The 57,671-nt window shown below is 52.1% G+C and carries 49 protein-coding genes, 7 tRNA genes, 3 rRNA genes and 1 other annotated feature (1 of these 60 only partly in view); of the genes, 33 read left to right on the forward strand and 26 right to left on the reverse strand.

Annotated elements, in window-relative coordinates:
- The first annotated feature begins 27 nt into the window (after positions 1–27).
- The 11 genes from alaS to luxS all read left to right on the forward strand — a co-directional run bounded on the left by alaS (position 28) and on the right by luxS (position 7,936).
- Complete coding sequence (gene alaS / locus GN242_RS04520) at positions 28–2,658, forward strand: alanine--tRNA ligase (protein ID WP_154753665.1); 2,631 nt, start codon at positions 28–30, stop codon at positions 2,656–2,658.
- Positions 2,659–2,905: 247 nt separating this feature from the next.
- Positions 2,906–3,091: a carbon storage regulator CsrA gene (gene csrA, locus GN242_RS04525; protein ID WP_004155916.1), complete on the forward strand. Its 186-nt coding sequence runs from the start codon at positions 2,906–2,908 to the stop codon at positions 3,089–3,091.
- A gap of 360 nt (positions 3,092–3,451) precedes the next feature.
- A tRNA-Ser gene (locus GN242_RS04530) sits at positions 3,452–3,544 on the forward strand.
- 4 nt (positions 3,545–3,548) lie between these two features.
- Positions 3,549–3,625: transfer RNA gene (locus tag GN242_RS04535), tRNA-Arg, on the forward strand.
- 112 nt (positions 3,626–3,737) lie between these two features.
- A tRNA-Arg gene (locus tag GN242_RS04540) sits at positions 3,738–3,814 on the forward strand.
- A 189-nt stretch (positions 3,815–4,003) separates the two neighbouring features.
- Positions 4,004–4,080, forward strand: a tRNA-Arg gene (locus tag GN242_RS04545).
- Positions 4,081–4,239: 159 nt separating this feature from the next.
- Positions 4,240–4,316 (forward strand) — tRNA-Arg (locus tag GN242_RS04550).
- 315 nt (positions 4,317–4,631) lie between these two features.
- Positions 4,632–5,198, forward strand: coding sequence for a fructose-1-phosphate/6-phosphogluconate phosphatase (gene yqaB, locus GN242_RS04555; protein WP_154753666.1), 567 nt, complete (start codon positions 4,632–4,634; stop codon positions 5,196–5,198).
- On the forward strand, positions 5,195–5,623 hold the full coding sequence (locus tag GN242_RS04560) for a YqaA family protein (RefSeq protein WP_156286978.1): 429 nt from the start codon (positions 5,195–5,197) through the stop codon (positions 5,621–5,623). The genes yqaB and GN242_RS04560 overlap by 4 nt, the downstream gene beginning before the upstream one ends.
- A 72-nt stretch (positions 5,624–5,695) precedes the next feature.
- Positions 5,696–7,255, forward strand: a complete 1,560-nt coding sequence (gene gshA, locus GN242_RS04565) for a glutamate--cysteine ligase (RefSeq protein WP_154753667.1) — start codon at positions 5,696–5,698, stop codon at positions 7,253–7,255.
- A 165-nt stretch (positions 7,256–7,420) separates the two neighbouring features.
- Entirely contained in the window at positions 7,421–7,936 is a 516-nt protein-coding gene (luxS, locus tag GN242_RS04570) for an S-ribosylhomocysteine lyase (protein WP_154753668.1), read from the forward strand.
- An 80-nt stretch (positions 7,937–8,016) separates the two neighbouring features.
- Here the strand turns inward: luxS and GN242_RS04575 are convergent, their stop codons facing one another.
- On the reverse strand, positions 8,017–9,303 hold the full coding sequence (locus GN242_RS04575) for an HlyC/CorC family transporter (RefSeq protein WP_154753669.1): 1,287 nt from the start codon (positions 9,301–9,303) through the stop codon (positions 8,017–8,019).
- A 22-nt stretch (positions 9,304–9,325) separates the two neighbouring features.
- Entirely contained in the window at positions 9,326–10,117 is a 792-nt protein-coding gene (locus GN242_RS04580; RefSeq protein WP_154753670.1) for a cytochrome C assembly family protein, read from the reverse strand.
- 165 nt (positions 10,118–10,282) lie between these two features.
- On the opposite strand from GN242_RS04580, the gene ffh reads away from it, so the two are divergent.
- From ffh to GN242_RS04625, 9 genes are all read left to right on the forward strand, one after another.
- The gene (gene ffh / locus GN242_RS04585) at positions 10,283–11,644 is read left to right on the forward strand and encodes a signal recognition particle protein (RefSeq protein WP_154753671.1); all 1,362 of its coding nucleotides are present in this window, start codon (positions 10,283–10,285) and stop codon (positions 11,642–11,644) included.
- A 136-nt stretch (positions 11,645–11,780) separates the two neighbouring features.
- Positions 11,781–12,029 (forward strand): 30S ribosomal protein S16, encoded by a 249-nt coding sequence (gene rpsP, locus GN242_RS04590; protein ID WP_004155935.1) that lies wholly within the window; start codon positions 11,781–11,783, stop codon positions 12,027–12,029.
- Between the two features lie 18 nt (positions 12,030–12,047).
- Complete coding sequence (gene rimM, locus GN242_RS04595) at positions 12,048–12,596, forward strand: ribosome maturation factor RimM (RefSeq protein ID WP_154753672.1); 549 nt, start codon at positions 12,048–12,050, stop codon at positions 12,594–12,596.
- A gap of 35 nt (positions 12,597–12,631) precedes the next feature.
- Positions 12,632–13,384, forward strand: coding sequence for a tRNA (guanosine(37)-N1)-methyltransferase TrmD (gene trmD, locus GN242_RS04600; protein WP_154753673.1), 753 nt, complete (start codon positions 12,632–12,634; stop codon positions 13,382–13,384).
- 68 nt (positions 13,385–13,452) lie between these two features.
- On the forward strand, positions 13,453–13,815 hold the full coding sequence (gene rplS, locus GN242_RS04605) for a 50S ribosomal protein L19 (RefSeq protein ID WP_154753674.1): 363 nt from the start codon (positions 13,453–13,455) through the stop codon (positions 13,813–13,815).
- Positions 13,816–14,019: 204 nt separating this feature from the next.
- On the forward strand, positions 14,020–14,952 hold the full coding sequence (locus tag GN242_RS04610; protein ID WP_154753675.1) for a DMT family transporter: 933 nt from the start codon (positions 14,020–14,022) through the stop codon (positions 14,950–14,952).
- A 173-nt stretch (positions 14,953–15,125) separates the two neighbouring features.
- Positions 15,126–15,671 carry a regulatory sequestration protein YfiR gene (gene yfiR, locus GN242_RS04615; RefSeq protein ID WP_154753676.1) on the forward strand — a complete coding sequence of 182 codons (546 nt, stop codon included), beginning with the start codon at positions 15,126–15,128 and terminating at the stop codon, positions 15,669–15,671.
- Complete coding sequence (dgcN, locus tag GN242_RS04620; RefSeq protein ID WP_156286979.1) at positions 15,664–16,893, forward strand: diguanylate cyclase DgcN/YfiN; 1,230 nt, start codon at positions 15,664–15,666, stop codon at positions 16,891–16,893. The genes yfiR and dgcN overlap by 8 nt, the downstream gene beginning before the upstream one ends.
- Positions 16,894–16,913: 20 nt before the next feature.
- Entirely contained in the window at positions 16,914–17,399 is a 486-nt protein-coding gene (locus GN242_RS04625; RefSeq protein ID WP_156286980.1) for an OmpA family protein, read from the forward strand.
- A 39-nt stretch (positions 17,400–17,438) separates the two neighbouring features.
- On the opposite strand, the gene GN242_RS04630 is transcribed toward GN242_RS04625, so the two are convergent.
- The gene (locus GN242_RS04630; RefSeq protein WP_154753679.1) at positions 17,439–17,966 is read right to left on the reverse strand and encodes a GNAT family N-acetyltransferase; all 528 of its coding nucleotides are present in this window, start codon (positions 17,964–17,966) and stop codon (positions 17,439–17,441) included.
- A 315-nt stretch (positions 17,967–18,281) separates the two neighbouring features.
- Between GN242_RS04630 and GN242_RS04635 the strand changes: the two genes are divergently transcribed.
- Together GN242_RS04635 and tyrA are read left to right on the forward strand one after the other, a co-directional pair.
- Positions 18,282–19,361: a 3-deoxy-7-phosphoheptulonate synthase gene (locus GN242_RS04635; protein ID WP_156286981.1), complete on the forward strand. Its 1,080-nt coding sequence runs from the start codon at positions 18,282–18,284 to the stop codon at positions 19,359–19,361.
- A 6-nt stretch (positions 19,362–19,367) separates the two neighbouring features.
- Positions 19,368–20,489, forward strand: a complete 1,122-nt coding sequence (gene tyrA, locus GN242_RS04640) for a bifunctional chorismate mutase/prephenate dehydrogenase (protein ID WP_154753681.1) — start codon at positions 19,368–19,370, stop codon at positions 20,487–20,489.
- 6 nt (positions 20,490–20,495) lie between these two features.
- Here the strand turns inward: tyrA and GN242_RS04645 are convergent, their stop codons facing one another.
- The 6 genes from GN242_RS04645 to bamD all read right to left on the reverse strand — a co-directional run bounded on the left by GN242_RS04645 (position 20,496) and on the right by bamD (position 25,185).
- The gene (locus tag GN242_RS04645) at positions 20,496–21,245 is read right to left on the reverse strand and encodes a substrate-binding domain-containing protein (protein ID WP_156286982.1); all 750 of its coding nucleotides are present in this window, start codon (positions 21,243–21,245) and stop codon (positions 20,496–20,498) included.
- Positions 21,245–22,297, reverse strand: coding sequence for an ABC transporter substrate-binding protein (locus tag GN242_RS04650; protein ID WP_154753683.1), 1,053 nt, complete (start codon positions 22,295–22,297; stop codon positions 21,245–21,247). Before GN242_RS04650 ends, GN242_RS04645 begins: the two co-directional genes overlap by 1 nt.
- A gap of 118 nt (positions 22,298–22,415) precedes the next feature.
- Entirely contained in the window at positions 22,416–23,576 is a 1,161-nt protein-coding gene (pheA, locus tag GN242_RS04655) for a bifunctional chorismate mutase/prephenate dehydratase (RefSeq protein WP_156286983.1), read from the reverse strand.
- 24 nt (positions 23,577–23,600) lie between these two features.
- Positions 23,601–23,735 (reverse strand) — a sequence feature (Phe leader region).
- On the reverse strand, positions 23,678–23,734 hold the full coding sequence (locus tag GN242_RS21905) for a hypothetical protein (protein WP_374189551.1): 57 nt from the start codon (positions 23,732–23,734) through the stop codon (positions 23,678–23,680). It overlaps the preceding feature by 57 nt.
- A gap of 99 nt (positions 23,736–23,834) precedes the next feature.
- The gene (gene raiA, locus GN242_RS04660; protein WP_154753685.1) at positions 23,835–24,185 is read right to left on the reverse strand and encodes a ribosome-associated translation inhibitor RaiA; all 351 of its coding nucleotides are present in this window, start codon (positions 24,183–24,185) and stop codon (positions 23,835–23,837) included.
- Positions 24,186–24,453: 268 nt separating this feature from the next.
- Positions 24,454–25,185 (reverse strand): outer membrane protein assembly factor BamD, encoded by a 732-nt coding sequence (bamD, locus tag GN242_RS04665; RefSeq protein ID WP_154753686.1) that lies wholly within the window; start codon positions 25,183–25,185, stop codon positions 24,454–24,456.
- A 135-nt stretch (positions 25,186–25,320) separates the two neighbouring features.
- Between bamD and rluD the strand changes: the two genes are divergently transcribed.
- The 8 genes from rluD to rrf all read left to right on the forward strand — a co-directional run bounded on the left by rluD (position 25,321) and on the right by rrf (position 35,678).
- A complete protein-coding gene (rluD, locus tag GN242_RS04670; RefSeq protein WP_154753687.1) occupies positions 25,321–26,298 on the forward strand; it encodes a 23S rRNA pseudouridine(1911/1915/1917) synthase RluD in 978 nt (325 codons plus the stop codon).
- The gene (gene yfiH, locus GN242_RS04675; protein WP_154753688.1) at positions 26,298–27,026 is read left to right on the forward strand and encodes a purine nucleoside phosphorylase YfiH; all 729 of its coding nucleotides are present in this window, start codon (positions 26,298–26,300) and stop codon (positions 27,024–27,026) included. Before rluD ends, yfiH begins: the two co-directional genes overlap by 1 nt.
- Positions 27,027–27,152: 126 nt before the next feature.
- Positions 27,153–29,726 carry an ATP-dependent chaperone ClpB gene (gene clpB / locus GN242_RS04680; RefSeq protein WP_154753689.1) on the forward strand — a complete coding sequence of 858 codons (2,574 nt, stop codon included), beginning with the start codon at positions 27,153–27,155 and terminating at the stop codon, positions 29,724–29,726.
- Between the two features lie 480 nt (positions 29,727–30,206).
- Positions 30,207–31,749: ribosomal RNA gene (locus GN242_RS04685) — 16S ribosomal RNA — on the forward strand.
- 72 nt (positions 31,750–31,821) lie between these two features.
- Positions 31,822–31,898, forward strand: a tRNA-Ile gene (locus GN242_RS04690).
- A gap of 149 nt (positions 31,899–32,047) precedes the next feature.
- Positions 32,048–32,123, forward strand: a tRNA-Ala gene (locus tag GN242_RS04695).
- Between the two features lie 322 nt (positions 32,124–32,445).
- Positions 32,446–35,348, forward strand: a 23S ribosomal RNA gene (locus GN242_RS04700).
- Between the two features lie 214 nt (positions 35,349–35,562).
- Positions 35,563–35,678, forward strand: a 5S ribosomal RNA gene (gene rrf / locus GN242_RS04705).
- Together the 16S, 23S and 5S rRNA genes with 2 tRNA genes alongside form the textbook arrangement of a ribosomal RNA operon.
- A 245-nt stretch (positions 35,679–35,923) precedes the next feature.
- On the opposite strand, the gene GN242_RS04710 is transcribed toward rrf, so the two are convergent.
- The 5 genes from GN242_RS04710 to trxC form a co-directional block, all read right to left on the reverse strand.
- A complete protein-coding gene (locus GN242_RS04710) occupies positions 35,924–36,244 on the reverse strand; it encodes a YfiM family lipoprotein (RefSeq protein WP_154753706.1) in 321 nt (106 codons plus the stop codon).
- A 59-nt stretch (positions 36,245–36,303) separates the two neighbouring features.
- A complete protein-coding gene (gene pssA / locus GN242_RS04715; protein ID WP_154753886.1) occupies positions 36,304–37,659 on the reverse strand; it encodes a CDP-diacylglycerol--serine O-phosphatidyltransferase in 1,356 nt (451 codons plus the stop codon).
- Positions 37,660–37,761: 102 nt separating this feature from the next.
- Complete coding sequence (locus tag GN242_RS04720) at positions 37,762–40,428, reverse strand: bifunctional acetate--CoA ligase family protein/GNAT family N-acetyltransferase (RefSeq protein WP_154753707.1); 2,667 nt, start codon at positions 40,426–40,428, stop codon at positions 37,762–37,764.
- Between the two features lie 116 nt (positions 40,429–40,544).
- Complete coding sequence (locus GN242_RS04725; protein WP_156286984.1) at positions 40,545–41,237, reverse strand: tRNA-uridine aminocarboxypropyltransferase; 693 nt, start codon at positions 41,235–41,237, stop codon at positions 40,545–40,547.
- 63 nt (positions 41,238–41,300) lie between these two features.
- A complete protein-coding gene (gene trxC / locus GN242_RS04730) occupies positions 41,301–41,720 on the reverse strand; it encodes a thioredoxin TrxC (protein WP_156286985.1) in 420 nt (139 codons plus the stop codon).
- Between the two features lie 233 nt (positions 41,721–41,953).
- Here trxC and GN242_RS04735 point away from each other — a divergent pair, with 233 nt between their 5' ends.
- On the forward strand, positions 41,954–42,991 hold the full coding sequence (locus GN242_RS04735) for a tRNA/rRNA methyltransferase (RefSeq protein WP_154753710.1): 1,038 nt from the start codon (positions 41,954–41,956) through the stop codon (positions 42,989–42,991).
- 95 nt (positions 42,992–43,086) lie between these two features.
- Here the strand turns inward: GN242_RS04735 and emrB are convergent, their stop codons facing one another.
- The 12 genes from emrB to GN242_RS04795 form a co-directional block, all read right to left on the reverse strand.
- On the reverse strand, positions 43,087–44,622 hold the full coding sequence (gene emrB, locus GN242_RS04740; RefSeq protein ID WP_154753711.1) for a multidrug efflux MFS transporter permease subunit EmrB: 1,536 nt from the start codon (positions 44,620–44,622) through the stop codon (positions 43,087–43,089).
- Positions 44,623–44,639: 17 nt separating this feature from the next.
- A complete protein-coding gene (gene emrA, locus GN242_RS04745) occupies positions 44,640–45,812 on the reverse strand; it encodes a multidrug efflux MFS transporter periplasmic adaptor subunit EmrA (RefSeq protein ID WP_154753712.1) in 1,173 nt (390 codons plus the stop codon).
- Between the two features lie 169 nt (positions 45,813–45,981).
- The gene (gene mprA, locus GN242_RS04750; protein WP_154753713.1) at positions 45,982–46,512 is read right to left on the reverse strand and encodes a transcriptional repressor MprA; all 531 of its coding nucleotides are present in this window, start codon (positions 46,510–46,512) and stop codon (positions 45,982–45,984) included.
- Between the two features lie 468 nt (positions 46,513–46,980).
- A complete protein-coding gene (locus GN242_RS04755) occupies positions 46,981–48,165 on the reverse strand; it encodes an MFS transporter (protein ID WP_156286986.1) in 1,185 nt (394 codons plus the stop codon).
- Between the two features lie 215 nt (positions 48,166–48,380).
- A complete protein-coding gene (gene proX / locus GN242_RS04760; protein ID WP_154753887.1) occupies positions 48,381–49,376 on the reverse strand; it encodes a glycine betaine/L-proline ABC transporter substrate-binding protein ProX in 996 nt (331 codons plus the stop codon).
- A 19-nt stretch (positions 49,377–49,395) separates the two neighbouring features.
- Complete coding sequence (gene proW, locus GN242_RS04765) at positions 49,396–50,553, reverse strand: glycine betaine/L-proline ABC transporter permease ProW (RefSeq protein WP_156286987.1); 1,158 nt, start codon at positions 50,551–50,553, stop codon at positions 49,396–49,398.
- Positions 50,550–51,746 carry a glycine betaine/L-proline ABC transporter ATP-binding protein ProV gene (proV, locus tag GN242_RS04770; RefSeq protein WP_154753716.1) on the reverse strand — a complete coding sequence of 399 codons (1,197 nt, stop codon included), beginning with the start codon at positions 51,744–51,746 and terminating at the stop codon, positions 50,550–50,552. Before proV ends, proW begins: the two co-directional genes overlap by 4 nt.
- Positions 51,747–52,142: 396 nt before the next feature.
- On the reverse strand, positions 52,143–53,102 hold the full coding sequence (gene nrdF, locus GN242_RS04775; protein ID WP_154753717.1) for a class 1b ribonucleoside-diphosphate reductase subunit beta: 960 nt from the start codon (positions 53,100–53,102) through the stop codon (positions 52,143–52,145).
- 153 nt (positions 53,103–53,255) lie between these two features.
- Positions 53,256–55,406 (reverse strand): class 1b ribonucleoside-diphosphate reductase subunit alpha, encoded by a 2,151-nt coding sequence (nrdE, locus tag GN242_RS04780; protein ID WP_154753718.1) that lies wholly within the window; start codon positions 55,404–55,406, stop codon positions 53,256–53,258.
- Positions 55,379–55,789 carry a class Ib ribonucleoside-diphosphate reductase assembly flavoprotein NrdI gene (gene nrdI / locus GN242_RS04785; RefSeq protein WP_154753719.1) on the reverse strand — a complete coding sequence of 137 codons (411 nt, stop codon included), beginning with the start codon at positions 55,787–55,789 and terminating at the stop codon, positions 55,379–55,381. Before nrdI ends, nrdE begins: the two co-directional genes overlap by 28 nt.
- A gap of 4 nt (positions 55,790–55,793) precedes the next feature.
- A complete protein-coding gene (gene nrdH, locus GN242_RS04790) occupies positions 55,794–56,036 on the reverse strand; it encodes a glutaredoxin-like protein NrdH (RefSeq protein WP_133845802.1) in 243 nt (80 codons plus the stop codon).
- Between the two features lie 285 nt (positions 56,037–56,321).
- Positions 56,322–56,645, reverse strand: a complete 324-nt coding sequence (locus tag GN242_RS04795) for a DUF883 family protein (protein ID WP_154753720.1) — start codon at positions 56,643–56,645, stop codon at positions 56,322–56,324.
- 151 nt (positions 56,646–56,796) lie between these two features.
- Here GN242_RS04795 and GN242_RS04800 point away from each other — a divergent pair, with 151 nt between their 5' ends.
- Complete coding sequence (locus tag GN242_RS04800) at positions 56,797–57,132, forward strand: DUF2002 family protein (RefSeq protein ID WP_154753721.1); 336 nt, start codon at positions 56,797–56,799, stop codon at positions 57,130–57,132.
- Positions 57,133–57,290: 158 nt separating this feature from the next.
- Positions 57,291–57,671 carry the 5' portion of a hypothetical protein gene (locus GN242_RS04805; RefSeq protein ID WP_156286988.1) on the forward strand. 42 nt of this gene lie beyond the right edge of the window, so 381 of the gene's 423 nt are visible here — the first part of the coding sequence; it begins with the start codon at positions 57,291–57,293; its stop codon lies off the right edge, out of view.

Here is a 57,671-nt window from a genome sequence, read left to right on the forward strand (position 1 = left end):
GTTCGTTAGCGTGATTCCAGGACAAATATGAGCAAGAGCACTGCGGAGATTCGTCAAGCGTTTCTCGACTTTTTCCAGAGCAAGGGACATCAGGTTGTAGCCAGTAGCTCCCTCGTCCCTAACAATGATCCGACGCTGTTATTTACCAACGCCGGAATGAACCAGTTTAAAGACGTTTTCCTCGGTCAGGATAAGCGCAACTACTCTCGTGCTACCACCTCGCAGCGCTGTGTGCGCGCCGGTGGTAAGCATAACGATCTTGAAAACGTCGGCTACACCGCCCGCCACCATACCTTCTTCGAAATGCTGGGTAACTTCAGTTTTGGTGACTACTTCAAGAAGGAAGCCATTGCTTTTGCCTGGGAGCTGTTGACCAGCCCGGAATGGTTCGGCCTGCCAAAAGAGAAGCTGTGGGTCACCGTGTATGAAACCGATGATGAAGCCTATGGCATCTGGGAAAATGAAATCGGTGTACCGCGCGAGCGCATTATTCGTATCGGCGATAACAAAGGCAGCGCATACGCATCTGATAACTTCTGGCAGATGGGCGATACCGGTCCATGCGGCCCATGTTCTGAAATCTTCTTTGACCATGGCGATCACATCTGGGGTGGCCCGCCGGGTAGCCCGGAAGAAGATGGCGATCGCTATATTGAGATCTGGAATATCGTCTTTATGCAGTTCAACCGTCAGTCTGACGGCACCATGCTGCCACTGCCAAAACCTTCCGTTGATACCGGTATGGGATTGGAGCGCATCAGCGCGGTACTGCAACATGTGAATTCCAACTATGAAATCGACCTGTTTGCACAGCTGATCAAGGCTGTTGCCCGGGAAACCGGTGCCACCGACCTGGGAAATAAATCCCTGCGTGTGATTGCTGACCATATCCGTTCCTGTGCCTTCCTGATTGCTGATGGTGTTATCCCGTCTAATGAAAACCGGGGCTATGTGCTGCGCCGTATCATTCGTCGTGCGGTGCGTCATGGCAACATGCTGGGCGCAGAAGGGACGTTCTTCTACAAGCTGGTAGCTCCGTTGATCGCCGTGATGGGCTCTGCGGGCGACGAGCTGAAAAACCAGCAGGCGCAGGTTGAGCAGGTTCTTAAGGCGGAAGAAGAGCAGTTTGCAAAAACACTGGAACGCGGTCTTGCGCTGCTGGATGAAGAGCTGGAAAATTTACAGGGCGATACGCTGGATGGTGAAACGGTGTTCCGCCTGTATGACACCTTCGGTTTCCCGATGGATCTTACCGCTGATGTTTGCCGTGAACGTAACCTGAAAATTGATGAAGCTGGTTTTGAACAGGCGATGGAGCAGCAGCGTCAGCGTGCGCGTAATGCCAGCGGCTTCGGTACGGACTATAACAACGTTATCCGTATTGAGCAGGCGTCAGCATTTAAAGGCTACGAACAGCTGGCTCTGAATGCAGCAGTTACCGCTATTTTCGTTGATGGACAGGCCGCTGATGAAATCAGCGCAGGTCAGGAAGGAGTCATCGTTCTTGATGAAACGCCTTTCTACGGTGAATCCGGTGGTCAGGTTGGCGATACCGGTGAGCTGAAAAGCCAGAACGGTGCCATCTTTACCGTCAGCGATACTCAGAAATATGCTCAGGCGATTGGCCACATCGGCAAACTGGCTTCTGGTCAGCTGCGCGTGGGCGATCGTCTGGCTGCCCAGGTTGATGAAGCACGCCGTGCACGTATTCGTCTTAACCACTCGGCTACGCATCTGCTGCATGCGGCACTGCGCCAGGTTCTGGGCGATCACGTTGCACAGAAAGGCTCTCTGGTTAACGATAAGTATCTGCGTTTTGACTTCTCACATTTCGAAGCGATGAAGCCGCAGGAAATTCGCCAGGTTGAAGAGATTGTTAACGCCCAGATTCGTCGTAATCTGCCGATCGAAACTAACATCATGGAGCTGGAAGCTGCGAAAGCTCACGGTGCGATGGCGTTGTTTGGTGAGAAATATGATGACCATGTGCGTGTAGTTGGCATGGGTGATTTCTCCACTGAGCTGTGCGGTGGCGTGCATGCCAGCCGTACGGGCGATATTGGCCTGTTCCGCATTACGTCGGAATCGGGCACTGCCGCAGGCATTCGTCGTATTGAAGCAGTGACCGGTGAAGGTGCGCTGGCTCAGGTGTACAGCCAGAATGAGCAGCTGCTGGATATTGCGCATCTGGTGAAGGCCAATAACAGTAATCTGAATGAAAAAGTTCGCGCGCTGATTGATCATGCTCGTGGGCTGGAAAAAGAGTTGCAGCAGCTGAAAGATCAGCAGGCTGCGCAAGAAAGTGCCTCACTGAGTAGTAAGGCGATCGAGCTGAAAGGCACCCGGCTATTGGTCAGCGAACTGAGTAACGTTGAACCTAAGATGCTGCGTACAATGGTCGATGACCTGAAAAACCAGCTCGGCTCTGCGGTTATCGTGCTGGCAACAGTTGCTGATGGCAAAGTATCCCTGATTACCGGGGTGACTAAAGACCTGACCGATCGTGTAAAAGCGGGCGAACTGGTGGGTGAACTTGCCCGGCAGGTCGGCGGTAAGGGTGGCGGTCGACCGGATATGGCTCAGGCTGGCGGTACGGATGCACAGGCGTTGCCTGCTGCTCTGGCTGGCGTTGAGGCATGGGTGGCTGCGAAACTGTAATACTATAAAAATGCATCGCGGAGAAGCGCTCAGAGGCCCGCAGGCCGGGGCGTTTACCAGCGATGCGCCCCTGTAATCATAAAGTCAGGTTGATGATCTGGTTTTCGGCTAAACTAAGTATCAGCAGAATGTATTGGCGTGGGGATGCACAATTGGTGTATTTGTCATAATCTACATTTAGCGATATACGATGGATAATGCCGGGGAGCACTTAACCCGACTCTTTTAATCTTTCAAGGAGCAAAGAATGCTTATTCTAACTCGTCGAGTTGGTGAAACCCTCATGATCGGAGATGAGGTGACTGTAACTGTGCTGGGAGTCAAAGGTAACCAGGTACGTATTGGTGTGAACGCCCCTAAAGAAGTTTCGGTGCATCGTGAAGAGATCTATCAGCGCATTCAGGCCGAAAAGACTCAGCAAACAAGCTACTAACGGATCCAGCGCCTCGCTCTCTGCAGCGAGGCGCTACCGGTTTTTGCCTTCTTTCCCTCTGTCTCCTTTGTTACATCCTTAATTCTTCCTCATTTCTCTCACTACTTTGTCTTTGTTTCTTTCGTTCTACAGATTTTGGTTATGCATGCTATCCGAGATACAGGGTATATTCTCTGTTGATAATTCATTCTTTTTGTTGTGAAAGTGCTCGACTTGCGTGGCTTTTGTGCAATCAGACACGAGTGGTGAAAAAATGGGGAGAAATTGTTTGACTTACAACGCCCAGAAAGTAATATGTGCGCCACGCAGTGCCGATGAGCAGATACAACGTTCTGAAGCACAACTCGAAAGAGTGCTAGTGGTGAGGTGGCCGAGAGGCTGAAGGCGCTCCCCTGCTAAGGGAGTATGCGGTCAAAAGCTGCATCCGGGGTTCGAATCCCCGCCTCACCGCCATTTTGCATCCATAGCTCAGCTGGATAGAGTACTCGGCTACGAACCGAGCGGTCGGAGGTTCGAATCCTCCTGGATGCACCATCTTCTTTAAAGCTGCTTAGTGCGGCTTTAATTTTGGGTAGTACGATGCAGCGTTAGCAGCGCTGTATCACGGTGAGTAGTCAGCACACTGCGTTATACAAGAATTAAATATGCATCCATAGCTCAGCTGGATAGAGTACTCGGCTACGAACCGAGCGGTCGGAGGTTCGAATCCTCCTGGATGCACCATATTCTGCAAGATTGAAGTATTCCTGGGTTGGCATACTGTAATAATATTACAGCCAGCACTAAGAAGGATAACGTTGCTTTAGCAACGGCCCGTAAGGGTAAGGCGTAGCCTGATAATCCTCCTGGATGCACCATTCTTACGTATCTCCTCAGTTTTGTCGCTTTACCTCCCTCAATAGTTTTATCAATGCATCCATAGCTCAGCTGGATAGAGTACTCGGCTACGAACCGAGCGGTCGGAGGTTCGAATCCTCCTGGATGCACCATATTCTGCAAGATGGCAGTATTCCTGGGTTGGCATAGCGTAGAAATTTTACCGCCAGCACTAAGAAGGATAACGTTGCTTTAGCAACGGCCCGAAAGGGTAAGGCAAAGCCTGATAATCCTCCTGGATGCACCATATTTTAGCGTTAATGTTTCCCCCTGCATCCATAGCTCAGCTGGATAGAGTACTCGGCTACGAACCGAGCGGTCGGAGGTTCGAATCCTCCTGGATGCACCATATTCTGCAAGATAGAAGTGTTCCTTGGTTGGCATAACGTAGTCGCCTTAGCCAGCACTAATGATTAAATGTTGCTTCAGGCAGCGGCCCGTCAGAATGAGCAGCAGTCCAGCAATCCTTCAGTAACATCACTATCAAAAAAATCCTCTTCAACTTCATTGCCTTAACCTAAATTTCTCCTGAGCTTTTTCCCACGTATTTATCTGAATCTGAAAATCCCCATATCTTTCAAGGCATTTGCTGATCCATACCAACAGCGACAAAAAGAGTGCTTTACGCTAAAGTAATCATTCCGTTATCAGGATGGATACGCGAATGTACGATGCTTATGACGGCTTGATTTTCGATATGGATGGCACCATTCTCGATACTGAGCCAACACACCGTAAAGCCTGGCATCTGGTGCTGGCACAATATGGCATGACCTTCGATGAAACGGCAATTATCGGCCTCAATGGTTCTCCGACCTGGCATATTGCGCAGGTGATCATTGCCAGTCAGCAAAGTGATCTTGATCCTTACCGTCTGGCCGAAGAAAAAACGGCATTACTCAAAACAATGTTGTTTGAGAGCGTCCAGCCGCTGCCGTTAATCGAGGTAGTTAAAGCCTATAAAGGGCGTCGCCCGATGGCCGTCGGCACCGGCAGTGAGCATTCAATGGCGGTGGGATTGCTACAGCATCTTGGTTTGCTCAATCATTTTGATGCCATTGTCGGAGCAGATGATGTTAAACGCCACAAACCAGAACCTGATACATTTCTGCGTTGCGCAGAATTGATGGGCGTACCGCCTGCACGCTGTGTGGTGTTTGAAGACGCCGATTTCGGCATCCAGGCAGCACGTGCGGCAGGAATGGATGCGGTGGATGTTCGTCTGCTGTGAGTGAGTGGTTAACTTACGGTTCGATGTTTGCCAGTAGCTTTCTGAGTGCCACGCTATTGCCAGGTAGTTCAGAAGCGCTATTGGTAGGGTTACTGCTGGCGGGGAAGGTCTCCGTTGGTTTGCTGATCCTGATTGCCGCATTAGGGAATACTCTGGGCGGTTTAACCAACATTGTTATTGGTCGCCTGCTACCATTAAAAAATCAGGGGCGATGGCACGACACAGCAACGGCGTGGCTGCACCGAATGGGGCCTGCTGCGCTGCTATTTAGCTGGTTACCGGTAATAGGTGATCTGCTATGCGTTCTTGCTGGCTGGCTACGATTCGCCTGGCTGCCGATGGTGATATGTCTCGCTATCGGTAAAACCTTACGTTATCTGGTGCTGGCAGCCGCAACACTACAGGGCATGCAATGGTGGCATTGATTCGCTTTCAGGCGGCGCTATGGTTAACATTATGCTGAACAATAATAAATTTTCTCCGAGCGGGAGGTCAATTTGATCCCGGACGTATCACAGGCACTTTCCTGGCTGGAAGCTCATCCTGACGCACTTAAAGGTATTGGTCGCGGTATTGAGCGCGAAACGCTACGCGTCAGGCCGGATGGGCATCTTGCCACCACCGGGCACCCGGCTTCTCTGGGTTCAGCTTTAACGCATAAGTGGATTACCACTGATTTTGCAGAAGCATTGTTAGAATTTATCACGCCGGTCGATCATGACATTGATCATCTGCTGGCATTTTTGCGTGATATCCATCGTCATGTCGCTCGCACGCTGGGCGAAGAGCGTATGTGGCCGATGAGTATGCCATGTATGATCGCACCAGGTCAGGATATTGAACTGGCGCAGTATGGCAGTTCCAATATTGGTCAGATGAAGACGCTTTATCGTCAGGGGCTGAAAAATCGTTATGGCGCGCTGATGCAGATTATCTCTGGCGTCCACTATAACTTCTCGCTGCCGCTCTCTTTCTGGCAAGAGTGGGCAGGGGTTAAAGATGCAGAGAGCGGTAAAGAGGCTATTTCTGACGGCTATTTGCGTCTCATCCGTAACTATTATCGCTTCGGGTGGGTTATCCCGTATCTGTTCGGTGCTTCCCCGGCGATCTGTTCTTCATTCCTTCAGGGAAAAGAGAGCGCGCTGCCGTTCGAACGCAGCGATAACGGAATGCTGTCACTGCCTTACGCGACTTCACTGCGTTTGAGCGATCTCGGCTATACCAATAAATCGCAAAGCAATCTTGGCATCACTTTCAATAATCTTCCTGACTATATTACCGGCCTGAAAGCGGCGATTAAAACGCCGTCGGAAGAGTTCGCAGCAATGGGTGTTAAGGATGAAGACGGCAACTGGATTCAGCTGAATACTAATGTATTGCAGATTGAAAATGAGCTGTATGCTCCTATCCGGCCAAAGAGAGTGACGCGTTCTGGTGAGGCACCTTCGGATGCATTGCAGCGCGGCGGCATTGAATATATTGAAGTTCGCTCGCTGGATATCAATCCGTTTTCACCGATTGGCGTGGATGAAAATCAGGTACGTTTCCTCGATCTTTTCCTGATTTGGTGCGCGCTGGCTGATGCTCCTGAGATGAATAGCGCTGAACTGGGCTGCACGCGTAAGAACTGGAACCGTGTGATCCTTGAAGGGCGTAAGCCGGGGCAGACGATAGGTGTGGGCTGCGAGGAATCACAGCATTTGTTGGTTGATGTAGGCAAGGCGCTGTTTAGCGATCTGCGTCGTGTAGCTGAAACTCTTGATGGTCAGAGAGGGGAGCATCATTACCAGGAAGTTTGTGATCGGTTGGTGGCGTCATTTGACGACCCTGATCTGACCTATTCCGCACGCTTCCTGCAAACGCTGAAAGAGAATGGTATTGCTGGTGCCGGACTGGCGCTGGCTGAACAGTATCGTACTCAGCTGAGTGATGAGTCTTTCGAGGTTCTGACTGAACAGCAGTTTAGTGATGAAGCGCGGCGTTCACAGCTTAGTCAGCAGGAAATTGAAGAAAGTGATACGCTTGATCTGGAAACCTTTCTGAAAGGTAAGAGTTAAGCGGTACAAAAGAAAAAGGCCACATCAATGTGGCCCAAAATTAACATCTCTGTTGTCAGGGATGAGATGATGATAACAAATGCGCGTCTTTCATATAATCAGACGTACAGAGTTTGAAAAAGTTTCATCGGTTCAAAAATAAATTCATTAGTTGAGGTAACAAGTATGCCATTGCTGGATAGCTTTACCGTCGATCACACCATCATGGCCGCTCCTGCTGTGCGCGTAGCTAAAACCATGAAAACCCCCGCTGGTGATACCATCACGGTGTTCGATCTGCGTTTCTGCCGCCCGAATATTGAGATCCTCAGTGAGCGCGGCATCCATACGCTGGAGCACCTGTTTGCTGGCTTTATGCGCGATCATCTCAACGGTGACGGCGTGGAAATCATTGATATTTCGCCAATGGGTTGCCGGACGGGCTTTTACATGAGCCTGATTGGTACACCTGACGAGCAGCGTGTAGCAAAAGCATGGAAGGCTGCGATGGCCGATGTGCTGAAAGTGAAAAATCAGAGTGATATCCCTGAGCTGAATATTTATCAGTGCGGAACCTGTGAAATGCACTCGCTGGATGAAGCGCAGGAGATCGCGCGTAACATCATCGACCACGACATTCGCGTGAACCGTAACGATGAACTGGCGCTGCCGAAAGAGAAGCTGAAAGAACTCCATATCTAGTTGCGTATAAAGGCGAGGTCATAAGGTCTTAGTGTCCCTCGCCGGGTCAGGCATGCCTGACCCCCTGCCTTTTCTATATCTTACGAGCCTACCGATTCTTTCAGTGACGTTTGCGGTGTAATGCGCACCTGCTTAATCATATTATCCTGCACATCAAGTATGTCGACGGCGTAGTGACCGATTTGCACAGTGGTGTTCGCCAGCGGAATATCCTGCAATGCTTCGAGGATCATACCGTTAATGGTGCGGGCTTCCTCTTCCGGCAGCGTCCAGTTAAAGGCTTTATTCAGTTCGCGGATATTAGCACTGCCTTCAATCAGCACCGAACCATCGTTCTGAGGTACAACTTCTTCAGCCAGAGTAGGGGACATTGAGGTGGTAAAATCGCCGACAATCTCTTCCAGAATATCTTCGATAGTCACCAGCCCTTTGATATCGCCGTACTCATCGACAACCAGCCCGACCTTCTTCTTATTGCGCTGAAATTTTACCAGCTGCACATTAAGCGGCGTCCCTTCCGGAACAAAGTAAATCTCATCGGCAGCGCGGAGCATTACTTCTTTAGTGAACTCTTTCTTCTCCGTCATCAGGCGATAAGCTTCACGTACGCGTAACATACTCATGGCATTGTCGAGCGAGTCACGGTAAAGCACGATGCGCCCGTGTGGTGAGTGTGTGAGCTGGCGGACGATTGATTTCCAGTCATCGTTGATATTAATCCCGACAATTTCGTTGCGCGGCACCATGATGTCATCAACATTGACCTTTTCCAGATCGAGCACGGACAGGAGCATATCCTGATTACGCCGCGACATCAGGGTACGTGACTCGTAAACGATGGTACGCAGTTCATCTTTGCTCAGAGCGGCGCTAATCGCGCCATCGCTCTTGATTCCTACCATACGCATCAGCATGCGGGTGATGGTGTTGAGCAGCCACACCAGCGGCATCATAACAATCTGCAATGGCCCGAGGAGTACGCTGCTCGGAAAAGCGACTTTTTCCGGATAAAGTGCGGCAATAGTTTTTGGCAGCACTTCGGCAAATACCAGCACAAGGAAAGTCAGGATACCGGTAGCAATGGCAACACCGGCATCGCCATACAGGCGCATTCCCACGATGGTTCCCAGCGCTGAGGCGAGAATATTGACAAGATTATTGCCGATCAGCACCAGGCTGATCAGGCGGTCAGGGCGACGCAGTAACTTTTCGACACGACGTGCGGCACGATCGCCATTTTTAGCCTGATGACGCAATTTGTAACGATTAAGCGTCATCATGCCTGTTTCGGAACCGGAAAAGTATGCCGACACCAAAATCATAATGACCAGCGTGATGATTAGGGTCGTGGTTGAAACGTGTTCCAAGGGAGATCCTTGTTGTGGTAAATCAGGAGGTTAGAAAGTGCTGCAACATACGGCTACCGAAATAGGCCATGGTCAGTAAAAACGCACCCCCGCAGTTAAACCACACCACGCGGCGACCGCGCCAGCCTTCATGATAATGGCCCCACAGCAGTACGATATAGACGAACCAGGCAAGGATCGACAGTACAGCTTTATCGATATTTTCACTGCTGAACAGATTCTGCAAATAAAACAGCCCGGTGCACAGCACCAGCGTCAGCAGCACCACACCGATCTGAGTGATATGAAACATTTTACGCTCAATGGTCATCAGCGGGGGAATATCGGTGCTGAAAGCCAGTTTTTTATTTTTGAGCAGCCAGTCAATCCAGGCCAGCTGTAAGGCGTAGAGTGCTGCAATAATCAGTGTGGCATAGGCGAAAAGAGCCAGCCCGATATGCACCATCATGCCCGGCGTAGTTTCCAGGTGTGTGATAAAGGCATTTGGCACAAAAGTGGCAAAGGCGAGGTTAATCAACGCAAAGCTATAAACAATTGGCAGCAGAATCCACCCGCGGTTGCGCGAGGCGACGATGGTCATAATCGCACAGATCAGCAGACTCACCAGCGAACCGATATTTAGCAGGCTAAGGTTCTGCCCGCCATCTGGCCCGAAAATACGCTGCTCCAGTGCTACGGCGTGACACACCAGGGCTACGATGGCAGAGAGTACTGCCAGGCGACGCCAGGCGCTGTTTTTACGCAACAGGCTGGGAACGATCAGCGCAAGGCTGAATGAGTAGGCGAGGAGTGCCAGAATTGCAATTACAGACATAGAATTCGTCAGGTATCGGCCAGATAATAAAAAAGTCAGTATAGCGCCAGCGGCTGCTGGCTCCAAACGATCTCATCGCATATGGCTGAGATCCACGCTTCTCTATGTTATAATCCGCGCCATTGTGTCGCCGAGGCGGCCTCTCATTACGTTGAGCGAGAGACGATGTTTGATAATTTAACCGACAGACTGTCGCAGACCCTGCGCAATATCAGCGGCCGTGGACGGCTAACTGAAGACAATATTAAAGACACGCTGCGTGAAGTGCGCATGGCGTTGCTGGAAGCTGACGTCGCACTGCCGGTAGTCCGGGACTTTATCGGACGCGTCAAAGAGCGCGCCGTCGGTCACGAAGTGAACAAAAGCCTGACCCCGGGTCAGGAGTTCGTCAAGATTGTGAAAAACGAACTGGTTGCCGCCATGGGGGAAGAGAACAACACTCTGAACCTGGCAGCACAGCCTCCGGCCGTCGTGTTAATGGCGGGTTTGCAAGGGGCGGGTAAGACCACCAGCGTTGGTAAGCTTGGTAAGTTCCTGCGTGAAAAGCACAAAAAGAAAGTGCTGGTGGTGTCTGCTGACGTTTATCGCCCTGCGGCGATTAAACAGCTGGAAACCCTGGCAGAACAAGTTGGTGTAGATTTCTGCGCGTCGGATCTCAGCCAGAAGCCTGTTGATATCGTTAAAAATGCATTGCAGCAGGCGAAGCTGAAATTCTACGACGTGCTGCTGGTGGATACCGCAGGTCGCTTACACGTTGATGAAGCGATGATGGACGAAATCAAACAGATTCATGCCGCGATTAATCCGGTAGAAACGCTGTTTGTAGTCGATGCCATGACCGGTCAGGATGCCGCCAATACCGCTAAAGCGTTCAATGAAGCGCTGCCGCTAACCGGTGTGGTACTGACTAAAGTCGATGGTGATGCCCGTGGTGGTGCAGCGCTGTCGATTCGTCATATTACCGGTAAGCCAATTAAATTTATGGGTGTCGGTGAGAAAACCGAAGCTCTGGAACCGTTCTATCCGGATCGCATTGCCTCACGTATCCTCGGCATGGGCGACATGCTGTCGCTGATCGAAGATATCGAAAGCAAAGTCGATCGTGCGCAGGCAGAAAAGCTGGCGAGCAAACTGAAGAAGGGCGATGGTTTCGACCTGAACGACTTCCTCGACCAGCTGAAGCAGATGCGCAACATGGGCGGCATGGCAAGCCTGATGGGCAAGCTGCCGGGCATGGGCCAACTGCCGGATAATGTTAAATCGCAGATGGACGACAAAGTGCTGGTGCGCATGGAAGCGATGATTAACTCAATGACACGCAAAGAGCGTGAAAAACCTGAGATCATCAAAGGCTCCCGTAAGCGCCGCATTGCAACCGGTTCAGGTATGCAGGTGCAGGACGTTAACCGCTTATTGAAGCAGTTCGACGACATGCAGCGCATGATGAAGAAGATGAAGAAGGGCGGAATGGCGAAGATGATGCGCGGCATGAAAGGTATGATGCCGCCGGGCTTCCCAGGCCGGTAAGTAAGCCGGAAAATCACTCAGGCGAATTAGATTGCTTTTTGCGCCAAAATGAGTAAAATTTTCGGGCTTTTTATATTGCATCCGGGCCCCGTTCCCTCAATGGGGCCCGGCTGTTTTATTAACTAAAGAGGATGTTATGGTAACAATTCGTTTGGCACGTCACGGCGCTAAAAAGCGTCCGTTCTATCAGGTAGTCGTAACTGACAGCCGTAATGCTCGCAACGGTCGCTTCATTGAGCGCGTTGGTTTCTTCAACCCGATCGCTTCAGGTCAGGCTGAACCACTGCGTCTGGATCTGGACCGCATTGAGCACTGGGTTGGCCAGGGCGCTACTCTGTCTGATCGCGTTAACGCGCTGATCAAACAAGCTAAGAAAGCAGCTTAATCTGTCACGGTGGTCAACATGAGCAAGCAACTCACCTCCCAGCCTCCCGCTAACCCGTTAATTCTGGGGAAGATGGGGTCGGCCTACGGTATTCGTGGTTGGCTCAAAGTGTTTTCCTCCACCGAAGACGCCGAAAGCATTTTTGACTATCAGCCGTGGTTTATCCAGCGGGCGGGTCAATGGCAGCTTGTCGAGCTGGAAGGCTGGAAGCGCCACAATCAGGACATGATTATCAAAGTCAAAGGCATTGACGATCGTGATGCTGCGGGTCTGCTGACTAATTGCGAAATTGTCGTGGATTCAGAGCAACTGCCACAGCTGGATAACGGCGACTACTACTGGAAAGACCTTATGGGCTGCCAGGTAGTAACCACTGAAGGCTACGAACTGGGTAAAGTCATCGATATGATGGAAACTGGTTCGAACGACGTACTCGTCGTTAAGGCAAACCTGAAGGATGCATTTGGTGCGCAGGAACGGTTAATTCCGTTCCTCGATGAACAGGTTATCAAGAATGTCGATCTCACTACTCGTACCATCAAAGTAGATTGGGATCCTGGTTTTTGAGCTCCGAACAAAACGGTAATACTCCGGTACCGAGCATGTGGATTGGCATAATCAGCCTGTTTCCTGAAATGTTCCGTGCAATTACCGACTACGGAGTAACTGGCCGGGCAGTAAAAAATGGCCTGCTCAGCATTCAGAGTTGGAGTCCTCGTGACTTCGCTCATGATCGGCACCGTACCGTGGACGAACGTCCTTACGGCGGCGGACCGGGAATGCTAATGATGGTTCAACCCTTGCGGGATGCCATCCACGCAGCAAAAGCGGCGGCAGGAGAAGGTGCTAAGGTGATTTATCTGTCACCTCAGGGGCGCAAACTCGATCAAGATGGGGTTTGCGAGCTAGCGACTAACCAGAAGTTAATTCTGGTTTGTGGTCGTTACGAAGGGATTGATGAGCGCGTAATCAAAACCGAAATCGATGAAGAATGGTCGATTGGAGATTATGTGCTCAGTGGTGGCGAGCTGCCAGCAATGACGCTGATTGACTCGGTTTCCCGGTTTATTCCGGGGGTACTGGGGAAACAGGCATCAGCCGAAGAAGATTCGTTTTCTGATGGTTTGCTGGATTGCCCACACTATACCCGGCCTGAGGTGCTGGAAGGGATGGAGGTTCCGCCAGTTTTACTGTCGGGCAACCATGCTGATATTCGCCGGTGGCGCTTGAAACAGTCGCTGGGCCGTACCTGGCTTAGAAGACCTGAACTTCTGGAAAACCTGGCTCTGACTGAAGAGCAAGCAAAGTTGCTGGCTGAGTTCCAACGAGAACACACCCAGGCAACAAAACGATGATACGGCTGAACAGGCATAGCGCTTAGTTCACCTTAACTATCAGTTTACCCAGGATAAGAGATTTAATTATGAGCAACATTATTAAGCAGATCGAACAAGAACAGATGAAACAGGACGTACCTTCATTCCGTCCGGGTGATTCCGTGGAAGTGAAAGTATGGGTCGTTGAAGGTGCTAAAAAACGTCTGCAGGCATTCGAGGGCGTGGTTATCGCTATTCGTAACCGCGGTTTGCACTCTGCATTCACTGTTCGCAAAATTTCAAACGGCGAAGGCGTTGAGCGTGTATTCCAGACTCACTCTCCAGTAATCGACTCTATTACTGTGAAACGTCGTGGTGCTGTGCGTAAAGCTAAACTGTACTACCTGCGTGATCGTACTGGTCGTTCTGCACGTATTAAAGAGCGTCTGGGCGCGAAAGCAGCCTCTTAAGTTAATAGCAAACAAAGGGCTGGCCACATGGTCGGCCCTTTTTTTTATCTCTTTTCCACCCGCTCTCCTGTCGGGAAATTTTCTGCCTCAGACCATCGGCTAAAAAAAATAAAAAGCCGTTCTGCACTGATTTTTAAGCTGATCTAAAAAAAATTCCGCGTATGTTTGATAGATACCTGTCTGCTGCCTGGAATCCTTTACGCTATGCGCCCTTCACCCAGCCCTTCGACCGGTGTGTCGATGAAAATCGCCGGTGCCCTGACGTCAACATTAATGATGGCCTGTGTAAAAGGTCTTGATGGCACCATTCCGGTTGGAGAAGTGATCTTCTTTCGCTCATCAATCGCACTGATCCCACTGTTTATATGGCTATGGTGCCAGGGAAATATCCTTGATGGTATCCGTACTCGCAATGTGAAAGGGCACTTCCTGCGCGGGCTGGCTGGCACCGGCGGGCTTTACTTTAGTTATCTGGCGTTGCTCTATATTTCCCTGACCGATGTGACAGCGATTAACTATGCCGCCCCGTTGATCACTGTAATCATGGCTGCGCTCTTTCTGCGTGAGAAGGTGAAGTATCATCGCTGGGTGGCAGTGATTGCGGGGTTTGCTGGTATCCTGGTGATGCTCTCTGGTCAACTGTTCTTTGCCCGCGAAGGAGTGCCGGGAACAGTCAGCTGGATGTCGACACTGGGCATGATTCTGGCGCTGATGGCGGCAGTATGTATTGCCGGAGCATCAATTCAGATCCGCTATCTCAACGGTATTGAGAAGCCGGGCGCTATTGCTTTCTGGTTTGCGATAACGACTACGTGCACCTCTCTGCTGACGCTGTGGTTTGGTTGGTCTGTTCCCAATGGCAGGCAGCTGCTGTTGCTGCTTGGCTGCGGACTGCTGGGGGGGATTACACAAATCCTGCTGACCCTGAGTCTGAAATATGCTGATGCTTCACTGCTGGCACCGTTTGACTACAGCACGCTGATCTGGTCGGTTTTTATTGGCTATCTTTTCTGGGACACATTGCCTGAGTCAGCGACAGTTTTCGGTGCCGGGCTGGTAGTGACCGGGGGAGTAATATCGATGTACTTTGAACGGCGTCATCGTCGGGCGATTACACCATTAAATGTGAGTGGTTAAACGCGAACAATAAGAGTGCTCAGAGATGGGGCTGGCCGCAAGGCTGGCCCTTTTGGTTTTTTTCAATCTGATGACGAATGTTTCAGAGGGTGTTAGGATATTTCCTAGTTGAGGTGGGGTAGTGAAACCCGGGGCGACAGCGCCAGATTAATGGCCACAGCTAGAGAGGTTTCATGGCGAAAATATGGATGATGTTACTGCCGCTCCTGCTGGGTGGCATCACTCTGCCCCTGAGAAGTGCAACACTGCCTGACACACCCAGGAGCGTGCCGGCGGCAGATGTACGTCAGACCGTTGCGGGTATTATCAGCTATACCCGCTGGCCGCACCTCAACGGGCTTCCACGGCTGTGTATCTTCCGATCTGCCGACCAGGCGCAGGTGCTCACTGCTGCTGCCGTTGAACATCCTCCTGCCGTCTGGCTGGCTATCCCCGTTGACGATGTAAAGCAGGCACTGATATCGCAGTGCGATGTTCTCTATTTTGGCCGTGAATCCTCACAGCAGCAGGTTGATCTGATTAACAGCTATCAACCGCGCCCACTGCTCACCATCACTGAACAAACTCCGGAGTGCGTATCCGGCAGCGCATTCTGCCTGAAATTTATTAATCACCGGGTCAGCTTCTCGGTGAACCTCGACTCGCTGGGTCGAAGCGGAGTTCGGGTACACCCCGATGTGTTAATGCTGGCATCTTCAGGGAGTGGACGAAATGGATAAACCATCAGCAGATTACAGCAGGCCCAGTTTTCGTAAGGCGCTGGTACGCATCAGTGTAATCAGTGTGGTTACCACGATGACCGTAGCGTGGCTATTTATTTCAGCCACCTCAATGCTCTCCTTTCGCCAGTATGCCGATAAAAATTTACAGCTGATGGCTCACACCGTCAGCTACAGCCTTGAAGCCGCAGTGGTGTTCCGCGATGGTAACGCCGCGATGGAGACACTAAAGGAACTTGGCAAACAGGGTCAGTTCTCTTCAGCGGTGGTGACCGATATCAGGGGTAATGAACTGGTTCGCTGGGGGCAGGATGACGACAGTTTACTGCACAAAGATCCGCTGGGAGGCATGGTCTCCGGCTGGCTCTTTCCGCAACCGGTAGAGCAGCCCATCCTCCATAATGGTGAGAGGATCGGTACTGTCACGCTGATTGGTGAAGATGCTACCGTAACGGATTTTGTCTATCGTTCCCTCGGGGTGCTGACTATCTGCCTGCTGCTGGCCTCGCTGGTGGCGTTATTGTTTACCCGCCATCTGCTCCGAAGGTTAATTGCGGCGTTAAAAAATATCACCGGTGTTGTGCATGATATCCGTGCCACGCGTGACTTCTCACGCCGGGTGCCGCCCTCACAAATTAACGAGCTGCATCTGTTTGGTGAGGATTTCAACAGCCTGTTAACCGAAATTGAAAAGTGGCAGCAGCGTGAGCAGCAGGAGCGGGCTTCTTTGCTGAAACGAGCGTTGCACGATCCGCTGACCGGTCTGGCAAACCGCGCGGCATTTCGCAGTGCGCTGGAAAGCGTTCTCAGCGACAGTACGCGTAAGACGCATACGGCACTACTGTTTATGGATGGTGACAATTTCAAAGAGATCAACGACACCTGGGGACATGCGGCCGGGGATGAGGTGCTGCTGGCAATCGCCGGGCGCTTAAGTGACTGCGCAGGTAACACCCATCTGGTGTGTCGTTTTGGCGGAGATGAGTTTGCCATGATCCTTGAAAACATCAGTCATGATGATGAAATCCAGGCGGTGATCGATGATATCAATCGACGAATGGCCGAGCCGATTCACCTTCAGGGAGGCGAAAGGGTGGTAATGACATTGAGCATCGGTCGCGCGATTGTCAGCCAGGCGGCCACTGTCGAAGGGGTAATGGAAGCGGCGGATCGCAGTATGTATCTGGAAAAACAGCAGCATCATCAGCGTGCGGTTTCTTAATGGTAATCAGGGGAGAGATAATGAATAAAACAGGCATGTTGACCGTAGCCCTGTTCACGCTGTTACTGACAGGCTGTCAGAGTGAACCGCAGGGGAAATTCTCCTCCGAACAGATCCGCGCTATGCGCTCCCAGGGGTTTAGTGAAGTTCCGGAAGGCTGGATGCTGGGAATGTCAGAGAAGATTCTGTTTGGCAAAAATAAGTCTGAACTGACATTGCAGAGTGTCACAACCGTTGAACGAATAGCTAAATTGCTGGCCAACAGCGGACTGCAACATGCGCGTCTTGATGGCCATACTGATAACTACGGCGATGAGAAATATAATCAGGCGCTGTCATTGAAACGGGCCAATGCAGTGGCCGATGCCTGGGCAAGCGGTGCAGGTGTGCCGCGTAGCAATATCACAACCCGGGGACTTGGGGACGCCGCGCCGGTGCAGAGTAATAAAACCTCGCAGGGCCGGGCAGAAAACCGTCGGGTGGCCGTGATTATCAGTTCTCCCTGATAAACCTGAACGGTTAACAAAAGGTCAGCGCATCATATGTTAACGGAGACTCTGACGCGGGCGGTGAAGGTGGTAAATCGCGGTGTTGATTGGCCCGCTCTCTAATACGATAAGCCCGAAGCGGACGGCAATCAGCTCTGCACCCACGCTGGTTGCTACGGCGCGGCTGGCGAAATTGTTTTCAGCAGCCAGGATCTCAATCACATCGATATCTGGCTGCTGAAATGCCTCAGTGATAATCATGCGCACAGCCTGCCGGGCGATACCCTTACGTTGTTCGCTGCTGCGTACCCAGTACCCGAGTGCGGCGGGAGTATCCGATCCACAGCTGTAGCGCAGACCTGCACCACCAAGAAGCCGCCCATCCTCACTAAACAATCCGTACTCATTTGCCACGCCCTGGCGGCGCTGCAAGTGGGTATAGCTGAACCACTGAATGGCCTCTTCTGGCGTGTAATCCCTGTGTGCCCATGCCATCCACGGTATTAAGCTATCCAACGACTCATTTACGGCCAGAGCAAAAGCCGCAGCATCGTTATTTTCGAACGGACGTATGACTATTTTCATCACTTACTCCAGTGAGTTTTCCATAACAGATCAAAATTATAGATCGTAGAGACATGATAAATGGCGGAAATCATTGGTTTTTTCAGTGGAATAATACGAGTGTAAACTAATAATTACACTTGCGTTAATGGTTGTCTTGGTTGGTATTTTCTTAAGATTATGTATTTATTAGTTTTTATTGCGTTTTTTCCTGGGCGTTTTGATGGGTGGTAATAAAACTGTACATCGGGGTGTTGTGTTGTGTACTTATTCTGGTACAGTTGTCAGCAACCTCACTGAGGATCCCTATTACCCGAATCATCCAGGATGACCATCATGCAAATAGATGCGCTGAATAACGTTCATATCGCTGACGAACAGATTCTGATTACCCCGGAAGAGCTGAAAAAGCGGTTCCCTTTGAATAGCGTACTGGAAGGGCAGATAGCTGCTTCACGCCAGACAATTTCCGATATCATCAGCGGTAAAGATCACCGTTTGCTGGTGGTCTGCGGCCCTTGCTCTATTCACGACACGGAAGCAGCACTGGCCTATGCGCGCGATTTGAAAGCGCTGGCAGATCAGGTGCAGGATCAGCTTTACATCGTTATGCGCGTCTACTTTGAAAAGCCGCGTACCACCGTCGGCTGGAAAGGTCTGATCAACGATCCTCATATGGATAACACCTTTGATATGGAAGGTGGTCTGCATATTGCCCGCCAGCTGTTGCTGAATCTGGTTGAGATGGGGCTGCCGCTGGCAACGGAAGCACTGGATCCGAACAGTCCGCAATACCTGGGCGATCTGTTCAGCTGGTCAGCTATCGGTGCACGTACCACTGAATCACAGACGCACCGCGAGATGGCGTCAGGTCTCTCTATGCCAGTAGGCTTTAAGAATGGCACTGACGGCAGCCTCGGCACCGCCATTAATGCGATGCGTGCGGCGGCAATGCCACACCGTTTTGTTGGTATCAACCAGGCGGGGCAGGTGTGCCTGCTGCAAACTAAAGGTAATCCGGACGGACACGTGATTCTGCGCGGTGGTAAAAGCCCGAATTACGGTCCAAATGACGTGGCGCAGTGTGAAAAAGAGATGCAGCAGGCGGGACTCCGTCCGTCCTTGATGATAGATTGCAGCCATGGTAATTCTAACAAAGATTTTCGTCGCCAGTCCGGCGTGGCTGAGTCTGCCGTCGCGCAGATCAAAGATGGTAACCGTTCAATTATTGGCCTGATGCTGGAAAGTAATATTCACGAAGGCAACCAGTCTTCTGAGCAGCCGCGCAGTGAGATGCGCTACGGTGTTTCCGTGACTGATGCCTGCATCAACTGGGAAACGACGGAAAGCCTGCTGCGTGAAATTCATCAGGATTTGACCGGGGTACTGGCGGCACGTCTGTCGCAAGAGGGTTAATGAATTATGGTGGCTGAACTGACCGCGCTACGCGATCAAATTGATGAAGTTGATAAAGCGCTGCTGGATCTGCTGGCGAAACGTCTTTCGCTGGTGGCTGAAGTGGGCGAGGTTAAAAGCCGCTACGGATTACCGATTTACGTTCCTGAGCGTGAGGCGACAATGCTTGCCTCACGCCGCCGGGAAGCAGAGCTGCTGGGCGTTCCCCCCGATCTGATCGAGGATGTGCTGCGCCGTGTGATGCGTGAATCCTACACCAGCGAAAATGATAAGGGCTTCAAAACCCTCTGTCCTGAGCTGCGTCCGGTGGTGATTGTTGGTGGTAAAGGCCAGATGGGGCGTCTTTTTGAAAAAATGCTGACCCTTTCCGGCTATCAGGTACAGATCCTTGATAAAGGGGATTGGGATAACGCAGAAACAATGCTGGCTAACGCCGGTATGGTGATTATCAGCGTGCCAATTCATCTGACTGAACAGGTGATTGGTGAGCTGCCGCCACTGCCCCAGGACTGTATTCTGGTTGATCTGGCATCGGTTAAAAACAAACCGTTGCAGGCGATGCTTGCTGCGCACTCCGGCCCGGTGCTGGGATTACACCCGATGTTCGGTCCGGACAGCGGCAGTCTGGCAAAACAGGTAGTGGTATGGTGCGATGGCCGTCAGCCGGAAGCTTATCAGTGGTTCCTGGAGCAGATTCAGGTATGGGGTGCACGTCTGCACCGCATCAGCGCCGTAGAGCATGACCAGAACATGGCCTTTATTCAGGCGCTGCGCCACTTTGCAACCTTCGCTTATGGCTTGCACCTGGCAGAAGAGAATGTGCAGCTGGAGCAGTTACTGGCGCTCTCATCGCCGATATACCGGCTTGAGCTGGCAATGGTCGGACGGCTGTTTGCCCAGGATCCTCAGCTCTATGCAGATATTATCATGTCGTCAGAAAGTAACCTGGCGCTCATTAAGCGCTACTATACGCGTTTTGGTGAGGCGATTAAGCTGCTGGAGCAGGGTGACAAACAGGCGTTTATCGACAGTTTCCGCCGAGTGGAGCATTGGTTCGGCGATTACGCGAAGCGCTTCCAGGCTGAAAGCCGGACGCTGCTGCGTCAGGCGAACGATAGCAGACCCTGACGCTATTCAGGGGGCCGGTATACCTGGCCCCTGTTTTTCAATCGCAGTAAACCCCGCTTTGACGAAAATTGCCTGCCCTTCAGATGATCTCAACCGTTCAGCCAGCTTGTTACCCTCAGGCTGACAAACCGCATAGCCATAGTCAGCGCGCGTTTGCCACTCTTCCGGTATTAACACTGTGATAATGCCATCAGCCGGTTGCAGCAGATGTGCATAGCTACGATAGCCAATAAAAATGTCTGTCTGGCCGGATTGGATCAACCACGCAGAAGCCAGCTTTCCCGGCGGTACGGGTGGGGAATCCCTGCCGCCAACCAGCATCCGTGCGCGCAGTTTTAACTGTTTGCCCAGAGTGGCGTCCTGCTGTTCAATTCGATCAAGCAACTGCCAGGCGTAGTCACCGCAGGGATCGCAGCCTGGCGTCGAGGTGGCAACGCGGAGGTCAGTATGACGTAACAGATCAAGCCATCCAGCAGCCGGATCCACACGATCGCGGCGAACGCTCAGGCATAAAAAGTTATGGCAGAATAGCGCTGCCCGCTGTGCCAGCCCTGCCTGCAACAGAGCCTGAGGATGAACAGTGCTGGCTGAAACGAAAAGATCGCAGGCCTCTTTTTGCTCAATACGCTGGCGCAGTAAGCCCGCAGGGCCGAACTGTGTTTCTATTCCTGCTGGATAGTCCTGCTGAAATGCGCTCACGATAGCAGGCCAGACATGGCGCAGGCTGCCTGCAGCCAGAACCTGTAAGGGTTTCATCAGTTGGTGCCCCGGTAATCAGTGCGGTAAAAACGCTGATACCAGCTTTCTGCCTGTTGCTGCATATCAATATCCGCGAATCTTGCGGGGTAGAGTTTTTTCGCCATCCACAACTCACCCAGCGCCATCGCTTCAGGCATCGGATAACCCCAGGCCTTGGCATATTCAGGCATCAGATAGACACGATGGTTTTTAACAGCATCAACAGTCTGCCATTCTGGCTGCTGATTAATTTCGTTAATGACCTGTGGGTAGCGATCCTGAACGAAAATTACCTGTGGGTTCCACGCCAGAACCTGCTCCATTGATACCTGCTTGTAGCCTTTAACCGTAGCCGCAGCAACGTTGACTGCCCCGGCGTGAGCCATCATCAGCCCGGTATATTTACCGGAACCGTAAGTCGTCAGGTCAGGGTTCGCCATATATACGCGAATACGTTCTTTTTCCGGGATATCCTTCAGCCGTGCAGCTACCTGCTGGCGCTGGGTGAAAGTGGCTGCGATCAGGGTTTCAGCCTGCTTCTGATGATTAACCACTTCGCCAATCAGACGGATCCCCTGTGCCAGGCCATCGTTATAGGCCTGCTCTTCATTCTGTAGCTGAGGATTGAGCAGCGCCTGCTGTGAGCCGCTGTCACTGCGCAGGGAGATAGCAATTACTGCAATGCCAAGATGCTGAATCTGGTCAATCATCTCCTGTGGAGCATAGTTGGTGACAAATACCACCTCAGGGCGGAGGGCAACCAGCTTTTCCAGGTCGACATGGGTCAGATCGCCCAGCGTGGGCAGGGTATTCAGCTGCGGTACCAGGCGTGCGTAACCGTCACCGAGTTGCTGTTTCCAGTTGCTGAGAATTCCGACCATTTTCCCAGTGGCATCGAGCTGTACCAGCAGATTTAAGGTCTGATGCTGCAATACCACTACCCGGTTAACCTCGTCGGGCAGGGTGACCTGACGGCCAAGCTGGTCGGTTACCTGGCGTGATGCATTAGCGGAAAAAGCCAGTAAGCCTGAAAGGATAAGTACGGAAAACCGATGAAAAATTGAAGTCATTATCGCTGCCTGCGTATCGTTGTATATCTTATGATATAGCGATCGTTATGGCAGGGTAAATGATTCTCTGTGTGTAAGGGAAAACCGTCAGTCGCATAACGGACTGACGGTGTTGATATTACTCAGGGTCGATGGCAACCACATTCTCGCTGGGATAGCAGCCCAGCACTTTCAGCGAACGGGTGATCGGCGTCAGCTCACGCAGTGCCTGCTGCACCTCTTCAGTATTCAGGTTGCCCTGGAAATCAATGTAAAACATCTCCTGCCATGGATTACCATTAATCGGTCGTGACTCAAGCTTGCTCATGGTCAGGTTGTGTTTGCGCAACACCAGCAGCGCCTCCACCAGAGCGCCCGCCTGCTGGCCGGTAGCCATAATCAGCGTGGTTTTAGCCGGAACCTGTAGTGACACTTCAATAGGTTTACGCGCCAGCACGATAAAGCGGGTAATATTTTGACGCTGGTTAGCCAGATTACGCTCCAGTACCTGCAGGCCATAAAGTTCACCGCCGGCTTCGCTGCCCAGCGCCGCAACTTTCGGTGAGTTCATTGCCGCCACTCTTTCCATTGCCGCTGCGGTGCTTTCGGTGTACTCAATTTTCCAGTGCGGGTAGCGGTTGATAAACTGGCTGCACTGCTGGAATGGCTGCGGGTGGCTGTAGACCGTCTCAATCTGTTGCAGATCGGTGTTGCCGGAAACCAGCACGCAGTGATCGATAGGAATGGTGATTTCACCAACGATAGACAGGTTAGTCTGCTGCAACAGGTCGTAGACATCTGTAATTGACCCCGAGGTGGTGTTCTCCACCGGCAGCACGGCATAGTCAGCCAGGCCAGTTTCTACCTGATTGAAGATATCGTGGAACTTCAGGCAGCCGCTCTCAATAAAGTTATCAAAGTGGCGGGCGGCATAGTGACGGGATGCCAGATGCGAGTAAGAGCCTTTTGGCCCGAGGAACGCGATACGTGCGGAATGGGCATTAGTATTGTTCAGATGCTTTTGCAGCAGCGCCTGCTGGGTCAATACTGAATCTTCAATAATCTGCTGAAACAGGCGTGTGATGTAGTGAGCATCCAGCTTATGCCCTTTACCCAGAGTGATCAGGTGCTCAAGTAAATCGCGTTCGCGGTCGATATCACGGACGGGACGGTGGGTGGCCATTTTGGCCTCGGCAACTTCTACCGCCAGTGCGCGGCGCTGGGCCAGCAGGGCCAGCAGTTGTTCGTCCAGTGCGCTAATCTTACCGCGCAGGGCCAGCAAAGGATTTTCGGGATTCATATTTGCTACCTGTCAGATGTTGCTAAAAAAAAAGCCTCCCGTTTGGGAGGCTTTATTGTTCGTCTTCGCATTGATTCTTACACGACGAATTGCCTCCCAGGTCAGGGGAAGGTAAAGAAGCTAAAAAAGAATGCGAAGAAAAACGGAGTAGATTTCATTGAGCTATCCATAATGTCAGAAAGGATAAAGTAACCGCTGCAATTTCATTCTGTCAATAAAAAACGCGCCCGCAGGCGCGTTATCACTGTTTTAACCAGATTACTCTTCGTCAGCTTCAGTTTCAGTTTCTACCACACTGAGATCTTTAACACTGGCGGCGGCGCGGCGCGCTTCACCTTTATGCTGAACTTTATTCAGCTGACGCTCCAGCTTGTTAATCAGATCGTTGATAGCTGTATACATATCTTCATGCTTCGCGCTGGCGATCAGCGGGCCGTTTGGCGTATTGATAGTCGCATCGGCAACAAATTCTTTCGGCTCCTTCGACAGAACTATGTGCGGGTTAATCAGATGAGTTTGCCACTTTTCAAGCTTGGCGAGACGGTCTTCGACATGTTGGCGGATTGCCGCAGTAATTTCCATTTGCTTGCTGGTAATGTTCAGAACCATAGTGCTTACCTCTCTGTCATTTCCGTCTTGGTGAATCCAGCATACCGTGAAAGAGATGAAAATGTGTGATCAAAATCACGTTTTTTTGTCACTTTTTGTCAAGGAGGATAAATCTGTGAGATGGGCGGATAAATATGGCCTGGAGGGTTGTATAGAGGCATCTTCAATGGCATGGTTGACAGGTTAACCCGGCTGGAAATTTGACTAATTGTCATTGTTTTAGCAAAAAAAATGGCAGCCTCAGGCTGCCATTTTTACGTAATCAAACTCAGGCCTGATTAGCCGCGATGATTTTTGCCACACGATCGGCTTCTGCATTCAGCTGCAGGTGACGATAAGCATTTTCCATCAACGGCAATGCAGTGCGCGTCGCCTGCGTATCCGGATAATCTTTCAACATTTGCTCTACACGGTTAACCACAGCGACATATGCCTCACGTTTAGTGTAGAATTCCGCCACGGATAACTCATATTTCGCCAGGCGATCTTTCAGGAACACCAGGCGCTTGCGGGCATCAGCTGCATACTGGCTGTTTGGATAGCCACGCAGCAGCTGCGAGAAGTCCTTGAATGCATCACGCGCATGGGTCGGATCGCGGTCTGAGCGGTCGATACCAAAAAAGCCTTGCAGTGCACTGTCATCCAGCGCCATGTCCGTCAGACCACGCATATAAATTACGTAATCAATGTTCGGATGCGTTGGATTCAGACGCATAAAGCGGTCAATGGCTGCTTGCGCCAGTGGCAAATCGGCATTTTTATAGTATGCGTAGATCAGGTCTAGCTGAACTTGCTGGGAGTAAGGGCCGAATGGATAGCGGTTATCAAGCGCTTCCAGTTGCGTTATTGCTCCTTTAAAGTTACCGTCCTGCAGTTTTTGCTGGGCAGTGGCATAAATCTCGGAAGGCGGGCTGTCAGGCACCACATCCTTGGAGCCGGAACATCCAGCTAATGCCAGGCTCAGCGTGGCTGCAGCCACCAGATATTTCATACGCGTCATGACGATTTGCTTATCCTCAGAGTGTTATTCTGGAAGCTGTCCGTTAAGCTTCCGATAGTGACCAGGTACGATAGCACATTATATTAAACGGCATCGCCGTGAAAACCCAACGTTAACGAAGAAGCTATTTATTCTATGGCACAACAAGTAAAACTCAACGCAACGGTATCCGAATCGCAACTCGGACAACGCTTAGATCAGGCTTTGGCCGAATTGTTCCCTGATTATTCACGTTCTCGCATAAAAGAATGGATTCTTGATCGTCGTATCACCGTGAATGGTGAAATAATCGACAAGCCGAAAGAAAAAGTACTCGGCGGTGAGCAAATTATCATCATTGCGGAAATCGAAGAAGAGGCTCGCTGGGAAGCGCAGGATATCCCATTGAACATCGTCTATGAAGATGACGATATTATGGTGATTAACAAACCGCGCGATCTGGTGGTTCATCCAGGAGCCGGTAATCCTGATGGCACCGTGCTTAACGCACTGCTGCACTATTTCCCGGCGATTGCTGATGTACCACGTGCGGGCATCGTACACCGCCTGGATAAAGACACAACCGGTCTGATGGTGGTGGCGAAAACGGTACCGGCGCAGACGCATCTGGTCGAGTCGCTACAGCTGCGCGAATTTACCCGTGAATATGAAGCGGTGGCTATTGGTCGCATGACTGCGGGCGGTACAGTTGATGAACCTATCAGCCGTCATTCGACTAAGCGCACTCATATGGCGGTGCATCCGATGGGCAAACCAGCGACGACGCATTACCGCATTATGGAGCATTTCCGTGCCCATACGCGCCTGCGCCTGCGTCTGGAAACCGGTCGTACTCACCAGATTCGTGTGCATATGTCGCATATAAATCATCCGCTGGTGGGAGATCCGCTGTACGGTGGCCGTCCGCGTCCGCCTAAAGGCGCATCCGATGCCTTTATCGCCACTCTGCGTGGTTTCGATCGCCAGGCTCTGCACGCTACCATGCTGCGTCTTTATCACCCGATTACCGGGATTGAGATGGAATGGCATGCACCGTTACCCCAGGATATGGTCGATCTGATCAATGCCCTGAAAGCAGATACCGAAGAATTTAAAGAGCAGATGGACTGGTAATGAGCCTGATTGTACCGAATTGGCCTGCTCCCGCGAACGTGCGTGCGTGCAGTAGTACACGCCAGGGGGGCGTAAGTCAGGCCCCCTGGGATAGCCTCAACCTTGGTGCTCATGTGGGTGATGAGTTGCAGCATGTGCAGACTAACCGTCAGCGCCTGCTGGAACTGGCTGACCTGCCATCGATGCCACAGTGGCTTGAGCAGGTACATGGTACAGAGGTTTTAACGCTCGACTGGAAGGTGCCTGATTCACTGCGTGCGGATGCGGCTTATACCCGCACTCCCGGCGTTGTTTGTGCTGTGATGACCGCTGACTGTCTGCCGGTGCTTTTTTGTTCACAGGATGGTCAGGAAGTTGCGGCTGCTCATGCTGGCTGGCGCGGATTATGTAATGGGGTGCTGGAGGCGACAATAAATGCTTTTTCTGCTCCTCCGTCGCAGATTTATGCCTGGCTTGGCCCGGCGATCGGTCCGGATGCTTTCGAGGTCGGGCCGGAAGTACGTGAGGCGTTTATTGCGCAAAATCCAGCCGCTTCGGCAGCTTTTCGCCCGGAAGGGGAAAAGTTTTATGCCGATCTCGGGCATTTAGCAAAACTGCGTTTAGAGGCCGCCGGTGTGCGCCACGTCTGGGGTGGCGGCCAATGTACCCTCAAACAAAGTGAACAATTTTTCTCCTTCCGACGCGATGGCGTCACTGGCCGTATGGCAAGTTTGATCTGGGTGATATAACCTAGCGCCATAAGACGGTCCGGATTGATGTTTTTTTCTCCAAAAATGTCAGGTCATTACCTTGAAAAATTTGAGGGATGACCTCATTTAATCTCCAGTAGCAATTTGACCTGATAGGGGGAAATTATGCGTCTGGATCGTCTTACTAACAAATTTCAGCTGGCTCTGGCTGATGCTCAATCTCTGGCCCTCGGCCGTGACAACCAATTTATTGAACCTCTGCACCTGATGAGCGCTTTGCTCAACCAGGAAGGCGGATCCGTTCGTCCATTATTTACCGCCGCAGGTGTAGATGTCGCTTCGTTGCGTAACAGCATCGAACAGGCATTAAGCCGTTTACCGCAGGTAGAAGGTACCGGTGGCGATGTTCAGCCATCAGCCGATCTGGTGCGGGTGCTTAACCTGTGTGACAAGCTGGCACAAAAACGTGGCGATAACTTTATCTCATCAGAATTATTCGCTCTGGCAGCGATCGATTCCCGCGGTTCGTTGGCAGATATCCTCAAGGCTGCCGGTGTCACCAGTGACAAGCTGACCAAGGCGATCGACCAGATGCGTGGAGGTGATAGCGTGAATGACCAGGGCGCTGAAGATCAGCGCGAGGCACTGAAAAAGTACACTATCGATCTCACCGAACGCGCGGAGCTGGGCAAGCTTGACCCGGTTATCGGCCGTGACGAAGAGATCCGCCGTACGATTCAGGTATTGCAACGCCGTACTAAAAACAACCCGGTACTGATCGGTGAACCCGGTGTGGGTAAAACTGCCATCGTCGAAGGCCTTGCGCAGCGCATTATTAACGGCGAAGTGCCGGAAGGGCTGAAAGGCCGCCGCGTGCTGGCTCTTGATATGGGGGCACTGGTTGCTGGTGCCAAATACCGTGGTGAATTCGAAGAACGTCTGAAAGCTGTTTTAAGCGATCTGTCGAAACAGGAAGGCAATGTCATTCTGTTTATTGACGAGCTTCATACCATGGTTGGTGCCGGTAAAGCCGACGGCGCGATGGATGCCGGGAACATGCTGAAACCTGCTCTGGCGCGTGGTGAGCTGCACTGCGTTGGTGCAACAACACTTGATGAGTATCGTCAGTATATAGAGAAGGATGCCGCGCTGGAGCGTCGCTTCCAGAAAGTCTTAGTTGCTGAACCGACTGTGGAAGATACCATCGCGATCCTGCGTGGTTTGAAAGAGCGTTATGAACTGCATCACCATGTGCAGATTAACGACCCGGCGATTGTGGCAGCTGCAACGTTGTCTCATCGCTATATCTCTGACCGTAAGTTGCCGGATAAGGCGATTGACCTGATTGATGAGGCTGCGTCGAGTATCCGTATGCAGATTGACTCGAAACCTGAGTCTCTGGATCGTCTTGAGCGCCGTATCATTCAGCTGAAACTGGAACAGCAGGCGCTGAAGAAAGAGTCTGATGATGCCAGTATCAAACGGCTGGAGATGCTGGAAACCGAGTTGAGCCAGAAAGAGCGTGAATACTCGGAGCTGGAAGAAGAGTGGAAAGCAGAAAAAGCGGAACTTTCGGGCACCCAGCATATTAAGGCGGAGCTGGAACAGGCGAAGCTGGCGATGGAGCAGGCACGCCGCCAGGGCGACCTGGGGCAGATGTCCGAACTGCAATACGGGAAAATCCCGGAACTGGAAAAACAGCTGGCGGCTGCAACGCAGACCGAAGGCAAAACCATGCGTCTGCTGCGTAACCGTGTTACCGAGGTTGAAATTGCCGATGTGCTGGCACGATGGACCGGTATCCCTGTCGATCGTATGATGGAAGGTGAGCGCGACAAGTTACTACGCATGGAGCAAGAGCTGCATACGCGAGTAATTGGTCAGAATGAAGCAGTGGAAGCGGTATCGAATGCGATTCGCCGTAGCCGTGCAGGGCTGGCCGATCCTAATCGCCCGATTGGTTCGTTCCTGTTCCTGGGGCCAACCGGGGTGGGTAAAACTGAGCTGTGCAAAGCGTTGGCTAACTTTATGTTCGACAGTGATGACGCGATGGTGCGTATTGATATGTCCGAGTTTATGGAAAAACACTCGGTATCGCGTCTTGTCGGGGCACCTCCCGGCTATGTTGGTTATGAAGAGGGGGGCTATCTGACTGAGGCGGTTCGCCGCAGACCTTACTCTGTCATCCTGCTGGATGAAGTAGAGAAGGCGCATCCGGATGTGTTTAACATCCTGCTGCAAGTGTTGGATGATGGTCGCCTTACTGACGGGCAAGGCAGAACGGTCGATTTCCGTAATACCGTGGTGATCATGACATCGAACCTGGGTTCCGATCTGATTCAGGAGCGCTTCGGTGCATTGAGCTACGGTGAGATGAAAGATCTGGTATTGGCAGTTGTCAGCCAGAACTTCCGTCCGGAGTTTATCAACCGTATTGATGAGCTGGTGGTCTTCCATCCGCTGGGCGAGCAGCATATTGCTTCTATTGCTCGTATTCAGCTGGCCCGTCTGTATCAGCGTCTGGACGATCGCGGATATGCGCTGCATATCTCCGAAGAGGCGCTACAGAAACTGGGCGAAAATGGTTACGACCCGGTTTATGGGGCAAGGCCGCTGAAACGCGCTATTCAGCAGCAGATAGAAAACCCGCTGGCACAGCAGATACTTTCTGGTGCGCTGGTTCCGGGAAAAACCATCGAAATGGATGTGAAGGACGGCGTTATCGTTGCACATCAGTAATCGCAGTAAGTAACAGAAATGGGCCTTTGGCCCATTTCTGTTTATTAAAGCATCATATAACAGTCTGAAAAGGGGGTTTTGCGTGAAAAATAAGCATGTGAAAAGTTTTTTGCAAATAGCCCTTGTCACCCGCCAGAAAATCCCTATACTGCGCCTCCACTGACACGGAACAACGGCTTACAAGTCAAGGTGTCAGGAGGGTCAGGAAGTTCTGAACCGCCGGAAAAAAAACTTCTCAAAAAGAAGTTGACTCCGAAGGAGGAAAGCGTAATATACGCCACCTCGCAACTGATGCTTCAGGCATTGATTGCACTGCTCTTTAACAATTTATCAGACAATCTGTGTGGGCACTCGCAGGATTGATATCAGTCACCTCCGGGTGACAAAAAATATCAAGTCTTAAGAGTGAACACATAATGAAATTCATTATGACGTTTTACACTTGAGCATCGCTGCACTTGTTGCAGCAAATCGAACTTTTAATTGAAGAGTTTGATCATGGCTCAGATTGAACGCTGGCGGCAGGCCTAACACATGCAAGTCGGACGGTAGCACAGAGGAGCTTGCTCCTTGGGTGACGAGTGGCGGACGGGTGAGTAATGCCTGGGAAACTGCCCGATGGAGGGGGATAACCACTGGAAACGGTGGCTAATACCGCATAACGTCTTCGGACCAAAGTGGGGGACCTTCGGGCCTCACACCATCGGATGTGCCCAGGTGGGATTAGCTAGTAGGTGAGGTAACGGCTCACCTAGGCGACGATCCCTAGCTGGTCTGAGAGGATGACCAGCCACACTGGGACTGAGACACGGCCCAGACTCCTACGGGAGGCAGCAGTGGGGAATATTGCACAATGGGCGCAAGCCTGATGCAGCCATGCCGCGTGTATGAAGAAGGCCTTCGGGTTGTAAAGTACTTTCAGTGGGGAGGAAGGCAGAGTGGTTAATAGCCACGCTGATTGACGTTACCCGCAGAAGAAGCACCGGCTAACTCCGTGCCAGCAGCCGCGGTAATACGGAGGGTGCAAGCGTTAATCGGAATTACTGGGCGTAAAGCGCACGCAGGCGGTCTGTCAAGTCGGATGTGAAATCCCCGGGCTCAACCTGGGAACTGCATCCGAAACTGGCAGGCTAGAGTCTTGTAGAGGGGGGTAGAATTCCAGGTGTAGCGGTGAAATGCGTAGAGATCTGGAGGAATACCGGTGGCGAAGGCGGCCCCCTGGACAAAGACTGACGCTCAGGTGCGAAAGCGTGGGGAGCAAACAGGATTAGATACCCTGGTAGTCCACGCCGTAAACGATGTCGACTTGGAGGTTGTGCCCTTGAGGCGTGGCTTCCGGAGCTAACGCGTTAAGTCGACCGCCTGGGGAGTACGGCCGCAAGGTTAAAACTCAAATGAATTGACGGGGGCCCGCACAAGCGGTGGAGCATGTGGTTTAATTCGATGCAACGCGAAGAACCTTACCTGGCCTTGACATCCACGGAATTTTGCAGAGATGCGAAAGTGCCTTCGGGAACCGTGAGACAGGTGCTGCATGGCTGTCGTCAGCTCGTGTTGTGAAATGTTGGGTTAAGTCCCGCAACGAGCGCAACCCTTATCCTTTGTTGCCAGCGGGTAATGCCGGGAACTCAAAGGAGACTGCCGGTGATAAACCGGAGGAAGGTGGGGATGACGTCAAGTCATCATGGCCCTTACGGCCAGGGCTACACACGTGCTACAATGGCGCATACAAAGAGAAGCGACCTCGCGAGAGCAAGCGGACCTCATAAAGTGCGTCGTAGTCCGGATCGGAGTCTGCAACTCGACTCCGTGAAGTCGGAATCGCTAGTAATCGTAGATCAGAATGCTACGGTGAATACGTTCCCGGGCCTTGTACACACCGCCCGTCACACCATGGGAGTGGGTTGCAAAAGAAGTAGGTAGCTTAACCTTCGGGAGGGCGCTTACCACTTTGTGATTCATGACTGGGGTGAAGTCGTAACAAGGTAACCGTAGGGGAACCTGCGGTTGGATCACCTCCTTACCTGAAGATACCTTCCCGCGCAGTGTCCACACAGATTGTCTGATAAAAAGTAACGAGCAGAAAAACCTCTACAGGCTTGTAGCTCAGGTGGTTAGAGCGCACCCCTGATAAGGGTGAGGTCGGTGGTTCAAGTCCACTCAGGCCTACCAAATTTTCACTCATGCTGCGTTATGTTTCCGGCTCGCATAGTGAACTATGCGTCGCGAAAACATGCCTTGCCTGAGCAAAAATTGCATTTTCACTCACGTGATATGTGACTCCTTGCGAGTGGTAGTAAAAGGTTTCTGTAAGACTGTATGGGGCTATAGCTCAGCTGGGAGAGCGCCTGCCTTGCACGCAGGAGGTCAGCGGTTCGATCCCGCTTAGCTCCACCATATAGTTTTTCTAATTAAATACTTCAGAGTGTACTGGATAACAGTATGCTGCGAAGTATTATGCTCTTTAACAATCCGGAACAAGCTGAAAATTGAAACGACATGTCGTTTTCATTCTCCGTAAATAAGAATGAAATCAACGATATGTTCGAGTCTCTCAAATGCTCGCTCCTCACTAAGCTGAGGGTCGGGTGAACGGCTGAAATGCAAGGCGCACGGCGCACAGCAGCGCGGAGTGGACTTAACGTCCATGAGCAGCTGTGAGCACCGGGCAACGCCGCAGTTCAGAGGGTTCACGCGGCCAGAATCTTGTGGGTTGTGAGGTTAAGCGACTAAGCGTACACGGTGGATGCCTAGGCAGTCAGAGGCGATGAAGGGCGTGCTAATCTGCGATAAGCGTCGGTAAGGTGATATGAACCGCAACAGCCGACGATACCCGAATGGGGAAACCCAGTGTGCTCCGGCACACTATCATGTCATGAATACATAGTGGCATGAGGCGAACCGGGGGAACTGAAACATCTAAGTACCCCGAGGAAAAGAAATCACCGAGATTCCCCCAGTAGCGGCGAGCGAACGGGGAACAGCCCAGAACCTGAATCAGTTTGTGCATTAGTGGAAGCGTCTGGAAAGTCGCAGGGTACAGGGTGATACTCCCGTACACAAAAATGCACTTGCTGTGAGTTCGATGAGTAGGGCGGGACACGTGACATCCTGTCTGAATATGGGGGACCATCCTCCAAGGCTAAATACTCCTGACTGACCGATAGTGAACCAGTACCGTGAGGGAAAGGCGAAAAGAACCCCGGCGAGGGGAGTGAAAAAGAACCTGAAACCGTGTACGTACAAGCAGTGGGAGCACCTTCGTGGTGTGACTGCGTACCTTTTGTATAATGGGTCAGCGACTTATATTCTGTAGCAAGGTTAACCGTATAGGGGAGCCGCAGGGAAACCGAGTCTTAACTGGGCGTTAAGTTGCAGGGTATAGACCCGAAACCCGGTGATCTAGCCATGGGCAGGTTGAAGGTTGGGTAACACTAACTGGAGGACCGAACCGACTAATGTTGAAAAATTAGCGGATGACTTGTGGCTGGGGGTGAAAGGCCAATCAAACCGGGAGATAGCTGGTTCTCCCCGAAAGCTATTTAGGTAGCGCCTCGTGAACTCATCTCCGGGGGTAGAGCACTGTTTCGGCTAGGGGGCCATCCCGGCTTACCAACCCGATGCAAACTGCGAATACCGGAGAATGTTATCACGGGAGACACACGGCGGGTGCTAACGTCCGTCGTGAAGAGGGAAACAACCCAGACCGCCAGCTAAGGTCCCAAAGTCATGGTTAAGTGGGAAACGATGTGGGAAGGCACAGACAGCCAGGATGTTGGCTTAGAAGCAGCCATCATTTAAAGAAAGCGTAATAGCTCACTGGTCGAGTCGGCCTGCGCGGAAGATGTAACGGGGCTAAACCATGCACCGAAGCTGCGGCAGCGATACGCAAGTATTGTTGGGTAGGGGAGCGTTCTGTAAGCCGTCGAAGGTGGCCTGTGAGGGCTGCTGGAGGTATCAGAAGTGCGAATGCTGACATAAGTAACGATAAAGCGGGTGAAAAGCCCGCTCGCCGGAAGACCAAGGGTTCCTGTCCAACGTTAATCGGGGCAGGGTGAGTCGACCCCTAAGGCGAGGCCGAAAGGCGTAGTCGATGGGAAACGGGTTAATATTCCCGTACTGGGTGTTACTGCGAAGGGGGGACGGAGAAGGCTATGTTAGCCGGGCGACGGTTGTCCCGGTTTAAGCATGTAGGCTTGAGTTCCAGGCAAATCCGGAACTCTTTAAGGCTGAGGTGTGATGACGAGGCACTACGGTGCTGAAGTAACAAATGCCCTGCTTCCAGGAAAAGCCTCTAAGCATCAGGTAACATCAATCGTACCCCAAACCGACACAGGTGGTCAGGTAGAGAATACCAAGGCGCTTGAGAGAACTCGGGTGAAGGAACTAGGCAAAATGGTGCCGTAACTTCGGGAGAAGGCACGCTGGCGCGTAGGTGAAGGGACTTGCTCCCGGAGCTGAAGCCAGTCGAAGATACCAGCTGGCTGCAACTGTTTATTAAAAACACAGCACTGTGCAAACACGAAAGTGGACGTATACGGTGTGACGCCTGCCCGGTGCCGGAAGGTTAATTGATGGGGTTATCCGCAAGGAGAAGCTCTTGATCGAAGCCCCGGTAAACGGCGGCCGTAACTATAACGGTCCTAAGGTAGCGAAATTCCTTGTCGGGTAAGTTCCGACCTGCACGAATGGCGTAATGATGGCCAGGCTGTCTCCACCCGAGACTCAGTGAAATTGAACTCGCTGTGAAGATGCAGTGTACCCGCGGCAAGACGGAAAGACCCCGTGAACCTTTACTACAGCTTGACACTGAACATTGAGCCTTGATGTGTAGGATAGGTGGGAGGCTTGAAGCGTGGACGCCAGTCTGCGTGGAGCCAACCTTGAAATACCACCCTTTAACGTTTGATGTTCTAACCTGGCGCCGTGATCCGGCGTGGGGACAGTGTCTGGTGGGTAGTTTGACTGGGGCGGTCTCCTCCTAAAGAGTAACGGAGGAGCACGAAGGTCAGCTAATCACGGTCGGACATCGTGAGGTTAGTGCAATGGCATAAGCTGGCTTGACTGCGAGAGTGACGGCTCGAGCAGGTGCGAAAGCAGGTCATAGTGATCCGGTGGTTCTGAATGGAAGGGCCATCGCTCAACGGATAAAAGGTACTCCGGGGATAACAGGCTGATACCGCCCAAGAGTTCATATCGACGGCGGTGTTTGGCACCTCGATGTCGGCTCATCACATCCTGGGGCTGAAGTAGGTCCCAAGGGTACGGCTGTTCGCCGTTTAAAGTGGTACGCGAGCTGGGTTTAGAACGTCGTGAGACAGTTCGGTCCCTATCTGCCGTGGGCGCTGGAGAATTGAGAGGGGTTGCTCCTAGTACGAGAGGACCGGAGTGAACGCACCACTGGTGTTCGGGTTGTCATGCCAATGGCATTGCCCGGTAGCTAAGTGCGGAAAAGATAAGCGCTGAAAGCATCTAAGCGCGAAACTTGCCTCGAGATGAATTCTCCCTGGGTCCTTGAGATCCCTGAAGGGACGTTGAAGACTACGACGTTGATAGGCCGGGTGTGTAAGCGCAGCGATGCGTTGAGCTAACCGGTACTAATGACCCGTGAGGCTTAACCTTACAACGCCAGAAGCGTTCTGGTGAGCGTTATGAGAGACGCGAAGACAATTTTCAGCCTGTACCGGATAAGAATTAGCGGAAACGAAAGATTTTGTGCTGATGCAAGGCGGCAAACGCAGGAAAGGAAGGAGCATACATGAGTATGTGACTGACTTTGCCAGCGCAGCCAACGCAGCAGGCGTGCAAAATATTCGTTTCATGCGCAAAGAATTTGCCTGGCGGCTTTAGCGCGGTGGTCCCACCTGACCCCATGCCGAACTCAGAAGTGAAACGCCGTAGCGCCGATGGTAGTGTGGGGTCTCCCCATGCGAGAGTAGGGAACTGCCAGGCATCAAATAAGGAAAGAACCCCGACCGAAAGGCCGGGGTTTTTTTTCGTCTGTTGTTTGTCGGTGAGCTGCTCTTCAGTAGGACAGATGCGCCGGGAGCGCATCTGAACGGCGCGCAGCGCCGGCCCGTAGGGTGGCCCACAGGGAAGTGGGCCATAAACTGCCAGGCATCAAACGAAGAAAGAACCCCGACCGTAAGGTTGGGGTTTTTTTTCGTCTGTTGTTTTTCCGCTATGCCACTAATCTATTATTGGCCAAGGTTCCATAAGGCATAACCAGTAGCAGCACCCGCTATATCCCAGGTAAAATCCTTCCAGCTCCATCCGGTTCCACCTTGCCTGCTGTCGTACAGCTCTTTAGCTGCTCCCAGGCTAATGGCAAACATCACACCGAAGCTGCCGCTATGGCCTTCACTCCAGTTCTGATGTTCGCCATAGGCGCTACCAGCGGCGGCAAGAAATGCTGAAGAGAGAAAATGCTGGGCTTTATCCCGCCCTGTCCACTCATCCTGAGCCATGTGGGTGCAACCGCTACAAAACAGCAGGAGCGCCAGTACACTGAAACGCATTATCAACTCCTGTAAAAAAGCCCCGTCTTAGCGGGGCCAGATATTCTGATTATAATGGATTACAGTATGCGGCTGATTAGCCGATCGATACGAATACGGCGTAATCGACGGATCAATTTACGCACTTTTATCGGGTAGTCTGCGATACTTTCCAGATCGTGGAAATGCTGCACCGTACTGGTATGTTCGCGGATCAGGCTGAGTTCACGATCGCGCTGCTCTGCTAACTGCTGGAGCGGATCGTGAATCAGCACCGCATTTTCCAGATCCAGCCGCCATGCGCGCGGGTTCAGGTTATTTCCCGTCACCATAATCCACTCATCATCGACCCACAGCCCTTTCAGGTGGTAGCTGTTCTCGCCATCTTTCCATAAGCGCACCGTAAGCTGCCCGCTATTGACGTAATATTGCAGGCGGCTGAGGAAGCGACGCAGGTTAATTTCATACAGATAAGGCAGCGCACCGATAATTTTGAATGGCTGATCTTCCGGAATATAGAAGTCATTAGCGGTTTTATCGCCGACAATAATCTCCACCTCTTTACCCTGCCGCAATAAGTAGATGATATTACGCACCAGAATGGCGGGAAGATTAAAGTAAGGCGTGCAGATGATGAGCTTTTGCTCGGCGCAGGGCATCAGATGGTAGATAGTTTTGTTCAGCAGACTACGCTTGCCAAGGCCAACCAGCGGTGTAACGGCCAGCTCTTCGTTATTGGCGTCTCCGTGAAACTGGTAGTCAAAACCTCGTAAATCTTGCCGGAACTGACGGGTTTCATTTTTAATTTCCGGGCTTTTCGGCCGCTCAACCTGGTCAAGACGATTGACCGCTTCGGCCTGGATCAGATTGGTTTCAATCCAGTCAAACATGGTATCTGCCAGCGTACGGTTACCGATCAGCTGATAGCGATCGTAACGATATTTGTCCTGCTGGTGCAGATATACATCGTTAAAACTTGCTCCGGTATACAGCACGGTATCATCAATGATGGAACCCTTCAGGTGTAATACGCCAAGCGCTTCGCGCGTATTCACCGGGATACCATATACCGGAATAGCAAGGCCGGGATGTCGGGATGCCATATCACAATACCAGTCGGCATTGGTTGATCCGGCGGCTGCGCCAATACGCCCACGCTGGGCACGATGCCAGTCTACCAGTACACGAATATCCAGCTCAGGACGCTGCTGTTTAGCTGCATAGAGCGCAGAAAGTATTGCGCGGCCACCCTCATCATTTTCCAGATAAAGAGCCACTATGCAGATTCGCCGGGTGGCAGACGCGATTTTTTTCAGCAGCGTCTCACGAAACTCTGCCGGTGAATACAGCGTGGTGAAGTCAGCAACTGACTGAGCTATCTTAGGCAGTTGTGCAAGGTGCTGTTGGTGTTTATTACGCTTAAATTTTGACAACATCACAGTGCGTTTCTTCTCTGTTCATAGAATGGCCTTTTGCCATAAAATCATGACTCTAACCGCGAATAATACCATTAGTTCGTCATGATAGTATCAGATTTACTATTTTGCAGCGTCTTCCACTCCCTGCAATTGCAGTGAAAGCCCGACGATGCCATCCTCCAGCTGTACGTCAATCGCAAATCCCAGCTTGCGCGCCAGAGTAATCATCCCTTTATTTCCCGGCATGGTAATGCCGTTAAGCTGAAGTAGTCCGTGCTGACGAGTATAGATAATCATCTTCTCAAGCAGGCGACGACCCAGCCCCAATCCTTTCAGATCGGAACGTACCAGCACTGAGAATTCCGCATCAATATTATCAGCATCGGAGATGGCCCGGGTAACACCAACGATCTCGTCGTGGCCCTGATGCTGGCGTACTGCAACGATGGCCATTTCCCGATCGTAGTCGATCTGAGTCATGTTAGCCAAATCATCGTGAGTGAACTCATTGATCTCACTAAAGTAGCGATAATAGAGGTCTTCCTTAGTGACCTGCGAGATAAACTGCTGTAACAGCGGCTCGTCTTCCGGAAGAATAGGGCGGAAGAGGCACTGCTGGCCATTCTTCAATTGCACTGCCTCCTCCAGCTCATGAGGATAAGGGCGAATCGCCAGCCGCGCTTCAGCATCTCCGCGAAACTCAGCGAGCTGTAGCGTGACATCCAGCAGGGTAAACTCATTGTGGCTGGCCAGTAACGGATGAATATCCAGTCGGACAATTTCAGGGCAGTCGACTACCAGGTTCGATACCTGAACCAGCACCTGACTAAGGCCGACAATATCCAGCGGATGAAGGGCACTGCGGCCGCGTATTTTGCCTTGTTTAATTGCCTGAATGACCAGATAGCGAGCCAGCGTCATATTCAGCGGAGGAAGGGCAATAACAGCTTGTCGATCGGCGTGCCAGGTCACTCCACCCTCTCCCAGCATGATCACCGGCCCGAATAGCGGGTCTTGTTCAACAACAATACGCAACTCCTGCGCCCCGGCACGGTTCGCCATACTTTGTACCAGCAATCCGTGGATACGCGCCTGCGGCCAGGCAAGCTTTACACGATCGATAATGGCATTAGCGGCCTGCTGTACCTCATTCGGGGTACGCAGATAGAGCATCACACCTTGCACTTCTGATTTATGCGGGATATCCGGCGAACGCAGCTTCAGCGCCACCGGGTAACCAATTTGTCCGGCAATATGAACGGCTTCTGCACTGTCGCTGGCAATCCACGTTGGCAGCGTATTCAGACCGTAGGCCTGGAGAATTGGCTGTACTTCATGTGTATCCAGCGAGGACGCACCCTCCTTTAAGGCCTGCTGAATCAGCCGATGGGCATCAGCCGTATTCGCCGTCAGGTTCGCCGGAAGGGCAGGAGTTTCACGTAGCTGTTTCTGGTTGCGCCGATATTCCACCATATGCATAAATGCGGTAACGGTACCTTCGGGGGTGCGATAGGTTGGAATACCGCCGTCATTAAACAGGCGGCGCGCTTCCAGCGAAGAGTACTCGCCGCACCAGTTGGTAAGCAGGGTAAGCTGTTTGCCACGCACATGCTCTTTTACCAATCCGATGATTTTCTGGGCAGTCAGCGTTGGTGGCGCGACAGCACTGGGCGCATGAATAATCAGTATTGCATCAAGATCGTGGCTATTGAGTAGCAGGGAGAGCGCTTGTAAATAGTGCTCCGGTGTAGCGTCATCTTTCAGATCCAGCGGATTACCCGGCGTAACACTTTCCGGTAGCAGCGCAGCCAGTTCGGTAAGTAAAGGCTCACTAAGGGTTGCCAGTTTCCCATTGCGTGCGTAAAGCGCATCCAGCGCCAGGGCTGCCGGCGCGGCACCGTTACTGATAATCATCAGCCGCTCGCCGCGCAGCGGGCGCATATGGCTGAGTGTTTCCACGGCAGAGAACAGTTCATGCGTATCCTGCACGCGCAGCAGACCCGCGCGCTGAATGGCGGCGTCCCAGGCGGCATCCATTCCACCGTTTGTTTTTAGCAGCTGCTGGGCATGAGGGCTGCGGCCGCTTTTAATCACCAGAATGGGTTTGTTACGTGAAGCACTTCGGGCGGCAGAGACAAAGCGACGGGCGTCGCTGAGATGTTCAAGATACAACAAAATAGCGCTGGTTTTACCGTCGCGAGCCAGAAAGTCCAGCAGGTCATCGGCGTCAATATCCAGACTGTCACCGAGCGCAATAAACCATGAGAATCCCAGCTGCCGCTGCTGCGCCCAGTCAAGAATAGTATTGGATACCGCAGCAGACTGGGAAATAAATGCCAGCTTACCGGCTGTAATCGGTACCGGAGAAAAACTGGCATTCAGGCCCTGCCACGGCGCGAGCAGCCCGAGGCTGTTAGGGCCAAGCAGGCGAATTTGCCAGCGGCTGGCGCAGGCTTTTAGTTCAGTAAGCTGGTCGATGGGAGCCGAGAGAATAATACAGGCTTTACAGCCGCGTTCACCTAACGCGGTAAGCAGTTCAAGATTACGTTTGGCATGGGTGCAGATAATGGCGAGATCGGGAGAGAGCGGCAGGCTGGGAATATCGGGCCACGCCAGTACGCCGCATACCGCCTGATATTTAGGCGTGACCGGCAATACCGGCCCGCTGAAGCCCCCGGCCAGCAGGTTACGCATCATCAGATATCCGGCACGTTCGGGCCGGGTGGAGGCGCCGATCACGGCAATGGATTTCGGTTTCAGCAGTGCTTCTAATCCACGTTGACTCATCTCCGCTCCCTTTGAAAATCTACCCGTTTAAGCCATTTGGGCACAGTAGTTTGAGTCTACTCCGGGTCAGGCGAAGATGCTGCGTTGCGTATCAGTTAATTGATCACAGACAGAATTTAATCATCATTTTCAGCCAGCTGCTGAAGATGATGGGGCTTCCCTGCCAGATAACGCTGGCGAAACAGATCGAAATGGCGGAACAGCGCTTCCCCTGCGCAGTCGTCACCCGCCTGCAACAGCAGTTCGGCGGCGACTTCTGCCGTGCAGTGCTGCCCTTCAGCGTGCGCCACGCGCAGCTGATAGTTGGAAGGGCGTGTCAGGGCCAAAGACATGACCGGCAGGTTGTCCAGCCAGGGGCTTTTACGAAACATTTTACGCGCTTCAGTCCAGGTACCGTCCAGCATGATAAATAGCGGAGGCTTTCCGCTGACGGGAGGCGCGTTCAATACCGGTCTGCCTGGGTCGGCATAGGATTCCGGGAAAACCACTACCGGCTGATATTGCGGGTCGCGCACCGCCTGAAGCAGCGCCGCGTCTGGTTCGGTACGTGACCAGCCAAAAGCCAGCGTATCCGGCAGAATATCGGCAATCAGTCGCCCGGTATTACTGGGTTTCATCGGTTCGCTATCAAACATGACCAGGCAAAAACGACTGCGTGCCTGCTGGGGAGTAATGGTGATGCACAGGCAATTTTTTTGCGGCAACAGGCAGCGCTGACAGCGTTTGATGCGGTTGCCCCGTGCAAGAAATGGGCGGGTGGCTCGGGCAAGGCGCGCAGCGCGCAGCAGCAGAACAGCGTTATCAGTCATGATCGTTCATCGGCGAAAAACACTATTCTATCGGAATCAGGCCGGGCATGCCCGGCCTGTTGGTTAGAGATTTTCGTCCAGCCAGGCTTCAAAAGGCGCTTTTGGCATTGCACCGTTGAGCATATCGGCCATCTGGCCCTGTTTAAACACCATGATGGTGGGAATGCTACGAATACGAAAGCGAGCGCTCAGTTCAGGTTCGGCTTCGGTATTCACCTTCAGGAAACGAATCTTACCGTTACGCTCCTGCGCCACCGCTTCATATACCGGGGCGAAGTTAACGCACGGGCCACACCAGGGCGCCCAGAAGTCGATGACCACTGGCAGATCGTCCTGCAAATATTTGTCCAGTGTGGCAGCGGTGGCACTGACCACGTGACCGTCAAACAGCTCATGACCACAGCGGCCGCATTTCGCACCGTCAGTCAGCCGTTCTGCCGGAACGCGATTGGTTGCCTGGCAGGATGCACAAACCGTATTCATTATTCACCTCGGTTCAGGAGTAAGTGATTACTTACAGCATTTTTAGTAAATCAGCCGACATTATGCTGACGAGGAGACAGGCTAACAATGTGGTTTGTTCAATGGGTATAATAGGTAATGTCTCATAACGATGTTGCGGATAAACAGCTACTGGCTTTTATTGGAAGTTGATAGCTAAGTGCTGCCACATCAGGTAATCTGCGCGCTTCGCGCTCAGGCCAGGTGGAGGAAAAATGAACGACGAATTTAAAGGTAAGAGCGGCAAGGTCAAAGTGATGTATGTCCGCGGTGATGATGAGAGCAGTAATGGCGGGAAAAATCCGCGCACCGGTAAAGGTGGTTCTCGTCCGGATGGTGAACGCCGTCCATCACGAAATGCAGACAGCAAGCCACGTGGCGGGCGCGATCGCGACGAAGGGCGTTCTGACTCTCCGTGGCGTACCGTTTCCCGTGCACCAAACGCAGCACCCGCAGCTGATGATAAGCCGGATCACGGTGGTATCAGCGGTAAAAGTTATATCGATCCAGAACAGATACGCCGTCAGCGTATGGAAGAGACGCGTGTGTATGGCGAAAATGCCTGCCAGGCGCTGTTCCAGAGCCGTCCGGAGTGCATTGTGCGTGCCTGGTTTATCCAGAGCGTAACTCCGCGCTTCCGTGAAGCGTTAAAGTATATGGCGGCCAACCGCAAGGCTTACCACACCGTTGATGAAGCCGAGCTGCAAAAGGCTTCCGGAACTGAACACCATGGTGGTGTTTGCTTCCTGATCAAAAAACGCGTGGGCATGCCCGTCAGTGAATGGCTGGCAATCGCCGGTGAGAAAGATTGTGTGCTGGCGCTGGAAGATATCGGCAACCCGCATAACCTGGGTGGCATTATGCGCAGCTGTGCGCACTTTGGCGTGAAAGGTTTGCTGGTAGATGATGCCTCCTTGCTGGAGTCGGGCGCAGCTGTGCGTACCGCAGAAGGCGGCGCAGAACATGTTCAGGCAATTAGCGGTGAAAGCTTTGCTGCCGGTCTGAGCGCGTTCCGCAAAGCAGGCTATACCATTGTGACCACATCCAGCCATAAAGGCGTACCGCTCTCAAGGGCAGAACTGCCAGCTAAAATGGTACTGGTTCTTGGTCAGGAACGTGATGGTCTGTCCGACAGCACCTTCGATCAGGGTGACCTGAGCGTTTCAATCAGCGGTACCGGTAAAGTGGAAAGCTTGAACGTTTCCGTGGCAACGGGTGTTCTGCTGGCTGAATGGTGGCGTCAAAACGCGTAAAGCAGAATAAAAAAAGAGCGGTTTGCTAATCCGCTCTGTGAACATTCTGTGCAGGGCGATCGTTGATTCGGTCGCCCTTTTTTTATACCTGCGACTTAGTGAGCACCGCCGCCGCCGCTACCAGCTCCAAACGGTGGACGTGCGAACCACACCAGAATCAGCAGCACCAGGAAGACCCCCGCAGACGCCCAGAAGATCTCGTTGGCTGAGATAATCAGCCCCTGATTAGTGATCTGCTGTGCAAGGTAGGCCGATGCCTGTTCGTGCGACATGCCCATTTGCTCCAGCTTCGCATACATCTGCTGTGCGTTCGCGTTGTATGGCGTAACTGATTCCGTCAGCTGTGCATGGTGCAACGACTCACGATTAGTCCACATGGTTGTGGTAATCGAGGTACCAATCGAACCTGCCAGCGTTCGGGTAAAGTTCGACAGACTGGAAGCCGCCGCCAGCCTTTCCGGAGGCAGCCCCGAGAGCGTGATGGTGGTCAGAGGCATAAAGAAGCAGGCCACTGCAAAGCCCTGGATAAATTGCGGCCAGGCCGACGCACCAAAATCCATACCCGGTTCAAAGGTATAGGCACGCCAGTAGAAGCACACCGCATACATGATGAAGCTGAAGCTCACCAGCCGCCGCATATCCAGCTTATGCGCAAAGCGACCGATAATCGGCGACAGGATCACCGGAATAATTCCGACGGGCGCCGATGCCAGCCCTGCCCAGGTGGCCGTGTAGCCGTATACCTCCTGCAACAGCTGCGGCAGAAGGACGATCGAGCCAAAATAGAGCATATAGGCAAGGCTTATCGACAGACAGCCGATGGTAAAGTTGCGCGATTTAAATAGCGACAGATCGACAATCGGGTGATCGTCGGTCAACTCCCACACCAGTAGCACCGCCAGGGCTACGACGGCTATCACCGTTAATGTAATAATTTCCGGGGAACTGAACCAGTCCAGCTCTTTACCGCGATCCAGCATCACCTGCAGGCAACCAATACCCACCACCAGCAAGACCAGACCGACGGTATCGATTGGACGGATGACGGTGGCAGTTTCGCGGTTGCGCAGCGTCTGAAATGCCAGCAGCACGACGACCACACCAATCGGTACGTTGATAAAGAAGATCCATCCCCAGTGATAGTTATCACTGATCCAGCCGCCGAGGATCGGGCCACAAATCGGGGCAACGATCACCGTCATCGCCCATAGCGATAGCGCCACACTACGCTTGGCCGGAGGATAGTTATTTAGCAGCAGGCTCTGCGATAGCGGGATCAGCGGGCCTGCGACGATACCCTGGATTACGCGGAAGAAGATCAGCATGCTCAGGCTTTCGGACATGCCGCACAGCCATGAAGCGACGACAAACGCCACCGTCGACCACAGAAACAGTTTCACTTCCCCGAAACGCTTGGCCAGCCAGCCGGTGATCGGAATTGAAATGGCATTCGCCACGCCAAATGAGGTGATCACCCAGGTGCCCTGAGAGTTAGAGGCTCCCAGGTTCCCGGCAATGGTGGGGATCGCCACGTTAGCAATCGTGGAGTCCAGCACCTGCATAAAAGTAGCCAGCGACAGCGCAATGGTCATCAGAACCAGCTGCGTGCCTTCAAGCGGTTTACGCGCCATAACAGTCTCCCGCCGAGTTAGCCGGCATTGGCACGGATGATATCGGCAATCAGCTGATTCGCTGGTGCCAGATCCAGCGCCAGTGCATCGCTCTCATATGCGGGTTTACTGCGCACGCTGGTGGCAAGAACTGCACCCTCACTGTTGCTGGTATCGACTTTGACCAGCGTCGACAGGCCGATACGTAGCGGATGTTTTGCCACTTCCTGCGGATCAAGTTCAATACGTACAGGAAGACGCTGAACGACTTTGATCCAGTTGCCCGTAGCATTTTGCGCTGGCAGCAGTGAGAACACACTCCCGGTGCCCATATCCAGGCCGACCACTTTACCGTGGTAAACCACGTCATCGCCGTAGATATCGCTGATCACCGTTGCTGGCTGACCGATGCGTACGCCAGCCAGCTGTGTCTCTTTAAAGTTGGCATCAACCCAGAGATTATCAGCAGGCACAATCGCCAGTAACGGCGTCGTGGTACCAATTTGTGAGCCTACCTGCACGCTACGACGTGATATATAGCCATCAATCGGGCTGATGATATTAGTACGCTGTAGTGCAAGCCAGGCATCACGCAGTGCCGCGGCATTCTGTTTCACTGCTGGTTGATTTTCCAGCGAGGTATCAAGGATCATCGCCTGATTAGCGTTGTATTGCTGCGTCGCCACATCAAGCTGTGCTTTTGCTGTGGTGACAGCATCGCGGGCATGTTGCAGGTCTTCTTTGCCGATCAGGTTTGATGCGCCCAGGGGCTCGCGACGGCGTAAATCCGCCTGAGCCTGTTCGAGCGCGGTTTTCTGCAACGCGATAGAGGCCTGATACTGCCTGCTGTTAATAATCAGCTGATGCGTCTGACGTACGCTGGTGGCCAGTGCTGTTTGTGCTTTCTCAAAAGCCTGTTCAGCATCGGTACGATCCAGCGTTACCAGCACATCCCCTTTTTTCACAAAGTCAGTATCGTCAAACCACACCTTATTAACGCTGCCGGATACCTGCGCCATCACCTGCGCCTGATTGCCTGCTACGTAGGCATCATCTGTTTCCTGGAAATGACGCAATACCAGGAACCAGTAAGTCAGATAAGCCACCCCGATAATAACGAACACGACAGCCAGAAAAATCAGTGCATTTTTGCGCGTCTTTTTCTTCTTTCCTGGCTGCTGCGGGTCTTGTGTCACCGCGCTTGCACTCATGATGTTCTCCTGATTCTCTTGCCATTCGGGCGTGCTATCACCATGGTTTATGATCGCCCGAGTCTAAAATGCCAGCGGGGTTAGCGCTGGCATAAATAAATTTACAGGGGGCTTAAAGTAGCGATTTCCAAAAAATGGTGTGTCGCACAATATGCTATTAGTGGAACAATTATCTGGAAAGAGAGGCGACGACTTGCTCTTCATCCATTTTATCAAGTCTGTTCAGAAGCTTACGGGTGATTCCTTCAAGCTGTGTTTTTTCCGATGCGCTTAATGCCGACCACAACAGCTGCAAACACTGATGCTGTGGTGGTAAGAGCTGACGCAGGAATTCATGGCCTTTTGGCGTCAGATGCAGGTGCAGACAGCGGCGGTCGTTATCGCTTTCACGACGTTCGATCCAGCCGCGCTTTTCCAGTTCATCGGCAATACGCGTAGCGTTGGTTCGGGATGACCCCAGAGCGGAACTCAATTCCGAAGGCTGAATGCTGTGATCTTCCTGCGCATCCAGCGTAATTAATGCCATAAACAGCGTTTCGTTGATCCCCTGCGCTTTCAGCATCTTGTTGCGGTTTTCCAGCAACTTACTTTGCATATGCATGCAAAGACGGGTCAGCATAATTTCCTGTAACGGGAAATCTTTCTGACGATTAGCACGAAAATTCAGCATCTGTTCAATGGGAGTAAACGAACTTTCCATTATGTAGGAACCTCACTAGTTGCAACTGGTATAATAACGATGATGATTAATAAGTAATGCCACTTTTTATGCAGACGGTGAAATATTCACGGTACGGCCGCCATCATCAGTAGTTTCCAGGTCACTCCATAACCCAGGGCGCTTAACAGCATTGAAACAACATTGCTGCGCGTAAAATAGAAGGGTGATACCCGACAAGCCGAAGCCTGGCAGGGGTGGCAAAAAAGGGGCGTGATGCGCGCGAGTATCGGGCAGGTTTGATACCACCCATGCCAGTTGAGGTGGGTTATATTTTCATTCATAACCATGCCTTGTCGCTCAAACATGAGACAATGTTACTCTGCTGTTACTGAATAATTTCATCTGAAAACATAACCGACCTGAATAAATTGCGCCTAACCTTACCAGAGTACGAAAAGTCTTAACAGGCGGCAGGCGTTGAAAAAACTTCATTTTCTTCGCAAAAAATCAATGTGCTTCTGACTCATACACATGGCCTTTCCACCAAAAAAATAGATTAACGACGGTTAACAGAGCGCCCGCCGCGCAGACGCCATACCAGCCAGCAGCCTGAAACGCTGATGCAGATAACAGTGAACCGGCTGCTCCGCCGATGAAATAGCTGGTCATATACCCGGCAGTCAACCGGTTACGCGCTTCTGGCATATGACGATAGATCACACTCTGATTGGTAATATGCACACCCTGTACCGCAAGGTCGAGTAGGATAATCCCGAAAATAAGGGCGACTAAGGAGTTTGCTCCCAGTGCGGTCAACCCCCAGGAAGCCAGCAGAATCAGCAAACCTGCGCTGGTGGTCTGACGGGCTTTGCCTTTATCTGCCAGTGAACCGGCCTGACGTGCCGCCAGTGCCCCCGCCGCGCCTACCAGGCCCAGCAGGCCTATCTCACCTTCGGAATAGTTCCACTCAGGCGATGAGAGTAAAAATGCCATTGAGGTCCAGAGCACGCTGAAATTGGCAAACGCCAGGCAGCCAATAATGGCCCGGGTACGCAGTATCGGATGCTGTGCGTACAGGGTAAAAATGGAGCGCAGCAGTTGACCATAGTTCAACGGAACCGATTGCTTATAGCGCGGAAGCCAGCGCCACAGAGCCATTGCCATCAGCACCATCAGTACGCTGGCCACCCAATAGACCGTTCTCCAGCCGCCTAACTGCGCCAGCCCGCCAGCGACGGTACGTGCCAGCAGGATCCCCAGCAGTAAACCACTCATCACGGTGCCGACCACTTTGCCGCGCTTTTCAGGAGCAGCGAGGGTCGCTGCCAGCGGTACCAGAATTTGTGCTACTACCGAAAACAGTCCTGTCAGCACCGTTCCCAGCAGCATCATCGCTAGCGAAGAGGACAGTGCAGTAATCACCATTCCTCCCGCAGCCAGCAGACTCATAATGACGATCAATCCCCGGCGCTCCAGCATATCGCCGAGCGGTACCAGCAGCAGCAGCCCTGCGGCGTAACCTAACTGCGCGGTGGTGACAATAAAGCCTGCCTGATGAAATGACAGCGCAAAAGTCTGCGCAATAGTTGCCAGCAGCGGCTGTACATAGTAATTACAGGCAACGGAGAGGCCGGTGGCGATCGACATCAGGGCAACCAGTGCAGGATTAAGTCCGGGACGGGGGGATTTCATAACAACCAATATGAGTGTGAGAATTATCTTAGTGCCTAATAATAACCTAAAAAACTATTTCACTCACATGATTATTGACAGGACAAACCAGTTAGCGCCTTGAAATGGGCCAGTCTGAATGCCGCTTCATCAATGTTTCTGCCATAAAAAAAAGGGGCGAACCAGTAGATGGTCGCCCCTGCATTCAATCCAGTAACAGATAGGTTTACTGGTTGTTATTTACCGGCAGCCAGCGCCTCTTTTACCCAGCCATCGAACTGTGCCTGGTGCGCTTTAATCCAGCCATCAACGTGTGCGTTAATATCTGCGTCAGAAGACTGTCCCTGATGCATGCGTGAGTTCTGCGCATTGATATCGGCAATTGGCAGTTTCATCTCCGCGAACAGTTTTGCTGCTGCCGGGTTTTTCTCAGCCCAGGCTTTGTTGGCAACAATATGCATGGTGTTCACCGGGAAACCGTAGTTCGCGCCGTTAGGCAGTTTGGTATCCACATCTTTCTGTTCGCCAGGCATCGCAGAGAATGGCACCTGCAACCAAACGACGTCACGACCAGGAACCAGCACGTCGCTTACCCAGTACGGAGTCCAGGTATAGTAGAGGATCGGTTTACCTTCTTTATAGCGGGTGATGGTGTCGGCGATCATCGCCGAGTAGTTACCCTGGTTATGCTCAACGGTTTTACTCAGGTCGAAGGCATTGATCTGGTGGTTGATCACCGCCTCGCAGCCCCAGCCCGGTGCACAGCCGGTCATATCAGCTTTACCATCACCATTGGTATCAAACAGCTTCGCCAGCTTTGGATCTTTTAGCTGATCAATACGCGTAATGTGGTATTTCTGCGCAGTTTTCTTATCAATCAGATAGCCCTGGGCCGCACCTTGCACGTAGGTTCCCTGGCGCAACAATTTAGCATCGCCCCCGGCAGCCTTATACATATCATCGTGCAGTGGCTTCCAGTTGGTCGCGATAAAGGTGGCATCGCCGGAGGCCAGGGAGGTATAGGCAACGTTATAGTCGACTTCGCTTGGCTCTTCTACGGTATAGCCCAGTTTGGTAAGCGCACGGCTCACCAGCAGGGTCTGGAAAGTTTCTTCTGTAATGGTGCTCTGAACGGGTTTAACCGTAATGCCTTTACCAGGCAGATCGGCGGCGGATACCTGTACGGCAGCAAGCGTAGTAAACGCGGCGGCCAGCAGTGTAATTTTTCGCATAGTCATGAGTACCTTCTTTTTATTTAGTTTTACAGAAAGGACGAGCCAGCAGGCCAACAGGGCCAGTGGTGTACCAGCGGCGGTTGCCACGGCTGCGGCTGTCGCGTCCCAGCGATTGAGTCAGGCGGTCGAGAATAATCGCCAGAATCACAATGCCGACGCCGCCAACGGTGGCCAGGCCCATATCCAGACGGCCGATGCCGCGCAGTACCATCTGACCGAGACCGCCTACTGCGATCATCGAAGCAATAACCACCATCGACAGTGCCAGCATCAGCGTCTGATTGACTCCGGCCATAATGGTTGGCATTGCCAGCGGTAGCTGAACTTTGAACAGCATCTGGCGCGGGCTGGCACCAAACGACTCTGCCGCTTCGATCAGGTCAGCAGGCACCTGTTTGATCCCTAAGATAGTCAGACGAACAATCGGCGGCAGGGCGAAGATAATCGTCACCACTACGCCAGGCACATTACCGATACCGAACAGCATCACGATAGGCACCAGATAGACAAACGCCGGGGTAGTCTGCATCGCATCCAGCAGCGGACGGATGATTTTTCCTGCACGTTCATTACGGGCCAGCCAGATCCCCAGCGGCAGACCAATGATGATGCAGAACAGCAGGGCGGTCAGCACCAGCGCCAGCGTCACCATTGCCTGCGACCAGGCGCCGATGGCACCGATGGCCACCAGCGATACCAGCGTGGCAACGCCCATACTGAAGCTGGAAAGCTGCCAGGCAATCAGCGCGAACACGATAATCGCTACCGGTGCCGGCATTCCCAGCAGCAGGTTTTGAAAGGCACTGAGGATATAATCCACCGGCAGGCGGATGCCCTGGAACAGGGGGCGGAAGTGCGTAACTATCCAGTCGATGGCGGTGGTGACCCAGCTATCGAGGGGGATAAGTGTTTTATGGAAGGGATCCAGGATACTGAAGTGTTCTGCCTGTGGTGCCGGAGCACTGTTCAGCCAGTCGCTGCTGCTGGATACAGCATCATGCCCCGCACCGCCAGTAGCCGCATCTGTTGCTGGCTGGCTGGTTGCAGCATCGGTTGGTGAACCCCATGGATCGCTGCTGGTCATCGCCGGGCTGTTATCCGCTGGTGTATTGCCAGCAGGGGCGGCATTTTGTGTGGTGCTGGTATCCCACGGGTTACTGGTTTGTTCACTCATGGCTGGCCTCCGTCACGGTCTAACGCCTGCAACAACATCCCTTTAGAAATAATCCCAACGTACTGACCTTCTTCACCAACAACAGGCACGGCACAAGGAGCCTGCGCTACATGAGAGAGCAGGTCACTTAATGAGGTCTCGGCGGGTACAGCCGCCGGGCTATCCAACAGCGCATGCTCCAGACCTTCGCCAGCGGCAAGCGCGATTTTCAGTGAATCAATGGAAACGGTACCGACGAAGCGCTGTTTTTCCAGCACATAACCGTATTCACGGTCGTTGTCCTGAAGCAGTTTGATCGCTGAACGAGGGCCAAAGCCGGGTGCTTTACGAATCAGTGCGGCTGCACTACGACGGGCAATATCTTTCGCGCTAAACACGTGGCTGATATCCACGCCGCGGAAGAAGGTGCGTACGTAGTCATTAGCAGGATTATTGAGGATTTCATCTGGCGTACCAACCTGAATAACTTCACCGCCTTGCATAATCGCAATACGGTCACCGATGCGCATTGCTTCATCAAGATCGTGGGAAATAAAGACAATGGTTCGCTGGTGGCGAGATTGTAATTTTACCAGCTCATCCTGCATCTCAGTACGAATTAATGGATCCAGCGCAGAGAAGGCTTCATCCATCAATAATATATCGGGGTTGATTGCCAGCGCACGGGCTAATCCGACACGCTGCCGCATTCCACCGGAGAGTTCATCCGGGTAAGCGTGAGCATAATTATCCAGCCCGACCTGACGCAATGCATCCAGCGCTTTATCCTGGCGTTCCTGTAACGGAATTCCGGCCAGTTCCATGCCGAATGCAGCATTATTTAATACTGTCATATGAGGCATTAATGCGAACGACTGGAATACCATGCTGATCTTACTTCGGCGCACCTGGCGTAATTCATTTGCAGATATTTTTGCAATATCAACGCCATCAATGATGACCTGGCCACGGGTGGGTTCTATCAGACGATTGAGAAGGCGGACCATGGTGGATTTACCTGAACCGGATAATCCCATGATGACAAAAATCTCGCCTTCTTCAATGGCCAGACTGGCGTCTTTCACGCCAAGAGACAACCCGGTTTTCTCCAGTAGCGCCTCTTTACTGATCCCTTTTTCGATGTGCTTAAATGCGCGCTCGGGGTTTTCCCCAAAAACTTTATATAAATTCTTTACTTCAAGTTTAATAGCCATGCATTAATTAATTTCCTGGTGATTGGTTGGTTTTATATATTCAGCTCTTCTGTTTGGGTAAATATTAGCGGCATATACCGTAGCACACTGAGAATCTGAGACAACCCTAAAGGGTCACAAAGGAAATGCCGGATGAGATGCCCGTCCCGGCTAATGCCAGAGCAGGTAAGGGATGAGGGCGAATTGAGTCAGGCTGAAAAAAATGGATATTTCGTTAGGAAATATCCTGTAGAAGGCTGAATTATGCCCTCAGCAGGGGGAGGGGATCGACAAATAATCGTCAGAAAAATGCCATATTTATGTCATCGGAAAAGTATGCGGACACTGAAAAACAATAACTAATTAGAAGGGGAATATAAGAAAGAGGGCCGCAGGATGCAGCCATCTCTGAAGGGATTAAAAGTCCCAGTCGGCGTCTTCAGTATCGACTGCTTTACCCATTACATAGGAGGAGCCGGAGCCGGAGAAGAAATCGTGGTTCTCATCGGCATTGGGTGACAGTGCAGAGAGGATTGCCGGGTTGACGTCGGTCATCTCAGAAGGGAACAGCGCTTCATAGCCGAGGTTCATCAGCGCCTTGTTGGCATTGTAATGCAGGAACTTCTTCACATCCTCCTGCCAGCCTACGTCCTGATAGAGCGCATCGGTATATTCCAGCTCGTTTTCATACAGTTCCAGCAGCAGCTCAATGGCAAATTGTTGCAGCTCTTCTTTACGCGCGGCACTTTGCATCTCCAGCGCTTTTTGATACTTGTAGCCAATATAGTAACCGTGTACGGCTTCATCTTTGATGATCAGACGAATAAGATCTGCGGTGTTGGTCAGCTTACCGCGACTTGACCAGTACATCGGCAGGTAGAAGCCGGAATAGAACAGGAAAGACTCAAGGAATACGCTGGCGATCTTTTTCTTCAGCGGATCGTTTTCGTAATAATGCTGAAGAATAATCTCAGCCTTACGCTGCAAGGGGCCATTTTCCTCGCTCCAGGCGTAGGCGGCATCCACATCGCTGGTGTGGCAGAGCGTCGAGAAGATCGAGCTGTAGGAGCGTGCATGCACGGCTTCCATAAAGCTGATATTAGACATCACCGCTTCTTCGTGAGGCGTCAGCGCGTCAGCCATCAGCGCCGGAGCTCCAAGGGTATTCTGAATAGTATCCAGCAGCGTCAGGCCGGTGAACACGCGAATGGTTAACTGCTGTTCATTGTGATTCAGGGAGTTCCACGAGGGAATATCGTTGGAAAGCGGCACTTTTTCCGGCAGCCAGAAATTACTGGTCAGACGGTTCCACACTTCCAGATCTTTGTCGTCTTCGATTTTATTCCAGTTAATGGCGTGAATTTTTTTTAATAACATTTTCGATTGTTCCTGGGCAGATCTTAGCGGGTCAGGCATGCCTGACCCCTACAAGATATTCATTCAACGCAGGGGCGAGGCACACCGTCGCCTCTGTACACTCGTTCACCACAGGGGCGAGGCACGCCTCGCCCTCAGTCATTCAGTCATTTGCTACAGCGAACAGGATACGCATCCTTCAACTTCGGTACCCTGCAAAGCCATCTGTCGCAGACGAATGTAGTACAGCGTCTTGATGCCTTTCTTCCAGGCATAAATCTGTGCCTTATTGATATCCCGCGTGGTGGCGGTATCGCGGAAAAACAGCGTCAGCGACAGCCCCTGGTCGACGTGGCGGGTGGCTTCAGCATAGGTATCGATAATCGCTTCCGGGCCAATATCATAGGCGTCACGATAGAACGCCTGGTTATCGTTGTTCATAAACGGTGCCGGGTAGTACACGCGACCGGTTTTCCCTTCCTTGCGGATCTCAATACGCGACACAATCGGGTGGATACTTGACGTGGCGTGATTGATATAGGAGATCGAACCGGTTGGCGGAATAGCCTGTAAATTCTGGTTATATAAACCGTACTGCATCACCGCCTCTTTCAGCGCCTGCCACTGCGGCTGGCCAGGAATGGCAATTCCGGCTTTAGCAAACAGCTCTGCGACCTTAGCTGTACGTGGCTGCCAGCTCTGCTCAACGTACTGGTTAAAGTATTCACCGCTGGCATAGCGCGACTCTGCGAAACCGCTAAAACTGGTGCCACGCTCCCGCGCCAGCAGGTTCGAGGTGCGCAGCGCGTGGTAGGTGACGGTGTAGAAGTAAATATTGGTGAAATCCAGCCCTTCCTCCGATCCGTACTGAATACTTTCACGCGCCAGATAGCCGTGCAGGTTCATCTGCCCCAGACCAATAGCGTGTGACCGGGCATTACCCTGTTCGATAGAGGGCACTGAGTGGATATGGCTTTGATCGGAGACTGCCGTCAGACCGCGCACGGCAATCTCAATCGTGCGGGCAAAATCTACAGAATCCATTGCATGGGCGATATTCAGTGAACCCAGATTACAGGAGATATCCTTACCGATGCGCTTATAGCTGAGATCATCGTTATATTCAGTTGGCGTGTTGACCTGCAAAATCTCCGAACACAGATTGCTCATATTGATGCGCCCGTGTATCGGATTGGCACGATTCACCGTATCTTCGAACATGATGTACGGATAGCCGGACTCAAACTGGATCTCTGCCAGCGTCTGGAAGAACTCCCGCGGATTAATGAAAGTACGACGGATACGCTCATCGGCCAGCATCTCTTCATATTTCTCGCTGATGCTGATATCGGCAAACGGCAGGCCATAAATGCGCTCCACATCGTACGGAGAGAACAGCGCCATCTGCTGATTATCTTTCGCCAGCTGAAAAGTGATATCCGGGATCACCACGCCCAGAGAGAGCGTTTTGATACGGATTTTTTCGTCGGCGTTTTCGCGCTTGGTATCAAGGAAACGCAAAATATCAGGGTGATGAGCATTCAGATAGACGGCTCCGGCCCCCTGACGCGCTCCCAGCTGGTTAGCATAAGAGAAAGCGTCTTCCAGCATTTTCATCACCGGGATCACCCCGGAAGACTGGTTTTCAATACGCTTAATCGGTGCACCGGACTCACGCAGATTCGAGAGCAGGAAGGCTACGCCACCGCCGCGCTTGGAGAGTTGTAGCGCTGAGTTAACCGCACGCCCAATCGACTCCATATTGTCTTCAATGCGCAGCAGGAAGCAGGAAACCAGCTCACCGCGCTGCTGTTTACCACAGTTAAGGAAGGTGGGGGTCGCAGGTTGAAAACGCCCGGCGAGAATTTCATCCGTCAGCGCCAGCGCCAGTGCCTGATCGCCTTGTGCCAGCGTCAGGGCTACCATGCAGACACGTTCGGTGAATCCTTCAAGATAGCGTTTGCCATCAAAGGTTTTCAGCGTGTAGCTGGTGTAAAACTTCCACGCCCCCAGAAACGTCTGGAAGCGAAAGCGGCGATCGTAAGCCTGCTGGAACAGCGAACAGACAAACTCAAACGGATAGGCATTCAGAACGTCAGCTTCGTAATAGCCTTCGGAAACCAGATACTGTAAGCGGTCAGCAATGGAATCGAACTGAACGCTGTTAGGGATCACGTGCTGGATAAAATACTGGCGCGTGGCCTCGCGATCTTTCTCGAACTGAATATGGCCATCAGCATCGTACAGATTAAGCATGGCATTAAGCGCATGATAATCAGGCGTTGCCGCAGTGGCCTCTATGAGTGTGCTGTCTGTTGCTGCCAAAATTGGGTTACTCCCTTGTATACGTGAGCGATATCGTCAGCGGTGCCCATCAGCTCAAAGCGATAGAGGTAAGGCACCTGACATTTTCGCGCAATAATGTCGCCAGCCAGGCAGTAAGCCTCGCCAAAGTTGCGGTTACCGGCAGCGATAACGCCACGGATCAGCTGACGATTATTGGTGTCGTTCAAAAACTGAATCACCTGTTTGGGAACCGCGCCCTGAGGCGTCCCGCCACCATAGCTGGGTACCACCAGAATGTAGGGCTGCTCCACCTGTATCTGCTGAGTGCATTCCAGCGGTATACGCACAGCCGGCAGGTTTAAACGGGTGATAAATCGGTGGGTATTTTCAGACAGGCTGGAGTAGTAGACCAGCGTGCTCATAATGTTATCCCCGTGCCGCCGCCAGATGACTCAGCGCATGGATTTTGTCCGGACGGAAGCCGCTCCAGTGATCCTGCTCTGCCATAACCACCGGTACCTGGCGGTAGCCCAGAGACTTGAGGGTCTCTACGTGGGCAGGCTCGCTGTCCAGGTTGATCAGCTGATAATCAATTCCCTTCTTATCCATGGCATTTTTAGTTGCGTTGCACTGGACACAGTTATCTTTAGTGTAAATAATAATGCGCATGATTCGTATTTACCTTGTTGGCCGGATATCTCAAATCTTCAGGCGCTGATTTACTGCATGGAGAGCGCCGCCACTGCCACACCATGTTGTGTGGTCTTGATGGGGTAAATACTAGATATAGTGCATCTGGATTGCAACCACACAACATATAGGTTTTTCATATTTATTTATTCAGTGCTCACACAAGCCTTGTGGCGTAAGGATTTCGCCAGAATAAAAAATTTTGCTGATAAAAAAAGCCCGCAGCTTTCGCCACGGGCTTCTCTGTTCTGCCTGTTTTATGTACTATCTGCCGGATGTACTGGTGCTGATCAGTGCTCCAACCAGGATACCCAGCGCGGCACCAATACCGACACCATGCCATGGTTTATCACGGATATACTCATCCACATGGCTGCCGGCATCTTTTGCCGCCCGCGTCACACGGTTAGGGCCCTGAAGTTTAGCCCGGGTTTCTTTCAGCAGGGATTCGGCCCTGGAGCGTGCTTCCTCTGCCTCTTCCTTTGATTTACTGCCCCAGGATTTCAGCAGGTCATCCAGGCTATCAGCCAGCAGAGAAACATCCTGATTCAGGTCGATATCGTTATTTTTCGTTGTCCGGTTGAACATTTTTTGCTCCCTTAGTCTGAAAAAGTACTATTAAGTATAGAACACCCTCGCAGAACGCCACGCGATTGACGGCGTTTATGGATTATTCCGAAAGCCCTGACTGTACAGCCTGATGTAAGGTTGCGGGGTTGGCAGACTTAGAGGAGCAAGCATGTATTTACGACCTGATGAGGTAGCTCGCGTACTGGAAAAAGCGGGATTTGAAATGGATGCGGTCACCGCAAAAACCTACGGTTTTCGTCGCGGTGAAGACTATGTGTATGTCAACCGTGAGGCACGCCTGGGCCGTACTGCACTGGTCATCCATCCCACGCTTAAAGAGCGAAGCCAGGCCATAACGGCGGCATCTTCAGATGTTAAAACCTGCGATCACTACGTACGATTCCCGATGTATCTGGCCGGTGATACCAACGATCACTACGGCATTCCACATGGTTTCAGCTCGCGAATGGCGCTGGAGCGTTATCTGGAAAGGATGTTTGGTTAATTTTTCCATTAGCTGTTTGCGTTACGTTTGAGGAAAATCCTGCGGTTGTTGACGAGCCAATGGCTGGATAAGCCGCCAATTAGTCGCGGTATTAGCACGCTAGTTTGCCGCAGCCAGCGACTAGACTGTTAGCATGACAGACTCAGGCAGGATGAACGATGAAACGGCTGATAGCAGCGCTGGCAGCAGTGTGGATGTTAACTGGCTGCGCGACAATTGTTGGTAGCGAAACTCAGGACGTAACACTCCAGACTCAGCCCCCGGGGGTGAAGTTTGTTGTGCAGGATGAAACCGGAAAAGCGGTGGCCGAAGGTTACACTCCGAAAACGGTGACGCTGAAAAAGTCCAATGGGAATTACTTCGGCAAGAAAAAGTATCTGGTGATGCTGGAACGCGCGGGCTATGTGCCGCAGACGCTGCCGCTGAAAGAGAGTCCAAACCTGTGGTATTTGCTGGGTAATATTCCGCTGCTCGGCTTCCCGGGCTGGCTGGTGGTTGACCCGTTCTACGGGGGGATGTACAAGATTGAACCGGAACGC

The sequence above is a fragment of the Erwinia sorbitola genome (assembly GCF_009738185.1).
Classification (GTDB): domain Bacteria; phylum Pseudomonadota; class Gammaproteobacteria; order Enterobacterales; family Enterobacteriaceae; genus Erwinia; species Erwinia sorbitola.

What these genes read in the sequence shown, in the direction of transcription:
- GN242_RS04735 (WP_154753710.1), top strand. Translation starts at nt 41,954, where the DNA reads ATGAACGACGAATTTAAAGGTAAGAGCGGCAAGGTCAAAGTGATGTAT.
- pheA (WP_156286983.1), bottom strand. Translation starts at nt 23,576, where the DNA reads ATGAATCCCGAAAATCCTTTGCTGGCCCTGCGCGGTAAGATTAGCGCA.
- rluD (WP_154753687.1), top strand. Translation starts at nt 25,321, where the DNA reads ATGGCACAACAAGTAAAACTCAACGCAACGGTATCCGAATCGCAACTC.
- nrdI (WP_154753719.1), bottom strand. Translation starts at nt 55,789, where the DNA reads ATGAGCACGCTGGTCTACTACTCCAGCCTGTCTGAAAATACCCACCGA.
- clpB (WP_154753689.1), top strand. Translation starts at nt 27,153, where the DNA reads ATGCGTCTGGATCGTCTTACTAACAAATTTCAGCTGGCTCTGGCTGAT.
- GN242_RS04800 (WP_154753721.1), top strand. Translation starts at nt 56,797, where the DNA reads ATGTATTTACGACCTGATGAGGTAGCTCGCGTACTGGAAAAAGCGGGA.
- GN242_RS04580 (WP_154753670.1), bottom strand. Translation starts at nt 10,117, where the DNA reads ATGTCTGTAATTGCAATTCTGGCACTCCTCGCCTACTCATTCAGCCTT.
- yfiH (WP_154753688.1), top strand. Translation starts at nt 26,298, where the DNA reads ATGAGCCTGATTGTACCGAATTGGCCTGCTCCCGCGAACGTGCGTGCG.
- raiA (WP_154753685.1), bottom strand. Translation starts at nt 24,185, where the DNA reads ATGGTTCTGAACATTACCAGCAAGCAAATGGAAATTACTGCGGCAATC.
- GN242_RS04725 (WP_156286984.1), bottom strand. Translation starts at nt 41,237, where the DNA reads ATGACTGATAACGCTGTTCTGCTGCTGCGCGCTGCGCGCCTTGCCCGA.
- bamD (WP_154753686.1), bottom strand. Translation starts at nt 25,185, where the DNA reads ATGACGCGTATGAAATATCTGGTGGCTGCAGCCACGCTGAGCCTGGCA.
- dgcN (WP_156286979.1), top strand. Translation starts at nt 15,664, where the DNA reads ATGGATAAACCATCAGCAGATTACAGCAGGCCCAGTTTTCGTAAGGCG.
- GN242_RS04650 (WP_154753683.1), bottom strand. Translation starts at nt 22,297, where the DNA reads ATGACTTCAATTTTTCATCGGTTTTCCGTACTTATCCTTTCAGGCTTA.
- GN242_RS04645 (WP_156286982.1), bottom strand. Translation starts at nt 21,245, where the DNA reads ATGAAACCCTTACAGGTTCTGGCTGCAGGCAGCCTGCGCCATGTCTGG.
- GN242_RS04610 (WP_154753675.1), top strand. Translation starts at nt 14,020, where the DNA reads ATGCGCCCTTCACCCAGCCCTTCGACCGGTGTGTCGATGAAAATCGCC.
- GN242_RS04630 (WP_154753679.1), bottom strand. Translation starts at nt 17,966, where the DNA reads ATGAAAATAGTCATACGTCCGTTCGAAAATAACGATGCTGCGGCTTTT.
- nrdF (WP_154753717.1), bottom strand. Translation starts at nt 53,102, where the DNA reads ATGTTATTAAAAAAAATTCACGCCATTAACTGGAATAAAATCGAAGAC.
- trxC (WP_156286985.1), bottom strand. Translation starts at nt 41,720, where the DNA reads ATGAATACGGTTTGTGCATCCTGCCAGGCAACCAATCGCGTTCCGGCA.
- GN242_RS04755 (WP_156286986.1), bottom strand. Translation starts at nt 48,165, where the DNA reads ATGAAATCCCCCCGTCCCGGACTTAATCCTGCACTGGTTGCCCTGATG.
- rimM (WP_154753672.1), top strand. Translation starts at nt 12,048, where the DNA reads ATGAGCAAGCAACTCACCTCCCAGCCTCCCGCTAACCCGTTAATTCTG.
- nrdH (WP_133845802.1), bottom strand. Translation starts at nt 56,036, where the DNA reads ATGCGCATTATTATTTACACTAAAGATAACTGTGTCCAGTGCAACGCA.
- tyrA (WP_154753681.1), top strand. Translation starts at nt 19,368, where the DNA reads ATGGTGGCTGAACTGACCGCGCTACGCGATCAAATTGATGAAGTTGAT.
- yqaB (WP_154753666.1), top strand. Translation starts at nt 4,632, where the DNA reads ATGTACGATGCTTATGACGGCTTGATTTTCGATATGGATGGCACCATT.
- mprA (WP_154753713.1), bottom strand. Translation starts at nt 46,512, where the DNA reads ATGGAAAGTTCGTTTACTCCCATTGAACAGATGCTGAATTTTCGTGCT.
- GN242_RS04795 (WP_154753720.1), bottom strand. Translation starts at nt 56,645, where the DNA reads ATGTTCAACCGGACAACGAAAAATAACGATATCGACCTGAATCAGGAT.
- luxS (WP_154753668.1), top strand. Translation starts at nt 7,421, where the DNA reads ATGCCATTGCTGGATAGCTTTACCGTCGATCACACCATCATGGCCGCT.
- emrB (WP_154753711.1), bottom strand. Translation starts at nt 44,622, where the DNA reads ATGGCGCGTAAACCGCTTGAAGGCACGCAGCTGGTTCTGATGACCATT.
- rpsP (WP_004155935.1), top strand. Translation starts at nt 11,781, where the DNA reads ATGGTAACAATTCGTTTGGCACGTCACGGCGCTAAAAAGCGTCCGTTC.
- GN242_RS04710 (WP_154753706.1), bottom strand. Translation starts at nt 36,244, where the DNA reads ATGCGTTTCAGTGTACTGGCGCTCCTGCTGTTTTGTAGCGGTTGCACC.
- alaS (WP_154753665.1), top strand. Translation starts at nt 28, where the DNA reads ATGAGCAAGAGCACTGCGGAGATTCGTCAAGCGTTTCTCGACTTTTTC.
- proW (WP_156286987.1), bottom strand. Translation starts at nt 50,553, where the DNA reads ATGAGTGAACAAACCAGTAACCCGTGGGATACCAGCACCACACAAAAT.
- ffh (WP_154753671.1), top strand. Translation starts at nt 10,283, where the DNA reads ATGTTTGATAATTTAACCGACAGACTGTCGCAGACCCTGCGCAATATC.
- GN242_RS04720 (WP_154753707.1), bottom strand. Translation starts at nt 40,428, where the DNA reads ATGAGTCAACGTGGATTAGAAGCACTGCTGAAACCGAAATCCATTGCC.
- trmD (WP_154753673.1), top strand. Translation starts at nt 12,632, where the DNA reads ATGTGGATTGGCATAATCAGCCTGTTTCCTGAAATGTTCCGTGCAATT.
- csrA (WP_004155916.1), top strand. Translation starts at nt 2,906, where the DNA reads ATGCTTATTCTAACTCGTCGAGTTGGTGAAACCCTCATGATCGGAGAT.
- proV (WP_154753716.1), bottom strand. Translation starts at nt 51,746, where the DNA reads ATGGCTATTAAACTTGAAGTAAAGAATTTATATAAAGTTTTTGGGGAA.
- proX (WP_154753887.1), bottom strand. Translation starts at nt 49,376, where the DNA reads ATGCGAAAAATTACACTGCTGGCCGCCGCGTTTACTACGCTTGCTGCC.
- yfiR (WP_154753676.1), top strand. Translation starts at nt 15,126, where the DNA reads ATGGCGAAAATATGGATGATGTTACTGCCGCTCCTGCTGGGTGGCATC.
- GN242_RS04635 (WP_156286981.1), top strand. Translation starts at nt 18,282, where the DNA reads ATGCAAATAGATGCGCTGAATAACGTTCATATCGCTGACGAACAGATT.
- rplS (WP_154753674.1), top strand. Translation starts at nt 13,453, where the DNA reads ATGAGCAACATTATTAAGCAGATCGAACAAGAACAGATGAAACAGGAC.
- emrA (WP_154753712.1), bottom strand. Translation starts at nt 45,812, where the DNA reads ATGAGTGCAAGCGCGGTGACACAAGACCCGCAGCAGCCAGGAAAGAAG.
- pssA (WP_154753886.1), bottom strand. Translation starts at nt 37,659, where the DNA reads ATGTTGTCAAAATTTAAGCGTAATAAACACCAACAGCACCTTGCACAA.
- GN242_RS04625 (WP_156286980.1), top strand. Translation starts at nt 16,914, where the DNA reads ATGAATAAAACAGGCATGTTGACCGTAGCCCTGTTCACGCTGTTACTG.